Annotated in this window: 63 protein-coding genes (2 of these 63 only partly in view); 7 read left to right on the plus strand and 56 right to left on the minus strand. The window is 41.9% G+C overall.

What is annotated here, in order from left to right:
- From C4B60_RS05135 to gpr, 24 genes are all read right to left on the minus strand, one after another.
- On the minus strand, positions 1–317 hold the 5' portion of the coding sequence (locus tag C4B60_RS05135; protein WP_104056937.1) for a cytidine deaminase. 91 nt of this gene lie to the left of the window's left edge; only the first 317 of its 408 coding nucleotides appear in the window; the start codon lies at positions 315–317; its stop codon lies off the left edge, out of view.
- Positions 318–466: 149 nt separating this feature from the next.
- Positions 467–832 carry a diacylglycerol kinase family protein gene (locus C4B60_RS05140; protein WP_104056938.1) on the minus strand — a complete coding sequence of 122 codons (366 nt, stop codon included), beginning with the start codon at positions 830–832 and terminating at the stop codon, positions 467–469.
- A 2-nt stretch (positions 833–834) separates the two neighbouring features.
- Positions 835–1,308 carry an rRNA maturation RNase YbeY gene (gene ybeY, locus C4B60_RS05145; RefSeq protein WP_104056939.1) on the minus strand — a complete coding sequence of 158 codons (474 nt, stop codon included), beginning with the start codon at positions 1,306–1,308 and terminating at the stop codon, positions 835–837.
- Complete coding sequence (locus C4B60_RS05150; protein WP_104056940.1) at positions 1,305–3,452, minus strand: HD family phosphohydrolase; 2,148 nt, start codon at positions 3,450–3,452, stop codon at positions 1,305–1,307. The genes ybeY and C4B60_RS05150 overlap by 4 nt, the downstream gene beginning before the upstream one ends.
- Before the next feature lie 141 nt (positions 3,453–3,593).
- A complete protein-coding gene (locus C4B60_RS05155; RefSeq protein ID WP_104056941.1) occupies positions 3,594–4,559 on the minus strand; it encodes a PhoH family protein in 966 nt (321 codons plus the stop codon).
- Positions 4,556–5,737, minus strand: coding sequence for a sporulation protein YqfD (locus C4B60_RS05160; RefSeq protein WP_104056942.1), 1,182 nt, complete (start codon positions 5,735–5,737; stop codon positions 4,556–4,558). The genes C4B60_RS05155 and C4B60_RS05160 overlap by 4 nt, the downstream gene beginning before the upstream one ends.
- Positions 5,734–6,033 carry a sporulation protein YqfC gene (yqfC, locus tag C4B60_RS05165; protein WP_104056943.1) on the minus strand — a complete coding sequence of 100 codons (300 nt, stop codon included), beginning with the start codon at positions 6,031–6,033 and terminating at the stop codon, positions 5,734–5,736. The genes C4B60_RS05160 and yqfC overlap by 4 nt, the downstream gene beginning before the upstream one ends.
- A gap of 58 nt (positions 6,034–6,091) precedes the next feature.
- Entirely contained in the window at positions 6,092–6,673 is a 582-nt protein-coding gene (locus C4B60_RS05170) for a hypothetical protein (protein WP_104056944.1), read from the minus strand.
- Positions 6,674–6,717: 44 nt separating this feature from the next.
- Positions 6,718–7,701 (minus strand): flotillin-like protein FloA, encoded by a 984-nt coding sequence (gene floA, locus C4B60_RS05175; RefSeq protein ID WP_104056945.1) that lies wholly within the window; start codon positions 7,699–7,701, stop codon positions 6,718–6,720.
- Positions 7,702–7,722: 21 nt separating this feature from the next.
- Positions 7,723–9,042 (minus strand): NfeD family protein, encoded by a 1,320-nt coding sequence (locus C4B60_RS05180; RefSeq protein ID WP_209020069.1) that lies wholly within the window; start codon positions 9,040–9,042, stop codon positions 7,723–7,725.
- Between the two features lie 204 nt (positions 9,043–9,246).
- Positions 9,247–9,693 (minus strand): GatB/YqeY domain-containing protein, encoded by a 447-nt coding sequence (locus C4B60_RS05185; protein WP_104056946.1) that lies wholly within the window; start codon positions 9,691–9,693, stop codon positions 9,247–9,249.
- Positions 9,694–9,715: 22 nt separating this feature from the next.
- Positions 9,716–9,889, minus strand: a complete 174-nt coding sequence (gene rpsU, locus C4B60_RS05190; RefSeq protein ID WP_039809800.1) for a 30S ribosomal protein S21 — start codon at positions 9,887–9,889, stop codon at positions 9,716–9,718.
- A gap of 278 nt (positions 9,890–10,167) precedes the next feature.
- Positions 10,168–10,839 carry a deoxyribose-phosphate aldolase gene (gene deoC, locus C4B60_RS05195; RefSeq protein WP_104056947.1) on the minus strand — a complete coding sequence of 224 codons (672 nt, stop codon included), beginning with the start codon at positions 10,837–10,839 and terminating at the stop codon, positions 10,168–10,170.
- A 121-nt stretch (positions 10,840–10,960) separates the two neighbouring features.
- Positions 10,961–12,304 (minus strand): tRNA (N(6)-L-threonylcarbamoyladenosine(37)-C(2))-methylthiotransferase MtaB, encoded by a 1,344-nt coding sequence (gene mtaB, locus C4B60_RS05200; protein ID WP_104056948.1) that lies wholly within the window; start codon positions 12,302–12,304, stop codon positions 10,961–10,963.
- Between the two features lie 5 nt (positions 12,305–12,309).
- Positions 12,310–13,062 (minus strand): 16S rRNA (uracil(1498)-N(3))-methyltransferase, encoded by a 753-nt coding sequence (locus tag C4B60_RS05205; RefSeq protein WP_104056949.1) that lies wholly within the window; start codon positions 13,060–13,062, stop codon positions 12,310–12,312.
- Between the two features lies 1 nt (position 13,063).
- Entirely contained in the window at positions 13,064–14,023 is a 960-nt protein-coding gene (gene prmA / locus C4B60_RS05210) for a 50S ribosomal protein L11 methyltransferase (RefSeq protein WP_104056950.1), read from the minus strand.
- Positions 14,024–14,044: 21 nt separating this feature from the next.
- Complete coding sequence (gene dnaJ / locus C4B60_RS05215; protein ID WP_104056951.1) at positions 14,045–15,166, minus strand: molecular chaperone DnaJ; 1,122 nt, start codon at positions 15,164–15,166, stop codon at positions 14,045–14,047.
- 239 nt (positions 15,167–15,405) lie between these two features.
- Positions 15,406–17,241 (minus strand): molecular chaperone DnaK, encoded by a 1,836-nt coding sequence (gene dnaK, locus C4B60_RS05220; protein ID WP_104056952.1) that lies wholly within the window; start codon positions 17,239–17,241, stop codon positions 15,406–15,408.
- A gap of 32 nt (positions 17,242–17,273) precedes the next feature.
- Positions 17,274–17,858, minus strand: coding sequence for a nucleotide exchange factor GrpE (gene grpE / locus C4B60_RS05225; RefSeq protein WP_104056953.1), 585 nt, complete (start codon positions 17,856–17,858; stop codon positions 17,274–17,276).
- Positions 17,859–17,983: 125 nt separating this feature from the next.
- Entirely contained in the window at positions 17,984–19,027 is a 1,044-nt protein-coding gene (gene hrcA / locus C4B60_RS05230) for a heat-inducible transcriptional repressor HrcA (RefSeq protein WP_104056954.1), read from the minus strand.
- Positions 19,028–19,113: 86 nt separating this feature from the next.
- Complete coding sequence (gene hemW / locus C4B60_RS05235) at positions 19,114–20,250, minus strand: radical SAM family heme chaperone HemW (RefSeq protein WP_104056955.1); 1,137 nt, start codon at positions 20,248–20,250, stop codon at positions 19,114–19,116.
- 103 nt (positions 20,251–20,353) lie between these two features.
- Entirely contained in the window at positions 20,354–22,183 is a 1,830-nt protein-coding gene (gene lepA / locus C4B60_RS05240) for a translation elongation factor 4 (protein WP_104056956.1), read from the minus strand.
- A gap of 90 nt (positions 22,184–22,273) precedes the next feature.
- Complete coding sequence (gene spoIIP / locus C4B60_RS05245; protein ID WP_167578581.1) at positions 22,274–23,392, minus strand: stage II sporulation protein P; 1,119 nt, start codon at positions 23,390–23,392, stop codon at positions 22,274–22,276.
- Between the two features lie 79 nt (positions 23,393–23,471).
- Positions 23,472–24,551 (minus strand): GPR endopeptidase, encoded by a 1,080-nt coding sequence (gene gpr, locus C4B60_RS05250; protein WP_104056958.1) that lies wholly within the window; start codon positions 24,549–24,551, stop codon positions 23,472–23,474.
- Between the two features lie 278 nt (positions 24,552–24,829).
- Between gpr and rpsT the strand changes: the two genes are divergently transcribed.
- Entirely contained in the window at positions 24,830–25,084 is a 255-nt protein-coding gene (gene rpsT, locus C4B60_RS05255; RefSeq protein ID WP_104056959.1) for a 30S ribosomal protein S20, read from the plus strand.
- 38 nt (positions 25,085–25,122) lie between these two features.
- Here the strand turns inward: rpsT and holA are convergent, their stop codons facing one another.
- Complete coding sequence (holA, locus tag C4B60_RS05260) at positions 25,123–26,151, minus strand: DNA polymerase III subunit delta (RefSeq protein WP_104056960.1); 1,029 nt, start codon at positions 26,149–26,151, stop codon at positions 25,123–25,125.
- A gap of 304 nt (positions 26,152–26,455) precedes the next feature.
- Between holA and C4B60_RS05265 the strand changes: the two genes are divergently transcribed.
- A complete protein-coding gene (locus C4B60_RS05265) occupies positions 26,456–26,590 on the plus strand; it encodes a YqzM family protein (RefSeq protein WP_104056961.1) in 135 nt (44 codons plus the stop codon).
- Between the two features lie 71 nt (positions 26,591–26,661).
- Here the strand turns inward: C4B60_RS05265 and C4B60_RS05270 are convergent, their stop codons facing one another.
- The 11 genes from C4B60_RS05270 to C4B60_RS05320 form a co-directional block, all read right to left on the minus strand.
- Complete coding sequence (locus C4B60_RS05270; protein WP_167578582.1) at positions 26,662–28,947, minus strand: DNA internalization-related competence protein ComEC/Rec2; 2,286 nt, start codon at positions 28,945–28,947, stop codon at positions 26,662–26,664.
- Positions 28,948–28,957: 10 nt separating this feature from the next.
- On the minus strand, positions 28,958–29,425 hold the full coding sequence (locus C4B60_RS05275; RefSeq protein ID WP_104056963.1) for a ComE operon protein 2: 468 nt from the start codon (positions 29,423–29,425) through the stop codon (positions 28,958–28,960).
- A 38-nt stretch (positions 29,426–29,463) separates the two neighbouring features.
- Positions 29,464–30,078, minus strand: a complete 615-nt coding sequence (locus C4B60_RS05280; protein WP_245153878.1) for a helix-hairpin-helix domain-containing protein — start codon at positions 30,076–30,078, stop codon at positions 29,464–29,466.
- Between the two features lie 115 nt (positions 30,079–30,193).
- Entirely contained in the window at positions 30,194–30,940 is a 747-nt protein-coding gene (locus C4B60_RS05285) for a class I SAM-dependent DNA methyltransferase (RefSeq protein WP_104056965.1), read from the minus strand.
- A complete protein-coding gene (gene rsfS / locus C4B60_RS05290) occupies positions 30,937–31,293 on the minus strand; it encodes a ribosome silencing factor (protein WP_104056966.1) in 357 nt (118 codons plus the stop codon). The genes C4B60_RS05285 and rsfS overlap by 4 nt, the downstream gene beginning before the upstream one ends.
- Entirely contained in the window at positions 31,286–31,864 is a 579-nt protein-coding gene (yqeK, locus tag C4B60_RS05295) for a bis(5'-nucleosyl)-tetraphosphatase (symmetrical) YqeK (protein WP_104056967.1), read from the minus strand. The genes rsfS and yqeK overlap by 8 nt, the downstream gene beginning before the upstream one ends.
- Positions 31,854–32,429, minus strand: a complete 576-nt coding sequence (locus tag C4B60_RS05300) for a nicotinate-nucleotide adenylyltransferase (protein ID WP_104056968.1) — start codon at positions 32,427–32,429, stop codon at positions 31,854–31,856. Before C4B60_RS05300 ends, yqeK begins: the two co-directional genes overlap by 11 nt.
- Positions 32,429–32,728, minus strand: coding sequence for a ribosome assembly RNA-binding protein YhbY (gene yhbY, locus C4B60_RS05305; RefSeq protein WP_104056969.1), 300 nt, complete (start codon positions 32,726–32,728; stop codon positions 32,429–32,431). The genes C4B60_RS05300 and yhbY overlap by 1 nt, the downstream gene beginning before the upstream one ends.
- On the minus strand, positions 32,722–33,567 hold the full coding sequence (gene aroE / locus C4B60_RS05310) for a shikimate dehydrogenase (protein WP_104056970.1): 846 nt from the start codon (positions 33,565–33,567) through the stop codon (positions 32,722–32,724). The genes yhbY and aroE overlap by 7 nt, the downstream gene beginning before the upstream one ends.
- Before the next feature lie 16 nt (positions 33,568–33,583).
- Positions 33,584–34,705 (minus strand): ribosome biogenesis GTPase YqeH, encoded by a 1,122-nt coding sequence (yqeH, locus tag C4B60_RS05315; RefSeq protein WP_104056971.1) that lies wholly within the window; start codon positions 34,703–34,705, stop codon positions 33,584–33,586.
- Positions 34,687–35,211: a YqeG family HAD IIIA-type phosphatase gene (locus C4B60_RS05320; RefSeq protein ID WP_104056972.1), complete on the minus strand. Its 525-nt coding sequence runs from the start codon at positions 35,209–35,211 to the stop codon at positions 34,687–34,689. Before C4B60_RS05320 ends, yqeH begins: the two co-directional genes overlap by 19 nt.
- Positions 35,212–35,501: 290 nt before the next feature.
- Here C4B60_RS05320 and sda point away from each other — a divergent pair, with 290 nt between their 5' ends.
- Entirely contained in the window at positions 35,502–35,630 is a 129-nt protein-coding gene (gene sda, locus C4B60_RS05325; RefSeq protein ID WP_104056973.1) for a sporulation histidine kinase inhibitor Sda, read from the plus strand.
- Between the two features lie 11 nt (positions 35,631–35,641).
- Here sda and C4B60_RS05330 read toward each other — a convergent pair whose 3' ends face one another.
- On the minus strand, positions 35,642–36,412 hold the full coding sequence (locus tag C4B60_RS05330; protein WP_104056974.1) for a phosphatidylserine decarboxylase: 771 nt from the start codon (positions 36,410–36,412) through the stop codon (positions 35,642–35,644).
- Between the two features lie 96 nt (positions 36,413–36,508).
- On the opposite strand from C4B60_RS05330, the gene pssA reads away from it, so the two are divergent.
- Complete coding sequence (pssA, locus tag C4B60_RS05335) at positions 36,509–37,048, plus strand: CDP-diacylglycerol--serine O-phosphatidyltransferase (protein WP_104056975.1); 540 nt, start codon at positions 36,509–36,511, stop codon at positions 37,046–37,048.
- Positions 37,049–37,211: 163 nt separating this feature from the next.
- Positions 37,212–37,934 carry an RNA polymerase sporulation sigma factor SigK gene (gene sigK / locus C4B60_RS05340; protein WP_104056976.1) on the plus strand — a complete coding sequence of 241 codons (723 nt, stop codon included), beginning with the start codon at positions 37,212–37,214 and terminating at the stop codon, positions 37,932–37,934.
- On the opposite strand, the gene mtnN is transcribed toward sigK, so the two are convergent.
- Complete coding sequence (mtnN, locus tag C4B60_RS05345; protein WP_104056977.1) at positions 37,931–38,638, minus strand: 5'-methylthioadenosine/S-adenosylhomocysteine nucleosidase; 708 nt, start codon at positions 38,636–38,638, stop codon at positions 37,931–37,933. The two genes, sigK and mtnN, sit on opposite strands and share 4 nt — an antisense overlap.
- A gap of 137 nt (positions 38,639–38,775) precedes the next feature.
- On the opposite strand from mtnN, the gene C4B60_RS05350 reads away from it, so the two are divergent.
- On the plus strand, positions 38,776–38,976 hold the full coding sequence (locus C4B60_RS05350) for a DUF2536 family protein (protein ID WP_104056978.1): 201 nt from the start codon (positions 38,776–38,778) through the stop codon (positions 38,974–38,976).
- A 118-nt stretch (positions 38,977–39,094) separates the two neighbouring features.
- Here C4B60_RS05350 and C4B60_RS05355 read toward each other — a convergent pair whose 3' ends face one another.
- The 18 genes from C4B60_RS05355 to cymR form a co-directional block, all read right to left on the minus strand.
- Complete coding sequence (locus C4B60_RS05355) at positions 39,095–39,859, minus strand: DUF1510 family protein (protein WP_104056979.1); 765 nt, start codon at positions 39,857–39,859, stop codon at positions 39,095–39,097.
- Between the two features lie 197 nt (positions 39,860–40,056).
- Positions 40,057–40,533, minus strand: coding sequence for a transcription elongation factor GreA (greA, locus tag C4B60_RS05360; protein WP_104056980.1), 477 nt, complete (start codon positions 40,531–40,533; stop codon positions 40,057–40,059).
- Positions 40,534–40,662: 129 nt separating this feature from the next.
- Complete coding sequence (gene udk, locus C4B60_RS05365) at positions 40,663–41,298, minus strand: uridine kinase (RefSeq protein WP_104056981.1); 636 nt, start codon at positions 41,296–41,298, stop codon at positions 40,663–40,665.
- Between the two features lie 4 nt (positions 41,299–41,302).
- Entirely contained in the window at positions 41,303–42,577 is a 1,275-nt protein-coding gene (locus tag C4B60_RS05370) for a peptidase U32 family protein (protein WP_104056982.1), read from the minus strand.
- Between the two features lie 17 nt (positions 42,578–42,594).
- On the minus strand, positions 42,595–43,524 hold the full coding sequence (locus C4B60_RS05375; RefSeq protein ID WP_104056983.1) for a peptidase U32 family protein: 930 nt from the start codon (positions 43,522–43,524) through the stop codon (positions 42,595–42,597).
- A gap of 5 nt (positions 43,525–43,529) precedes the next feature.
- On the minus strand, positions 43,530–44,168 hold the full coding sequence (locus C4B60_RS05380; RefSeq protein WP_104056984.1) for an O-methyltransferase: 639 nt from the start codon (positions 44,166–44,168) through the stop codon (positions 43,530–43,532).
- A 201-nt stretch (positions 44,169–44,369) separates the two neighbouring features.
- Positions 44,370–45,551, minus strand: coding sequence for an endolytic transglycosylase MltG (mltG, locus tag C4B60_RS05385; protein WP_104056985.1), 1,182 nt, complete (start codon positions 45,549–45,551; stop codon positions 44,370–44,372).
- 166 nt (positions 45,552–45,717) lie between these two features.
- Positions 45,718–45,999, minus strand: coding sequence for a DUF1292 domain-containing protein (locus C4B60_RS05390; protein WP_104056986.1), 282 nt, complete (start codon positions 45,997–45,999; stop codon positions 45,718–45,720).
- A 13-nt stretch (positions 46,000–46,012) separates the two neighbouring features.
- Positions 46,013–46,429: a Holliday junction resolvase RuvX gene (gene ruvX, locus C4B60_RS05395; RefSeq protein ID WP_104056987.1), complete on the minus strand. Its 417-nt coding sequence runs from the start codon at positions 46,427–46,429 to the stop codon at positions 46,013–46,015.
- Positions 46,430–46,431: 2 nt separating this feature from the next.
- Positions 46,432–46,701, minus strand: coding sequence for an IreB family regulatory phosphoprotein (locus C4B60_RS05400; protein ID WP_104056988.1), 270 nt, complete (start codon positions 46,699–46,701; stop codon positions 46,432–46,434).
- 78 nt (positions 46,702–46,779) lie between these two features.
- Positions 46,780–49,413, minus strand: coding sequence for an alanine--tRNA ligase (alaS, locus tag C4B60_RS05405; RefSeq protein ID WP_104056989.1), 2,634 nt, complete (start codon positions 49,411–49,413; stop codon positions 46,780–46,782).
- Positions 49,414–49,737: 324 nt separating this feature from the next.
- Positions 49,738–50,811: an AI-2E family transporter gene (locus C4B60_RS05410; protein WP_104056990.1), complete on the minus strand. Its 1,074-nt coding sequence runs from the start codon at positions 50,809–50,811 to the stop codon at positions 49,738–49,740.
- Positions 50,796–50,999, minus strand: coding sequence for a hypothetical protein (locus tag C4B60_RS05415; protein WP_104056991.1), 204 nt, complete (start codon positions 50,997–50,999; stop codon positions 50,796–50,798). Before C4B60_RS05415 ends, C4B60_RS05410 begins: the two co-directional genes overlap by 16 nt.
- A gap of 66 nt (positions 51,000–51,065) precedes the next feature.
- On the minus strand, positions 51,066–53,462 hold the full coding sequence (recD2, locus tag C4B60_RS05420) for an SF1B family DNA helicase RecD2 (protein ID WP_104056992.1): 2,397 nt from the start codon (positions 53,460–53,462) through the stop codon (positions 51,066–51,068).
- Between the two features lie 18 nt (positions 53,463–53,480).
- Positions 53,481–54,152: a tetratricopeptide repeat protein gene (locus C4B60_RS05425; protein ID WP_104056993.1), complete on the minus strand. Its 672-nt coding sequence runs from the start codon at positions 54,150–54,152 to the stop codon at positions 53,481–53,483.
- A 164-nt stretch (positions 54,153–54,316) separates the two neighbouring features.
- The gene (gene mnmA, locus C4B60_RS05430; RefSeq protein ID WP_280632255.1) at positions 54,317–55,444 is read right to left on the minus strand and encodes a tRNA 2-thiouridine(34) synthase MnmA; all 1,128 of its coding nucleotides are present in this window, start codon (positions 55,442–55,444) and stop codon (positions 54,317–54,319) included.
- A gap of 20 nt (positions 55,445–55,464) precedes the next feature.
- Positions 55,465–56,613, minus strand: a complete 1,149-nt coding sequence (locus C4B60_RS05435) for a cysteine desulfurase family protein (RefSeq protein ID WP_104056995.1) — start codon at positions 56,611–56,613, stop codon at positions 55,465–55,467.
- 45 nt (positions 56,614–56,658) lie between these two features.
- The gene (gene cymR, locus C4B60_RS05440; RefSeq protein ID WP_104056996.1) at positions 56,659–57,078 is read right to left on the minus strand and encodes a cysteine metabolism transcriptional regulator CymR; all 420 of its coding nucleotides are present in this window, start codon (positions 57,076–57,078) and stop codon (positions 56,659–56,661) included.
- Positions 57,079–57,209: 131 nt separating this feature from the next.
- Here cymR and C4B60_RS05445 point away from each other — a divergent pair, with 131 nt between their 5' ends.
- Positions 57,210–57,671, plus strand: partial view of a replication-associated recombination protein A gene (locus C4B60_RS05445; RefSeq protein ID WP_104056997.1) — the beginning only. Its footprint extends 798 nt past the window's final position; the window shows 462 of its 1,260 coding nt (coding positions 1–462); the start codon lies at positions 57,210–57,212; its stop codon lies beyond the right edge, outside the window.

Genomic DNA, 57,671 nt, shown 5'->3' on the forward strand with positions numbered 1-57,671 from the left:
GTTAAATATACCATCATCGACTGGTCACACAGCTCTGCGATGACCTGTCTGCAAGCTCCGCAAGGCGGAACCGGACGGCGTGTATCTGCTACTACTGCAATCGCTTTAAATTTTGTATCGCCTTCTGCGTATGCTTTAAAAAGAGCTGTTCTTTCAGCACAGTTGCACATGCTGTAGGCAGCGTTTTCAATATTACAGCCGTGATGAACTTTTCCGTCCTCCGTTAATAAGGCTGCTCCCACCTTAAATTTGGAATAGGGTACATATGCCTTTTCCCTGGCAATCTTGGCTTCATTCATCAATTGTTCGATCTTCATCCTTCAGCTCTCCTTTGATATGTTCAACAGTCAGGTACAGTCGTTATGTTTATATGTTACACGGCTTATATCGCAAGCCCTATTCATTGTACTATATTTTAGATCAGGCAGCCCGGACAAAACTTCCACTTCCAAAAACTATACTCCTTTTATAACAGCCATGTGAGGATTTTTGGAATAAAAATGACAATCCCAATGATTACAGCGCCCAGCGAGAATAAAAATACAGCAGCAGCTGAAGCATCCTTTGCCTTTTTTGCTAAAGGGTGGCGGTCGGAAGTGATGAGATCAATGCTTCTTTCAATTGCTGTGTTCACTAGCTCCAGTGACAAAATTCCCGTTATTACAGCGATTAAAACCAGCCATTCAAATTGGGATACTTTAAAGAAGAAGCCGGCACCAACGACTATAGAACCTGCAGCAAGATGAAGTTTAAAGTTCTGTTCATTTTTATACGCATCCTTTAGGCCCTCCCAGGCAAAATAAAAAGATAATCGCAGCCTCTGCCAGTTCATCCCTATAACCTCTTTAATCCAAATTCCTCTAAAATAGTATTTTGACGGCCAAACATAACTTCTTCATCCGATTCTTTCATATGATCGTATCCGAGTAAATGTAAAAATCCATGCAGTGCTAAAAATCCGAGCTCTCTTGAAAAGGAATGATTGTATTCTTTAGCCTGCTCTTTTGCCACCTGAACAGAGATAATAATATCTCCGAGCGCTCTTGGCATGTCTTCGCCTCCGAGCACCTTCATTTCTCCTTCTCCCTCATCCTCCAATGCAAAGGAAATGACATCAGTCGGCTGATCCTTCTTCCTATATTCCCGGTTTATTTCCTGAATACGTTCATTTGATACAAAGGTGATTGAGCACTCGCTGTTTTGCACCCCTTCCTCCTGTGCTGCAAAAACAAGCAGGCGTTCAATTAAGTCTGTATCTTCGTCGCCCAATAATTCTGTTTCATCAGAAAAATCAATTTGCAGAGTCATGCTTCCTTCTTCCTTTCCGTTGTTTTTGTGAACTCCGGGTACTCTATTCTTGAATGAAATATCCCATTTAGTGTTTCACAAAAAGCATTTTTAATAATTTCCAGTTCTTTTAACGTAATATCGCACTCATTAAACTGGCCATCCTTCAAACGGTCCTGGACGATGGATTGAACAAGATCCTTTATTTTTTCAGGGGTCGGATCCTTCATAGAACGGACTGCAGCTTCAACACTGTCAGCTACTGAAATGACAGCAGCTTCTCTCGTCTGGGGTTTAGGACCGGGATAACGGTAGTCCTCCTCACGTATATCCATCCCTTTTTCTTTTGCCTTATAGTAAAAAAACTTTAAAAGCGTTGTCCCGTGATGCTGCTCAGCGATATCAACAAACTCCTTAGGCAGCTTGGCTTTTTTCAGCATCTCAGCACCATCCAGTGCATGAGCGATGATGATATCTCTCGACGCTTCCGGATTAAGGCGGTCATGCGGATTTTGCTGATTTAGTTGATTTTCAATAAAGAAATGCGGACGTTTTATTTTGCCAATATCATGATAATAGCAGCCTACACGAGCGAGTAAACCATTAGCTCCGATTGCCTCACAGGCCGATTCAGCAAGATTTGCCACCATCACACTATGATGGTAAGTGCCGGGAGCTTCTGTCAGAATACGTTTTAATAAAGGATGATTCGGATTGGAAAGCTCCACCAGCTTCATTGTGGATAAAATTCCAAAGCCCGCTTCAAATAACGGGAGAAGTCCAGTCGTGAGAACTGATGCAAGCACCCCTGAAGTAACAGCAAAAAGAAGATAAACAGTCCAGTCTGTCAGGCTGTATTGAGCATTTTCAATTAAACCAATTGACGTTACCACCAGAATGTTTGCCAAGGCAACAAATAATCCTGCCCGCAAAAGATAGGTGCGCTGTTTTGTGTACGACAGAAACAGCACTCCCGCTAATCCGCTGAATAAAAAGTAAATGGCGATTTCTACATTTATTGAACCTGTGATGCTGTCGTTAAAAACGATGCTTCCGGAGGCAGCCAGCAAAATCGTCACTACTAATGCAAGCCTCGTGTTAATCATGCTTCTAATCATCATTGCAGCCATAGCAGCCGGAAATAAATATTGAACATGAGGGATATCAAGCTCCCTTACAAGCTCTGTTACTTTCATTAAACCGAGCGATACCAGAAAAATCATGCTGACAAGAGTAAGGTAATTTTGCTTTTTCTCCTCTTCAATTGTCCAGGAAGAAAACTGAAAATATAATACGAGCATAATTAAAATTGAAAATAAGACAAGCCCTGCAAATGGTGCGATCGTTTCATCATTAGTTGTTAGTCCAAGTGCTTCAAGCTGCCGGTAGATATCCCGGTCAATTAAATACCCTTCCTGAACGATTACCTGTCCTTCAAGGATTTGAACAGGATCCAATGCTTCCCTTGCCTGCTCTCTTCTTGCTTCTGTCTGCTCCTCATCGAAAATGTTATTTTCAACAATGGCAAACCTGCCGAGCTCAATGGAAGCCTTCTTCAAATCCTCATGTATGGCAACGCTTGACAGTCTTTCTTCTAAACGGTCTTTAATAGCAGGAATATCAGTCTGATTGATAGGATTTGCCATTGACGCTTCTATCTGGTTTACTAATATCCCTTTTGTTCGTTCAAGCTCATTGTCGCTTGCGATTAGAAGCATTTCAAAAATTGAATCATCAATCTCAGCGGTTACATCCTCTGAAACGTCCTCCGATAAAGCATCTCTTAAATTCTTAAGCATATTATCTGTAACTGCCGTCTCCTGCTCCCCAGATTCAGTAGTGTCTTTGTTAAAATCAGCAGCAAAGTCAAAAATCGAAGACACGAGGGAAGTCCGGTTATCAACTATTTCAGGGCGGTAAACATACACTTCGTTCACCTCTGAAGCAGCACGCTCCTGTTCGATATCCGTCCTTCTTGTATCAATAATTGTTTTTGGCGAACGGATAGTCTCGTCTGCCACTGAAAATAATTGAATATCATATTTTTCTATACGGACATGACTAAATAAAAGAAGAAACGTCATTAAAGCAACTAGCCCTAATATGACCCAGGTAAATAGCCGGTAGCTCACAAGCGTCCTTATTCGTCTAATCCAATACTCCATACTCCCCACTCCTCTTTACGAGAAAGATCCCAGCGATTTACCCTTTTATATGTATAATTTGTGCGTAACTTAATTATAGCAGAAAATAGCAGGATAAAAATGAAAAGTCTGTCCCACTTTGGAAGTTGGACAGACTTTTTCTCACTTATTCTCTGTTTGATCGTAGGCTCCAATAATACGTGCTACCAGAGGGTGCCGGACAACATCGGCCTGCTCCAGATAGTTAAAAGTAATGCCAGGGACATTTCTCAGAATGGACTGGGCTGCGACTAAACCTGATTCCATTCCTTTGGGCAGGTCAACCTGACTTTGATCTCCGGTAATCACCATTTTCGATCCAAAGCCAAGTCTGGTTAAAAACATCTTCATTTGAGCACGGGTTGTATTTTGTGCTTCATCCAAAATAACAAACGCATCGTCCAAAGTGCGTCCCCTCATATACGCTAGCGGAGCGATCTCGATGATTCCCCTTTCAATAAGCCGCTGGGTATGATCGGCTCCTAAAACGTCATTGAGAGCGTCATAAAGAGGTCTGAGATATGGGTCCACTTTTTCTTTTAAATCGCCTGGCAGGAATCCAAGGCTTTCACCTGCTTCAACAGCCGGACGTGTTAAGATGATGCGCTGAACCTTGTTTTTCTTTAAAGCATTTACTGCCATTACAACCGCTAGATACGTCTTTCCTGTTCCCGCAGGACCAATTCCAAAAACCAGATCGCTTTTTTGTATATTCTTTACATACTGCCTCTGACCCATTGTCTTAGCACGAATTGATTTACCTTTTACATTTTTTGTGATTTCTTCATCATATATTTCATCAAAATATTCAATCGTTCCACGAAGAGCCATTTGCGTGGCATAAATAACATCACGCTGGCTAATTTGAATACCTTTTCTTATTACACTTAATAATTGTTCAACCACCTGCTTCGCCTGAGCTGTTTTCTCTGGAGATCCTGAAATTCTTACCGTTTCCCCTCTGGAGATTATGGTAACTTCCAGTTCAGCTTCAATCGTTTTCAGATGTGTGTCAGAAGTGCCGAATAAGGATACAGCTTCATTCGGGTCTTCTAATGGCAGATCCAGTGTCGTTCTTTCATCAGTCATTCGCGTGTCTCCTCGCTAAAAGGTTGTACTTTCGCAATATCTTCAATAGCTTGAAGATAGATCGTTAACTTAACTTTACCATTCTCATTTTGTTCATGCAAAAATTTTTCCTGCTCAATTCTTCCCTTTCCGCCAATAATGGATAAAACCTCTTCTCGTGCAACTGATAATCCGATTTTTTTTGCTTCAGCCAGGTCCACTTTTGTTTGCGTCCGAACTGTTTCATACATGGAAATTACATGCTTCTGTACCGGCAGCTTAATTCCAAAGATTTTAAGCGGGGCAACAACTTCCTCTTCAGCGAACTGCACAAACGATTCTCTGGAAAAACTGAGCGGCGGCGTTTTTATATTCCCAACTTGAAAAACAAATTTTTTCTTCTCTTTCCCGGTAAGAGCTTCTCTTGTTAATTGCTCAGGAATGCTTACATTAACTTCATACCACGTTTCTGCCATGACTACACCTTTAGAGGGCACGGCATGCTTATCCTCTTCTCGGCCAACTAGCCCGGTTACAATTAACTGACCTTTTTTTACGACACTGTTTACATTTTCTACAGCTTGTCCGGACTCAATGTTCATGGATTGAATCGTTCCTTTTTTAGCTGCAACAATATGAGAAGGCGTCAGCTGCTCATTAATGGTTATTCCCTGCTTTTCCTTAAGGTGGACTACCAGTTTGGTGCCGCGCCATTCAAGCCCCATCCAGGACAGCTGCTCAATCTCATCGTAGAGCACCGGCGCAATTTGGTCTTCGGCCGGCAGTTTGCGCTTTAATGTCCCAAATAAAAACCCCTGGTCTCTTAGGGCTTCTCCAACCTCCTGCCGAGTTTCGGGTGTAGCGCCCTCCAGTTCGATTGCCCATAAAAACCTGGTACTCCCCATAACCAGAACAATAGCTACCAGAAGCCACACGATAAACGATTTAAAATTGAACAGGTTTTCAATCTCGTATATTAACCCCTGGCCTCTTTTAAGGTGAATTTTACAGCCGGTTTTAAATACAGCTTTTCTAAGCGTCTGAAGCGATTGATAGGAAAGATAAAACTGTACTTCATTGTCTCCGCTTGAAGTGATTCCATGGAGGGGAACTGACTGCTGATGAAGGCGTTGTAGTACAACAGGATAAGCCCTTCCTTTGACAGTCACTTGAACTGTACCTGGCAGCTTTTGCTTCATTTCTTTTCTCCACCTTGCTGTTGAATATATTCGACCTGAGCGATGTCACCCTTTATAACAAGTTCATCAGCTACCATTGACTGGATATGTAATAAATCTCCATTAATTTCGATCATGCCATCGTATACCCGAACGGAGATGCATTTCTTTTCAACCTTCACTAAGCCTTTATGATTTTCAATATGCAAAAGAAAGGAACCAATCCATGTCACTCTCGGTAAATCCAGCAGCAGATCATCTGGAAGCTGAAGAGTACTGCCGATCCATTGTTTTGTTCTTGTTAGCCAGCCTGACATAAATAAAGCCCCCCTCTCTTTTCATCTATATGAAAAGAAAGGGGGACTCATAACTATTTTAGCGAGTATGCCTGTGCGAACGCGGTTTTTTTGAACGTGGCGGCCCAAGTATTTCCGCCAGTACAATTCCATTCACAAGATCTTTTTCACTAAGTCCATTTTTAATTGGCAGTTCTTTAACTTCCTGATAAGGTTTTGTTTTCTTCTTACTTGCAGAAGAACCTCTATCAGTGCGGGAAAGATCGCTTTCTCTTGAGAAATCCGGACTCGGATCCTCCACTACTTCTACTTGCAGCTGGGGGGTTTTTGGTTTAGCACTTTCCATGTCACTTCGATGACGTTCATATTCAGCTGCTAATTCCTTTGCTCTTTTATCAAAAGCATCCCGTACATTCTTTATTCTGTCTCCTCTATTCGAAGAACCCCTGTCCGTTCCAGATCTTTCAGTTCTAGGTTGAGAAGACCGGGAGCTTGAAGATTGCGTCTTTGGCCGCTGCTTGGAAGTTTGAGCAGTTTTATGCTGCTGTTGCTGCCTGGGCTGCTGCTTTTGATTTGGCTGCTGTTGCTGCTCGCCCTTTTTCTTTTGGTTTCCTATCATGCTGATAATACCCGCAATTATCGCAAAAATAATGAGTTCCATGGAGGGATCCTCCCTTCAGGATCTGAATTGCCTGAGCTTGCTTTTTATTTTTCTTTTTTGTCGCCGGAGATTTTACCGATCGAATCACGCATCTCCGTGTCAGCGTCAATATTTTTAATATTCATGTAGTCCATAACACCAATGTTTCCTTCGCGCAGTGCTTCTGCCATAGCAAGCGGTACTTCTGCTTCTGCTTCCACAACCTTCGCACGCATTTCTTCTACGCGGGCTCTCATTTCCTGCTCTTGAGCTACGGCCATAGCACGGCGTTCTTCCGCTTTAGCCTGTGCAATGTTTTTATCTGCTTCCGCTTGCTCGGTTTGAAGCTCAGCTCCAATGTTTTTACCGATGTCAACGTCAGCGATATCGATCGAGAGAATTTCGAAAGCAGTTCCTGAATCAAGACCTTTCCCAAGAACTGTCTGAGAAATAAGATCAGGATTTTCCAAAACCTTTTTATGGTTATCACTTGAACCGATCGTACTTACAATCCCTTCACCTACACGGGCGACGATTGTATCTTCTCCTGCACCACCGACTAATCTTTCAATATTAGCACGAACAGTAATTCTTGCTTTTGCTTTCACTTCGATTCCATCCATCGCTACACCTGCAATAAAAGGTGTTTCAATAACTTTAGGGTTAACACTCATCTGTACAGCTTGTAGCACGTCACGACCTGCAAGGTCAATGGCAGCACAGCGTTCGAACGCAAGCTCAATGTTTGCACGCTGAGCAGCGATAAGTGCGTTTACTACCCTGTCAACGTTACCGCCGGCAAGATAATGACTCTCTAGCTGGTTTATCGTTACGTCCACACCCGCTTTTGATGCTTTAATCATTGGATTAATGACCCGGTTTGGAATAACCCTTCTCAGTCTCATCCCTACCAGTGTAAAGATACTAACTCTTACTCCTGCTGCCAGCGCTGAAATCCAAAGCATGACAGGTACAAATGTAAACAGTATGCTTAAACCGATTACAATTGCTACGATGACAATAATTAACGTAATTGCCTCTGTGCCCATTTAATTAACCACTCCTTCTTCTTAATCTATTTCCCGGACAACGATCCGGGAGCCTTCCACTTTCACTACCTTGACCTGTTTATTTTTGTCAATGTAGCCGCCTTCAGTAACCGCATCAATTCGCTCGTCACCAATTACAATGGTACCAGAAGGACGCAGTGGAGTTCTAGTAATACCTGTAATTCCGATTAATTCTACACGATTTACATTTGAAACGTATCCACTTTCAGTACTTGTTGAATCGCTAAGAATTATTTTTTTAAGCAAATGAAGATTTTTCCCCAAAAACTTCACCATAATCACCATCCCGATTACTGCGACGAGTAAAGCGATTGCAAGTGCAATGCCCATATAAACAATGCTGTTACCCGCCAGCAAGATACTTGCAATAATAGCTACCAAACCGAGCGCTCCGAGGATACCGCCGGGAACAAAAAACTCTGCGATAATTAATCCTATCCCGATAATGAAGAGAATTAAGACCTCAAACCCTGCAAGTCCCGCCACTAAGTGGCCAAAGAAAAACAGCATCATGGCAGTCAGTCCCATCATACCTGCTACACCAAAGCCAGGAGAATATAGTTCAACAATTAACCCTAAGCTTGCAACTGAAAGCAGTATTGGCACAACAATAGGATTTGTGATGAAGCGGGCCAGGTTTTCAAGGAAGCTAGGCTCTAAATTGCGGATTTCAGCATTTTCATAGCCAAGTTCGCTTAGTAGAGCATCAAGGTTTTCCTCAGTTCCTTCAGAATATCCTACTTGCCTTGCCTCACTGGAGGACAGTGTCAAAAATCCATTACTTACAATTCCATACTCCTCCGGTATTTCAACAGTATCGTCTGCCATTGCCCTTGCAAAAATAGGGTTGCGATCTGAGGATTCCGCTGCAGAGCTCATGGCAGAATTCCAATAGCTTATCGTCTTTTTGTCCGCTGCATTTCCTGCCGAATCAATCACAGCGGCTGCCCCCATAGAAGCGGATGGCGTCATGTAAATCTCATCAGCATAGAGTGAGATATAAGCCCCTGCAGATAATGCGTTTGGATTAACAAAAGCAATTTTTTTAATTTCGGAATTAGTAAATATCTGACCTATATCCCTTGCAGCATCTATTGCTCCACCTGGTGTATTTATGTTAAAAATAATGGCTTCTGCTCCAGCTTCTTCGGCTTCATTAATAGCGCGTTCGAGAAAGGAGGCAAGCCCTCTTTCAACCTCTTTCTCAAGCGGAACGACATATACTACTTTATCTGCTGCTTTCACAGGCTGAATCGTTAACGCCAGAGAAAAAAAGAATGTCAGAACTAAAAAAATGGCAGTCCCTTTACGAATCACAATAATCCCCCCCTTTCTGATTATTAATTCCGTTACTTTATTTACGCACAAAAAGCGAAAAGGTTTCAAGAAATAATACTTTTCAAAAAAAAAAACAACTGACCCCTATACATTGTGCACGTTCCTTCGGAAAATAAACAGACCGTGATGAAAATCATCACGGCCTGTTTATCTCGACTGAATACAAAATGTATTGTGGTCAGCTTTTTATGATAAGTGCTGCAGGACGAGAGTATTCACTCTGCCTCCATCAGCCTTGCCTTTAACCTTTGGCATGATAGCACTCATGACCTTGCCCATATCCGCTTTAGAGGAGGCGTTTGTCTCACTGATTGTTTCAATAACAATGGACTCAAGCTCTTCTTCTGTCAGCTGGCGGGGCATATAGGTTTCAATTAGCGCAATTTCAAATTCAAGCTTATCAGCCAGGTCATCGCGACCAGCAGCTTTAAACTCCCGATAGGAGTCTTTCCGTTGCTTTAATTCGCGCGAAAGAACAGTGATCGCTTCGTCATCAGTCAATTCCTGCCTGCCGAGCTTATATCCCTCGTTTTGCAGAGATGCTTTAACCATGCGAATAACAGAAAGATTTTCTCTTTCCTTATTTTTCATCGCTGCTTTCATGTCCTGGTTAAGACGCTCAAGAAGACTCACTACAAGCACCCTCTATTCTAAATTAGAACTTACGCTTTCTTGCTGCTTCAGACTTTTTCTTACGCTTCACGCTTGGCTTCTCATAGAATTCACGTTTTCTGAACTCTTGTAAAGTACCAGCCTTTGATGTAGTCTTTTTGAAGCGGCGAAGAGCATCTTCAAGCGATTCGTTTTTACGAACAACCGTTTTTGACATCTCTCTTTCCCTCCCTCCGAACACACTACACTTACAAGTTCAAGCAAAGAGAATAACGAAAGGTCATCCTTCATTGCATGCAGTAAGATAGGGATACTTACTGGCATTCATGGGAAGCATCCCATGTACTTAATTAGTATAATATATGGCTCCGTTGCGGTCAACCATTATTAGGCCAATTAATAAACTTAATGCCATATCCTTCTTCAATTGAAAAATGCACAAGAAAAGACCTCCTTCTGATCAAAAAAGGAGGCTTTCTTCTACCTATAAAAATCTTAATAATCGCTGTCAGCTACAAGGCCCTGAAGAATTTTAACCCCTGAGCTTGCCCCTATTCTTGTTGCTCCTGCTTCAATCATAGCAGTAGCGTCCTCAGTGGAACGAACACCTCCTGAAGCTTTTACACCAATATCAGGGCCCACAGTTTCCCTCATCAATTTAATGTCATCCACTGTTGCTCCGCCTGTAGAAAAGCCGGTAGACGTCTTTACATAGTCTGCTCCAGCAGCTGCTGCTAATTCGCAGGCGCGGATCTTTTCATCGTCAGTCAGAAGAGCAGTTTCGATAATGACCTTTGTCAAAGCCTTTCCCTTAGCAGCTGCTACTACAGCTTGAATGTCCTGCTGAACATCCTCAAATTGACCGCTTTTAAGCGCGCCAACATTAATAACCATATCAACTTCTGTTGCACCATCCTCAATTGCCTGTTTAGTTTCAAAGGCTTTTGTCTGGGTGGCAGAAGCACCTAAAGGAAAACCGATAACCGTACAAACCTTTACATCTGTTTCATGGAGAAGTTCGCTTGAAAGCTTGACCCATGCAGGGTTTACGCATACTGACATAAATCCATTTTGGCTTGCTTCCTCACACAGCTCAACAATCTGTTCTTTCGTCGCTTCCGGTTTTAACAATGTATGATCGATCATTTTTGCTATATCTGTAGTCATAATCATTCTCCTTTTAATTAGATGTCCGTACCTATATTACCATTTAAACTGTGAATAGGCTATTTAAAAGATAACGTTTCCAGTGAAAAGCACCGGACCGAAAACGGCCGGTGCTTGTACATTAATGTGTGATTAGAGGTGCATCTTCCAGAACACGGACAAATTCCCCTTTGTTAAACGGATAACCCGCTTCAGTAATTTTCACCTTCACAAGCTTCCCGACCATTTCTTCATCAGCAGGAAAAACAACTTTCAGGTAGTTATCAGTATAGCCAACGTATAAACGCCCAGTTGGATCATCCTTATATTTTTCTTCAGGAATAACTTCTAAAACCTCATGTTCAAAATTAGAAGAATATTCTTTAGCAAGCTGATCAGATAGAGCAATCAATCGGTGAACACGGTCGTTTTTAACTTCTTCATCGATTTGATCCTCCATCCTCGCTGCAGGTGTACCTGTACGCTTGGAATAAGGGAATACATGAAGCTCTGAGAATTTCTGCTCTTTAATAAAATTAAAGGTTTCCATAAACTCTTCTTCTGTTTCACCCGGGAAGCCTACAATTACATCTGATGTGACTGCCAGGCCAGGCAGTGCAGCCTTCAGTTTTTCCAGACGGCTTGCGAAAAACTCCATTGTATACTTCCGTCTCATTCGTTTTAAAACCGTGTTGGAGCCTGACTGAAGAGGGATATGGAGATGACGCACCACCATAGATGAGCGGTCAATGACATCGATCACTTCATCTGTCAATTGGCTTGCCTCAATGGAAGAGATACGGATTCGTTTTAATCCCTTTACCTCACGTTCGAGATCAGTAAGAAGCATGGCAAGATTATAATCCTTCATATCTTCTCCGTAGCCTCCGGTATGAATGCCGGTAAGAACAATTTCTTTATAGCCTGCATCGACAAGCTGCTGTGCCTGTCTCACTACTTCTTTTGGATCACGCGAACGCATTAAGCCGCGTGCCCATGGAATAATACAGAAGGTACAAAAATTATTGCAGCCCTCCTGGATTTTTAAAGAAGCTCTTGTACGGTCAGTGAACGCAGGCACATCAAGCTCTTCATAAACCCTGTTTTTCATTATATTGGTTACGCCATTGATCGGTTGTCTTTCGGTTTTATATTGCTCTATATAATCAAGCATCTTCGTACGGTCCTGTGTTCCAACAACTACATCAACGCCCGGAATTGCCATAATTTCAGCTGGGGACGTTTGAGCATAGCAGCCGGTTACACAAATAACCGCATCGGGATTTTTTCTAATTGCCCGTCGGATTACCTGACGGCTTTTCTTATCGCCAGTATTTGTCACCGTACAGGTATTGATTACATAAACATCAGATGAATGCTCGTAATCGACCCGTTCATAGCCATTTGATTTAAACAGCTGCCAAATTGCTTCTGTTTCATAATGGTTTACTTTACAGCCAAGGGTATGAAATGCAACAGTAGCCATTTTTTTCACCTCATTAACTCAAATTGATACGAGATAGCAGCTAAAGCATATAGCGGAGCTGTCTCGCTTCTTAAAATTCTTGGTCCAAATCCGCAGCTGACTGCCCCAATTGCTTCTAATTCTACTACCTCTTTTGGAGATAATCCACCTTCTGGGCCGATAACGACCAGCAGCGATTGTCCCGGTGAGGTTTCGGAGAGAGCTTTAGCAAAAAATGATCGGTCATTATTTTTTGCCTGCTCCTCATAAGCCACAACGATTTTATCAAATGCTTTTGCTGCTCCAAGCAGTTCCTTAAAGGAATGAGGCGCCTTCACCTCAGGAAGATGATTGCGATGTGATTGCTCAGCTGCTTCTTTTGCTATTTTGTTCCAGCGCTCAATCTTTTTTTCTCCTTTTTTCCCATCCCACTTTACAATGGAACGTTCCGCTTTAAACGGCATAAAAGAATAAGCACCTAGCTCTGTTGATTTTTGAATGACAAGCTCAAGCTTGTCCCCTTTTGGAAGCCCGTGGGCAATTGTTACTTGAACCGGGAGCTCTGAAGATTGGTCAATCACACGATCAATCCTGCATATGATTCTTTCGGGATCAGCATGCTGAATAGAACATTCAGCACTCGTGCTATTCTTAAAAACAGCAATGATGCGGTCATTCTCCTGCATTCTCATGACTCTTGCAATGTGATGGGCATCATTCCCTGTAATAGTAAACTCGTTCTGCTCATTAGGCAGTTCTTCAATAAAGTAACGCTGCATCCTAGATTCCCGCCTGAGTGCCATCAGGTTTTTTTGCGATAATTGCAACCCAGTCTTCCATTGTTACCACTTCTTCAATTAAAAAACCGGCTTCAGTTAATTTATCTTTAATAAGCTGTTTTTTAGCCTGAATAATGCCTGATGTGATAAAGGTTCCGCCTGGTGCTGTCAGCTTAAACGCATCCTCGGTAAAAAGGACAATTACTTCAGCTAATATATTAGCAACAATCACATCTGCAGGTTCTGTCTGTTCATTTAACAGATTTCCTTCCTGCACACTCACCTGGTTTGAAACACCATTAAGATCTATATTGGCACGTGCAGCCGTTACAGCAACAGAGTCCAGATCAAGTGCACGAACATGCTTTGCTTTTAGTAAAGCAGAAGCAATGCTCAAAACACCTGATCCGGTTCCAACATCGATGACTATGTCCCCTTCTTTAACCACGCGTTCAAGAGCCTGGATACACATTACTGTTGTCGGGTGAGTTCCTGTTCCAAATGCCATCCCGGGATCAAGCTCTATTATTAATTCATCACTTGACACAGGCTCATAATCTTCCCAGGTTGGAACAATGGTAAACGTTGAAGAGATTTTCACAGGGTTATAATACTTTTTCCACGCAGTAGCCCATTCTTCTTCATTTACTTCACTTATTTCAACCTTGTTTTCACCAATGTCAATATCAAAAGCAACCAGATTGCTGATCGCTGTCTTTATTCCATCAACTGTTTCAGCCAGGAAGCTGTTAACGGAAAGATAAGCCTTCACAAGCACTCCGGTATCAGGATAGTCATCAGGGTCAAGCTGGTAGATTTCTCCGAATTGATCGATCCTTTCTTTCGTCAGTTCCTTCGGATCTTCGATGACAACTCCGCTGGCCCCAGCTTCATGCAAAATATTTGAGATCGGTTCTATTGCTTCGTTTGTTGTATGAATGCTAATTTCGGACCACTTCATTCTACCAGCTCCATTCCCAATTTACTCACCCTTGAAAGCGCGTTTTACTTTATCAAAAAATCCGTCATGCTGCTCATCCGGGACTTCTCCACTAATATCAGCAAACTCTCTTAATAGTTCTTTTTGTTTATCCGTCAGCTTCTTAGGTGTTATAACCTTAACGCGGATGTGCTGGTCTCCTGTACCATAGCCGTGAACATTTGCAACACCTTTTCCTTTTAATCTGAAGGCAGTTCCGGATTGAGTTCCGGCAGGCAGCTTCCACTTCACTTTCCCATGAATTGTAGGAACTTCAAGCTCATCACCAAGAGCAGCCTGAACAAATGTAATCGGCATATCTAAATAAATGTCATCGCCTTCACGCTCAAAAATATCATGAGCTCTCACTCTGAAGACAACATATAAATCGCCCGGAGGTCCGCCATTTATGCCTGGTTCTCCCTGACCGCCAACTCGCATTTGCTGTCCATCATCGACACCAGCTGGTATTTTAACATGGATTTTTTTACGTTTCTTCACTTTACCTGAACCGCTGCACGTCTTACATTTTTCTTTGACGAGCTTGCCTGTACCTTCACAGTAGTGACATACACGACGGTTTACGATTCTTCCAAATGGAGTCTGCTGTTCTACATTTAGTTGACCAGCACCTTTACAATGGTGGCATGTCTCAGGCTTAGTCCCAGGTTTTGCTCCGCTTCCATCACAGGTTTCACACGTTTCTTCACGCGGAATTTCAATATCTGTTTCTTTTCCAAAAACAGCCTCGTTAAAGGTAATGGTCATGGTGTACTGCAGATCATTCCCTTGTCTTGGTGCGTTTGGATCACGTTGTCTTCCTCCGCCGCCAAAAAACGAACTGAAAATATCTTCAAAGCCGCCAAAGCCTTCAAAGCCTGCTCCGCCACCGCCAAAGCCCTGATTAGGATCAGTATGACCAAATTGATCATAATGAGCACGTTTTTGATCATCGCTTAATGTTTCATAGGCGGTTTTAATTTCTTTAAATTTTTCACCGGCATCTTCGTCCTTGTTAATGTCCGGATGATATTTTTTTGACAGACGTCTGTACGCCTTTTTGATTTCCTCTTTTGAAGCACTTTCAGATAAACCAAGCACTTCATAAAAATCTCGCTTACTCATCAGCCACACTCCCGGTCCTTTTACATGAAGGTTATTTTATCATTACAACACTCTGGTGTACAATGACTTCTCATTAAGTGCAAATTTTTTGTAAATTTACATTGATCTATTTATTCTATGATTTCTTTTGTTTACGTACACCCGATCCTGATTTAAGCCTGTAATAGAGCCTTTACAAGAGAAAAAGCCAAAGCCATGCAAACCGTGGCCTTGACTTCTCCTATGCCTGTATTTAGAAATTATTTCTTGTCGTCATCTACTTCTTCAAACTCAGCATCTACAACGTCATCATCCTGAGAACCAGCTTCACTGCCTGCAGCCTGCTGTTCAGCTTCTGCTTTTTTAGAAGCTTCTTCATACATTTTTACTGTAAGTGCCTGAATAATCTCCTGAAGAGCATCCTTCTTCGTTCTGATTTCTTCAAGTTCATTTTTTTCGATCGCTTCTTTCAGCTCATCACGGGCTGCTTCAGCTTTTTTCTTTTCTTCTTCATCTACGCCTTCGCCAAGATCCTTCAGCGTTTTATCAGTTTGGAATACAAGCTGATCTGCTTCATTGCGAAGCTCTGCTTCTTCCTTACGTGTTTTATCAGCTTCAGCATTCTCTTCTGCTTCCTGAACCATGCGCTCGATCTCATCATCAGAAAGACCTGTAGAAGATTTAATTGTAATCTGCTGTTCTTTTCCAGTGCCAAGATCTTTTGCACTTACGTTTACGATACCATTTTTATCGATATCGAAGGTCACCTCGATTTGAGGAACTCCGCGTGGTGCAGGCGGAATATCGCCAAGCTGGAAGCGGCCAAGTGTTTTATTGTCTGCTGCCATTGGGCGTTCACCTTGAAGCACGTGAATGTCAACTGCGTTTTGGTTGTCAGCAGCTGTAGAGAACGTTTGTGATTTAGATGTTGGAATTGTTGTGTTGCGCTCAATTAATTTCGTTGATACGCCGCCCATTGTTTCAATTCCAAGTGAAAGCGGTGTTACATCCAAAAGCACAACATCTTTTACATCGCCTGTCAGAACTCCACCTTGAATCGCAGCTCCCATCGCTACGACTTCATCAGGGTTAACTCCTTGTGACGGCTCTTTGCCGGTTTCTTTGCGAATTGCTGCCTGTACCGCAGGAATACGGGTTGAACCCCCAACAAGAATAACTTTGTCGATTTCAGAAGCGGAAAGACCTGCATCTTTAATTGCTTGACGGGTTGGTCCCATTGTCCGCTCTACAAGGCTTGAAGAAAGCTCATCGAACTTCGCGCGTGAAAGCGTAAGCTCAAGGTGAAGCGGGCCTGCTTCTCCAGCTGTAATGAAAGGAAGAGAGATTTGAGTCGATGTAACACCTGACAAATCTTTTTTCGCTTTTTCAGCTGCATCCTTTAAGCGCTGAAGCGCCATTTTGTCTTTAGAAAGATCAATTCCGTTTTCTTTTTTGAACTCTGCTACAAGATGGTCAATGATCACCTGGTCAAAGTCATCTCCGCCTAGGCGGTTGTCACCGGCAGTTGAGCGAACTTCAAATACGCCGTCGCCAAGCTCAAGAAGAGATACATCAAATGTACCGCCGCCAAGGTCATATACAAGAATTGTTTGATCCTGATCCATTTTATCAAGACCATATGCAAGAGCTGCTGCTGTTGGCTCGTTGATAATACGTTCAACCTCAAGACCTGCAATTTTTCCTGCATCTTTTGTAGCCTGACGCTCAGCATCGTTGAAGTATGCGGGTACGGTAATTACTGCTTTAGTCACTTCCTCGCCAAGATAGCTTTCAGCATAAGATTTCATGTATTGAAGAATCATTGCTGAAATTTCCTGTGGAGAATATTCTTTGCCTTCTACTTCAACTTTATGGCTTGTGCCCATATGTCTTTTGATCGACATGATTGTGTTAGGATTTGTAATTGCCTGGCGCTTAGCCACTTCCCCTACCTGCTTCTCACCATTTTTAAATGCAACAACAGATGGAGATGTACGGTTGCCTTCCGGGTTTGCGATTACTTTAGGCTCTCCGCCTTCAAGCACAGATACGCAAGAGTTTGTTGTTCCTAAGTCAATTCCAATAATTTTACTCATTGTCCTATTACCTCCTAATCATTATGTAACGATTACTCGTTTACTTTTACCATTGATGGCCGGATAACCCGGTCCTTTAATCGATATCCCTTTTGGAACTCTTCGATAACCGTATTTGACTCTGTTCCTTCTTCAGAAACCTGCATGACAGCCTGATGTAGGTTAGGATCAAACGGCTGGCCGACTGATTCAATGACTTCAAGTCCTTCCCCTTTAAGGGCTTCTAACAGACTTGAATGCACCATCTGCATTCCTTTTAAAAGAGATTGGGTCTGTTCATCTGATGCTTCTATATTAAGCGCTCGCTCGAAATTATCAAGAGCGGGCAAAATATTCGATATCAGGCTTTGTGCCCGATATTTTTCTTTTGCTTCAGCTTCTTTTTGAATTCGACGGCGATAATTATCAAAGTCAGCACGCAAGCGTAAATAACGATTTTCCGCTTCTTCTGCTTTAGCCTCAAAATCAACCTCAGATTCACTTGTTTCTGCTGCTTCTGCTTCAGAAGCTTCCGTTACAGAATCCGCTGATGCTTCGTGAGTTTCTGTTGTTTTGTTCGTTTCTTCCGCTTTAAAGCCGGATGCTTCGTGCTCTGTTGTTTTATCTTTCTCTGACATTTGTTTCACCTCCTTGAAATACGATGCGCTGATGCCAACCAATCTATTCCCCCGTTATTATAATTTAAACATCAGGGTAAAAACCGGAAGTCAGTCTTGCCCCTCCCGGCTTTCAGTATGAAACCTTATGATTCCGGCGGCTTGTCATATAGGCTCGATAACGCTTTTGATAAGTCTGTACTAAGAATGGTCAGCAGGCTGATTACCCTTGAATACTCCATTCTGGTTGGTCCTAAGATGGCCAGTGAACCCTTTTGCCCTCCGGCAATCGGGAAGGTTGCTGTAATCAGGCTGCAATTCTCCATTGCTATTACTTCATTTTCTTTCCCGATCTTAACCTGGATTCCACTGCCATCACTTGGACGGATTAGCTTGTAGAGATTTTCTTCTCTTTCAATCATATCCATCAGAAGCCGCAGCTTTTCGATATCGCTGAACTCAGGCTGGTTTAGCATGTTCATTTTCCCGCCAAAGAAAAGCTTGTCATGAACCGGAATATTCATAATTTCAGCAAATGCCTTCAGCATTAAATCGTAGTTGGCAATATGCTTTTTTAAAATGATGGCAATTTCCTTATAAAGCCTGTCATGCATATCCATTAAAGATGTGCCGACTAGTCTCTCGTTTAAAATCCGCACCATTTTTTCAATGTCATCCGCTTTTATATCCTTCGGGAAAGAAAAACGCCTGCTTTCAACATGGCCTGTATCCGTCACAATGATCGCAATAGCTGTACCTTCTGAAATTGGGACAACCTGAATTTGTTTCACTCTATTCTCGTGATGATTCGGCCCTAATACAATCGACGTGTAATTGGTCAGCTCCGACAAAATTTTAGCAGAGCGCTGTACAATATTTTCCATTTCAAAAATTCTTTCAGCGAATATTGAATGGATTTGTGAAATATCCTGCTGTTTTAAAGCTTGCGGAGAAAGAAGATGATCTACATAAAAACGGTATCCCTTTTCAGAAGGGACCCTTCCTGAAGACGTATGGGTTTTTTCAATAAATCCCATTTCCTCCAGATCAGACATCTCATTTCTGACTGTGGCAGAACTGTATTGTATTTCATTTTTTTTAGAAAGACTTCTCGACCCCACAGGCTGAGCAGAACGAATAAAGTCGTCAATGATCACTTGCAGAATTAATAATTGTCGATCAGTTAACAATATTCATCACCCCTGTTAGCACTCTGTAACCTTGAGTGCTAAATCTAACACTAAATTTATCAAATCCAATTATATCTGTCAATTAGTTAGATTACCCCAAGAAATGATTGAAATACTTCGTTGCCCAAAAACCTTCCTTTGTGTGTCAGTCGGATATAATCACCATGAACTTGAAGCAGTCCCTTCGCTTTCATTTCCTCAACTGAACCTGAAAAAAGCTCAAGCAGGTTTTTATTATACCGTTTCTCAAAACGGCTTAATGACACCCCTTCAGTTTTTCTTAATCCAAGAAACATTTCCTCTTCCATCTTCTCATTTTCAGCCACTTCGTTTGCACTAAGGGTTGGATACTCTTTCCTTCCAATCGGCTCCATATATTTTCCAACAGGTCCTATATTGGAATACCGGACTCCATCCACATAGCCATGCGCGCCGGCACCAAACCCGAAATACTCCGAATTATCCCAATAAACGATATTGTGTTTACTTTCAAAGCCCGGTTTAGCAAAATTGCTGATTTCATACTGGCCGTACCCTGCTGATTTCATTTTGTCCATCAGCATCTCATACATTCGTGCTTCCGTTTCTTCTCCGGGCAGCGGCAGCTTTCCTTTTCGCAATAAATTGTAAAAAACTGTTTTAGGCTCAACAATTAACGAATAGCCTGAGTAATGAGGCAGATTAAGCTCAAGCGCCTTATCGATCGTATCTTCAAAGTCATCGAGTGTTTGAGTTGGCAATGAATAGATTAAATCAATTGAAATATTTGAAAAACCTGCCTCTCTCGCTTCCCTGATTGACCGGTAAACGTCTTCGGAACGATGATTTCTACCGATTCTTTTTAAAAGCTCATCCGTAAAGGACTGAACGCCAAAGCTTAGTCTGTTAACACCGTAGCGTAAGAGAACGTCAATTTTATCTTTTGATAAATCACCCGGGTTGGCTTCGAATGTATATTCAACTGAATCGCTAAACGGCAGTACGGCTTTGATCCCGGAGCAAAGCTGCTCGAGCTGAGCTGCGCTTAAAGCAGTTGGTGTCCCTCCGCCGACAAAAATGGTCGTAAACTTCTCCTGGGAGTCAGAGAGACGCAGCTTCATTTCATCTATCAGTTTTTCAATATAAAGGTCAACCGGCTGATTTTTCATAAATACCTTATTAAAATCACAGTAATGGCAGATGTGGTGACAAAAAGGAATATGAATATAAGCTGCTTTTACCATGCTTTCACCCTCTTTTCATGCAAAAAGGGGATGAGTATCGCTCCTATACAGAAGCACTCTCCCCAATTGCCTTTTTATAGAAGAATTATTCTTCATTTACTGTTTACTTTTCAGAATCATCCATCTGCAGAACAGCCATAAATGCTTCCTGCGGAACTTCTACTGATCCTACCATCTTCATGCGTTTTTTACCCGCTTTTTGCTTCTCAAGAAGTTTTCGTTTACGCGAAATATCTCCCCCGTAGCATTTAGCCAGGACGTTTTTTCGCATTGCTTTTATCGTGGAACGGGCCACAATTTTTTGTCCTACAGCTGCCTGGATTGGCACTTCGAACTGCTGTCTTGGAATTAAATCCTTTAATTTTTCAACGATTAGTTTTCCTCGCTCATAAGCAAAGTCCTTGTGAACAATAAAGCTTAACGCATCTACTTTTTCAGCATTCAAAAGAATATCCATTTTCACAAGCTTGGATTCTTTATAACCAATCAGCTCGTAATCAAACGAAGCATAGCCTTTTGTACTCGACTTTAACTGATCAAAGAAATCATAAACGATTTCAGCGAGCGGGATTTCATATACCACATTTACCCGGGTCTCATCCATGTACTGCATATCAATAAAACTTCCTCTTTTCGCCTGAGAAAGCTCCATAACCGCTCCAACATAATCATTCGGCACCATAATAGTCGCCTTAACATAAGGCTCCTCTACATGATTGACAGATTGAGCATCAGGCATCATCGAAGGATTATCCACCATCAGCTGCGTGCCGTCCTCTAAATGCACATCATAGATAACACTTGGAGCTGTTGTAATTAAATCGATATTAAATTCACGCTCAATCCGTTCCTGTATTATTTCCATGTGAAGAAGTCCAAGGAATCCGCAGCGGAAGCCAAAGCCAAGCGCCTGAGAGGTTTCCGGCTCAAACTGCAAAGCCGAGTCATTTAGTTCAAGCTTTTCCAATGCTTCACGCAAATCTACATAACGGGCTGTATCAATTGGATAAAGTCCGCAATATACCATAGGATTTAACTTTCTGTACCCAGGTAAAGGCACTTCGGTCGGGTTGACAGCACTCGTAATCGTATCACCGACACGTGTGTCGCCGACATTTTTAATCGCCGCGGTCAAATACCCTACATCTCCTACAGTCAATTCTTCCTGTGAAGTTGCCTTTGGAGTGAAAACTCCAATATCATTGACTTCAAATTCTTTACCGGTTGCCATCATCCGGATTTTATCTCCAGGTTTTACTCTTCCTTCAACAATTCGGATGTAGGCTACAACACCGCGGTATGGATCGTACAAAGAATCAAAAATCAGCGCTTTTAACGGTGCTTCAGGATCTCCGACAGGTGCCGGAACCTTTTCTACAATCTGCTCAAGAATATCTTCGATTCCAATACCTGCTTTTGCAGAAGCAAGGACAGCTTCAGAAGCATCAAGGCCGATAACATCCTCGACTTCCTGGCGCACCCGCTCAGGGTCTGCAGCCGGCAGGTCGATTTTATTTATAACCGGCAGGATTTCTAACTCATTATCAAGCGCCAGGTATACATTTGCCAGCGTCTGGGCTTCAATACCCTGGGCAGCATCTACAACTAAGATTGCCCCTTCACACGCCGCAAGGCTTCTAGAAACCTCATAGGTAAAATCGACGTGTCCCGGGGTATCAATTAAATGAAATGTGTATTCTTCACCGTTTTTAGCCTGATATTTCAGCTGAACGGCATTCAATTTAATCGTAATGCCTCTTTCCCGCTCAAGATCCATTGAGTCAAGAAGCTGGGCTTTCATTTCCCTTGACGTAAGGGCTTTTGTTTTTTCAAGAATTCGATCGGCTAATGTTGACTTCCCATGGTCAATATGGGCGATGATCGAAAAGTTTCGTATGTTTTTTTGTCTATTTTGTCGTTGCTCCTGGTTCATCCATGTCCACTCCTGTTTTTCAGACGCAATTCTGCTAGGATACAGTATAACAGGTTGGAGGCAACCTTTCAATGCAACTGTTGCAGTCTATTAAGGCTGACCGACAGCTTCAGCCTCTAAGATAATTCCAGCTAATACATCTGCAAACACGTCTGCTGAAAGCTGGATCTCTTCAAATGTATTATCTACTCCGCCAAGCTCCATTAAAAGCGCTTTTGAGGTAAGGTCCTGATTAAACTTGCCGTTTGTGCCTGCGCCTTCCTTCACATATACTCCCCTTGAAATTCCGGGAATGGCTTTATTGAGTTTTTCATGTACTGTTTTTGCAAGCGCAAGATTTTTATCACTTTGCTCATGCTCCCCGCCTACAACAAGGGCAATCTTTGCGTATACCTTGCCTTCATATTCGAGAGCTGTAACATCACGCCTGACAGAATCCCGGTGGACATCTACCAGATACGTTATTTCAGGGGTGGCGCTCATGGCTTCTTTAACAACCTCTCTTGACACATCATATGCAGCCCAGTATTCAAGCCCCTGCTCTTTGAGCTTACCCACAACATCAGTATCATTTACAACTGCGCCTACACCTCTTTTTTCAAGAGCTGTTTTTATATATGGTCCCATTTGCGTTACATTTACCTTCGAATGATGCGTTTTATTCGGATCAGACGTTTCAGGCAAATACGGAAGATAGGATTCCCTTGAATGAGTAAAATATAAAAGTACTTTGTTGGGCATCAGCACCGATGCAGCAGGACTTTCCTGCAATTCAGTGGATGGCTCCAGTGCATCCTCTTCAATGCCGCTAAAAAACCAGTCTGTAGGAGGAACAGATTCTGACGGCTCAGGGAAAATACCTGCTTCATTGGAATTTGCATAGGCCACCGAACGATCAAAAAAAACTCCCTCCATCATGAGCCAGTTGGACGGGTTGGAAGCCGTTTGCTTAACTCTTGAAAACCATTGTGTCACAACTGACGGCTCTGCACCTGAAATAGAAGCTGTCTCCATTTGCACAAAAGCTTTCGTCCAGCTCAAGGGGATTTCAGCCGGCCATGTGAGGGTGTGCTGCTTCGACCATGATAGAACATATGGCATACAGATCGCTGTGAGTGTTAACGACAGGAGCAATAAAGTAGTTCGGATAATGGAATAAACCGTTCTTGAAAGGACAGGTTCCAATAGGATCATTTTTGTTTTTTTCATCGTTCTCTCACCTCGCATTAAGGATTCTTTTCACTTTATGCGAGGGTTGAAAACGAAAGAACCTATTTAATCCTGGGGCTTAGTGGGTAACAGAGGTCCCGTGCCCATCTGCCAGACTTTCATGAAGTGCACTGTTAATGGCCATGGCAATGATATTTGCTGCCTGCTCCATAAATAAGTCCGTATCTTTCGGTGTCACAATTAAATTATGTCCAAGAGGAGAAAGAACTTCTTCAAGGAGCTGTCTTTTTTCATGATCCTCAAGCTCGCCCATCATCCCAAGATATACTTTTCTTTCTTCCTGTGTAGGCAGGTCCTTCTCAGTCAATTTTTTTGTGCCTGGCAGCGCACCAACTGAAAGAGAATTTGAAGGATTATCCTGTGTCCTTTTTTTCTGTCCGAGCGTTTTCAGGTAATAATTCAGCGTATCCTGTGTAATCGTTACCGCATCAACAACTGTTGGAATACCGATGGATACTACTGGAACCCCGAGTGTCTCAAGGCTGATTTCTTTTCTTTTATTTCCTACACCCGCTCCAGGCTGAATGCCTGTGGAAGAAATTTGAATCGTAGCATGAATCCGCTCCACTGCTCGTGCAGCAAGTGCATCAATGACAATAACGGCCTCAGGCTTAACTTTCTCAACAATGCCATGAATAATATCACTCGTTTCCATACCGGTTAATCCCATCACCCCGGGAGCGATCGCAGAAACCTTTCTGAAGCCCTCCTCTACTGCCTCCGGCTCATTGTGAAATAAATGATTTGTTATAAACACATTCTCACACACAAGCGGACCAAGAGAATCAGGGGTTATCTGCCAGTTCCCAAGCCCGACAACTAAAATATGTGCTTCACTTGAAATGTTGGAAAGCGGCAGAAATTCACGTATTACTTTTTCAAGCGCTTGTGAAATTGATTGCTGCCATTTTTCGTTTTGTGTTCTAAGCTGAGGCACCTCGAGTGTCCAATAATGCCCTTCTTTTTTGCCCAGCTGCTGCTCAGCACTTTTAGGCACAACGACCTTACTTACTGTAAAGTGATCTACTTTATCTTCAGATACTTTAATCTCTTCTTTGATCGTTGGCTCTTGGAGTAATTGTTCTTCAACAGCCGTTTCAAATGCTTCAATAGCTAAATCCGTCCGCATGGAGATCATAACCTATCCCTGCTTTCTTTTTAAAAGATAGGTTTTGCGTAATAAGCACTTTCCATTCATACAATCCTCTTTTTTCTAACTGGTTTAGGAGTATTTTTCGTCACATCTATTGCAATCTCTCTCCCCCTTTGATAAAATATCCCTTGTTCTTATGTAAATTAACGCTATGTCCTTAAATGGAAATTCGCATGGCGGGTGCACTGAAACTCGCATATGCGGGTTTTGAATTGCTAAATCGAGTCATATAGAACCTCGATCCAATTTGGGAGGTGACATGAATGCCAAATATTAAATCTGCTATTAAACGCACAAAAACGAGCGAAGCACGCAATGTACAGAACACTCAGCAAAAATCTGCTATGCGTACAGCTGTTAAACGTTTTGAAGCTGCCGTTGAAACTAACGCTGACAACAAAAACGAACTTCTTTCATCTGCTGTAAAGCAGCTGGATAAAGCAGCTCAAAAAGGCTTAATCCACAAAAATAACGCAGATCGCAAAAAAGCCAGCTTAATGAAAAAAGCTAACGCATAATGCGATTTAAAAAGGCCCTCAGCAATGAGGGTCTTTTTTTAATGACTTTGAGTATGAAGTCTGGTCAGGAAAAATTCAATGACCATTTCTTTATTAAAGCCTGATGTCTTCATGTCCAGATCACATTGAGCAAGCGACAGCATTATTGAAGAAAGCTTTGAAGATGAAAATGCCTGAGCATGCTTAGCAGCAAGCTTTACCCGAAAAGGATGCACCTTTAATTGAGATGCAATTTGCTGCTGTCCGTAGCCTTTGGAAGCGAGGGACTTAACCTGGTAAATGAGTCTGAACTGTCCTGCAAGAAGGGCCAAAATTTTCAGCGGCTCTTCCTTTTGCTTTAACAGGTCCCAGTAAAGTTGAAGAGCTTCATCAATACGGTTATGCACAGCGCGGTCTATTAAGTCAAAAACGTTTTGTTCGATTGAACGCGCTGTCAGCTTCTCAACCATTTCAACTGTAATTTCACTTGTTTCCAGCGCATATAATGAAAGCTTATCAATTTCTCCCGCAAGCATAAATAAGTTAGTTCCTGCAAGCTCTACGATTTTCTCTGCAGCAGCCTCCTGTATTTGAACGCCGGCCTGTCCTGCCCGCTGCTTAACCCATGTACGTATATCATGTTCCTTTAATTTTTTTGCTTCAAGAACCGTTGCACTTTTTTTCAGCTGTTTCGTGATTTTTTTTCGTTCATCCAGTTTTTCATATGGGGCAATCAGAACAAGGATTGTATAAGGCGCAGGCGATTCCAGGTATGACTGAAGAGAAGTTAAATTCGTCTCTGCCTTCTCTTTTTTCTTTTCAGCAGTTAAAAATTGCGGATTATGTATAAAGACCACTCTGCGCTCTCCCATGAAAGGAAAGGTTTCAGCATCCTCCATTGCAAGCTCCAGTGTATCTCCGTCCTCCAGATCATAGGAGGAAAAATTAAAATCCATTTCCTGTTCCAGGATGGCATGTTGAAGAAGAATCTGTTTTGTCTCCTTAATTAAAAAAGGCTCATCTCCATATACTAAATACACCGGAGCGAATTTTTTCTGCTTCATAGCTGTCCATTCTTTAACGATCATCAAATCCGCTCCATTTCATTTACTTCTTCCTTCTATCGTAAAAAACTTTAACGGATTTGACAAGCGCTGTAAAACATTATGTAAAGGGAACCGCTTAGGCCATACATGATGACGTAAGCGGGTATTTAAACGCTTTACACAGGGCCCTAGGAATTCCTGTGCAAAACGGAGCACCTACATGTATTATCACCTTATAATCTTGAACTATTTGTGATAAAGCGTACCATGACAGGAAAAAACTTTTGTAGGTATGGATTTTTTTTTATCCATCCTCTATACTGAAATAGAAATAGGAGGGGTATTTATGAACGAATTCGAAAATAATGTGCAGTCAAAACGTAACGATCTAATTGACTCAGGTGTAGCGTTCGTTGTATCTTTTGGTTTTTTCGCATTACTTTTTGCAGTTGGAACCATTGTCTCATTTGTAGGATCTTAACTAAATGTATAAAAGGGCCGGCTGATGCAGGCTCTTTTTTCATTTGTTCAGCTTTATAACCCACTCTGTTCTTATTCTCCATCGTATGGAAAAATCGTCCGAAAGGTTCCCTTTTTTCCTTGAAATTGATAGTCAATTGCTCCATGGGAATACGTTCCAAATAATACGATTTCTTTGTCTTCAATTCGGCTGACTACATCACTGTGGGGATGATTATAGCGATTCTTAGCTCCAGCCGAGATAATAGCGTAATCAGGGTCTACCTGGTCAAGAAACGCCTCTGTGGTAGATGTTTTGCTTCCATGATGGCCAATCTTTAATACATCCGCACTAAGAGATGGGTAGCGCTCCATAAGCTCCGCCTCGCCTTCTGCTTCAAGATCTCCAGTAAATAGCCATTCCAATCCCCCTATCTCTGCTTTGACCACCAGCGAATCATTATTGCCTGTGTACTCCTCGTCGTGCGGGTACATTAATTCAAATAAACTTTCACCCGCTGTCCACATGTATGGTGCCTGCACTTCAAAAACAGGTATTGAAAGTTCATGGAGTTCTGTGAGCATATCAGAAACTGTTTCCTTCTCATAAGAGCCCGGCGAAATCCATACCTCTTTAATATCAGCATAAGCGGCAAGGTCAACAGTTCCTCCTATATGATCCCAGTCACCATGGGTGAGAATAAGCCTGTCAATGGATGTTGTCCCTCTTCCTTTTAACACCGGCCAAATAATTTCTTTTCCGACCGAAAAGCTGTTTTGTTCATCCCCAAAACTTATTGCGCCCCCAGTATCAATCAAATAAGTTCCTTGCCCCAAAGGCAAATCAATCAGAATGCTGTCCCCCTGCCCTACATCAATAAACAGGATGCTTCCTTGTAAGCTGTATCTTCCGGAAAGCCAGTCCACTGTTAAGGCAATAAGCAGCAGCAGAGCAGGCTTTACGAATATTCTTTTTTCTAAAAAGAAAAACAGTAAAAGACTAAGACCTATATAGACCATTACTAAAAAATAGGATGGCTTTCCGAAGACCAAAACCACATAAGGAAAGCTCGAAAGGTATAAAGAAACTTTATTAAGAAGAGAGACGCCTGCTTCAAGCCCTAAAGAAAGAAAATAGGTGAGCTCCTGATTAAAAAATGAAAGAAAATATAAAATGAATAATGAAGGAAGCAATACAATTGTAAATAGAGGAATGTAAAAAAGGTTTGTGAAAAAACCCGCTATTGATGTCTCGTGGAAATGAAAGAGGAGAATTGGCAGCGAACCGACCTGGGCAACTGTAGTCACTTTAAGAATTGCAAAAAGTTTTGAAGACGCTTTAAGAAAGCCGGGTGCAGATAAAATGATTGAAAAGCTGACAGTATAACTTAGCTGAAAACTGACTTGACTAAGCACTGCGGGATTAATGAGAAGCTGGATTATAAAGGTAATGCAAAGAGCCTGTAGTAACGTTATTTTTTTTGAGACCATGGTAAAAAATATCACCGCTATTATACTGCTGACTGCCCTGACAACAGGGGGAGATCCACCTGTCATTGCCGCATAAAGCGGAAGTGCAGCTAATAAACTAAAACGCACATTTTCTTTTGTTACCCCAACCCGTAGAAGCAGCTGCCAGAGCATCGCGACAACCATTCCTACATGCATTCCTGAAATAGCAAGCAAATGAATCACTCCAAGTCTGCGATATGCCTCAAGCAGTTCCTCGTCCATATCAGAGCGGTCTCCAAATAAAAGAGATTTTGCGACTGGCTGAAGGCTGACCGGAAAAATTCTTTCCACACGGTTCATTCCGTGGTCCCTTTTCAGAAGTAATTTTTCTATGGTAGTGAGAGAAAGCGGAACACAATCGGAAAAATCGTGTATGGAAGATACAGTAAATATCCAATGGATAGAAAGGTTTTGCAAATAATGCTGATAATCGAATAAGTAGGGGTTTCTTGCAGGAGAAGGCGCTTCAAGCTCTCCTTTCCATGTACAATTAGAAGGGGTAATAGAAGAAATTTGCTCTTGTGGAGTATCTTTTGGAAGATAAAATCTAACTTGAATTTTTTCGCCATTAACTGTCTCAGCCTGTGCTGATGCTGTTTTATCATTAATTTTTAAAGGAGTCACGATTTTAAGCGGAAGCGTTTTTTCATCGCCGTTTAAGTTAGTGACCTGACTATTAAAAGTGCAGCACCCGTAGATATAAAAAAATACAGCGAAGAGGATAAGAGGCAGGAGAATTTTTAATGGAGGCCGGTGCCTTATAAAAGAAAAAAGATAATAGGGAAGAAAAATCAGCCCCCATATCAGGGAGTGCGCAAAGGCTGCACCGAGCAATGCCATAAGCGCACCAGGAACAATCCATTTCATCTGCTCACTCCTACAGATCTGAATTTTGAAGAAGAGGCTCAAGTGATCTTGCATCAAAAGGCACTTGTTCTACTTTAACATTTGCCTGTTTAAATAGTTCAGCTGCATATGGATGGTTCTTATAATCCTTTGCATAATATAATTTTTTTATCCCAGCCTGAATAATCGACTTTGAACAAGGAAGACATGGAAAGTGCGTGACAAAGATTTCAGCTCCTTCTGTCGGCACACCGAATTTCGCACACTGCAGCAGCGCATTGATTTCTGCATGAATTGTTCTCACGCAGTGATTATCGATTACATAGCAGCCTTCATCGACACAATGTGTGCCTCCTGCTATTGATCCATTGTACCCGCCGGCAATAATTCTGTTATCCCGAACAATCGTTGCACCTACTGTCAGTCTTGTACATGTGCTTCTTAACGCCAGCAAATGGCTTTGCGCCATAAAATATTGATCCCAGGAAATTCTGTCCATCTTGTAGTGCTCCTTTCTAATCCAACCAAAGCATGCATTTATTTTATATCGATTACGTCTTTCATTTTATCAAACGTTTTATCTCCGATGCCGGAAATATTTTTAATATCCTCGATTGTTTTAAATCCTCCTTCATTTTCTCTGTAGTCAATAATAGCCTGCGCTTTAGCCGGACCTATGCCAGGAATTGTTTCAAGTAGCACAGCATCAGCTTGATTGATATTGATTTTACTCTCCTGGCTATTTGCAGCTGTTGAAGTCTGGGACATGTTGTCAGGCATCTCTTCCCCTTCTTCGGGAATGTAAATAACCATTTCATCAACCAGTTTCAAAGAGAGATTTACACCTGTCATATCCGCATTTTCAGTTTGAAAACCAGCCTGCTCAATCAAATCAGCCACACGTTCCCCTTCCTTGACCGTGTAAACCCCTGGGACCTTAACAGCGCCTTTTAAATCAACCTTTATTAATTCATAGGATAAGGGAACTGTTTGTTCCGCAGCAGCATATGTGATTTCTTCATCCGGAATCATAGGGGTTGGGACGGGAACTTCTGAGGGGTTTGTGAATAGGTTAAAAAGGAGAAAAGCGATGAGGAGCACTGGGGGGATAATAACTATTGAGCGTTTATTAGAGTCTAGCCATTGCTTCAACCTGGTTCTACCTCCTGATTGCATGCAGCAGGAAAGAAAGGAGCTTACGCTTATTATTCCATATTCTGCGTAAAATTACATTAAAAATAAAAAGATGAGAGGAAATCTCATCTTTTTATTTTCTGACCGTAAAGAAAATTCTTTCACTGTCCTCTTTCGGAGGCAAATCAGTAAAATCTGCAGAAATCGATTGCATATCAAACCCTGCTTCTTCAGTCATCGCTATATAGTTGTCAATCGTATACGTTCGCTGCTTGTGAAGCTCATCAAAGCGGATGTACGAATTACGACTGGGATCTTCAATAACAAAAAATGATAATTCATGTTCGACGCTATGCGGGCTTTCCCCAGGGAATGAATTCCATATATACGCAATATCTCCATCATCCCAAGTAAACGTCTGGTCAATGAATAAATGTTCAATCTTATAAATAGAATGAACATCAAATAAAAGCAGTCCGCCCGGATTCAAAAGCTGATACATGGCAGCAAATGTTTTCCTGACGTCTTCTTCTGTTTCCACATAATTAATTGAATCACAAAAAATAGTTATAATATCAAACATCCCAAGTCCGTCAGCTTCTGCCATGTCCTGTTGAAATAACTGAAGAGCAACACCTGATTGCCTTGCCTTTTGTGAAGCAACAGCAAGCATGGTTTCTGACAGGTCAATCCCGGTTACATCAAAGCCTTCCTGGGCAATTTTAATGGTCCATTCCCCAGTACCGCACCCTACATCAAGCAATTTTTTGCCACTGACCTTATGATGCTTGGCTCTATCTAAAACAAACCTGGTCCAGTCATCGTAGGGCATGTCATTCATCAGCTTGTCATAAACTTCTGCAAACCGCCCGTAGCTCATCCGTTAATGCGGCTTGTCATATCTTCAAGCGGCGCGTCTCCCCAAAGCTTTTCGAGCTTATAATAATCACGTTCTTCACGGTGGAATACGTGGACGACTACATCACCAAGATCTACTAATACCCAGCGCGCTTCATCGTACCCTTCCATTCGCTTTATTGTGTAGCCTTCTTCCTCGGCACGATCCTTTACTTCTTTTGCGATTGCCTGGACCTGCTTATCGGAATTTCCGTGGCAGATAACGAAATAGTCCGCAATGAGGGAAATCCCGTTCATGTTTAATGCAACTATATCTTCTGCACGTTTGTCGTCTGCAGCTTTATAAGCAACCTTTAATAGTTCAGCTTCATTCATATTTGCTTTTCTCCTTTTGCAGCATCAAATCATTATAACACTCAAGTGTATCCGGAAAGATGCGGGCTTTTTTGTCCATTAAAAATGAAATGGATTGTTTAACTGTTTTTCTCATGGCCTTTTCTAAATCAGTAAAGGCGATTTTTCTTATCTCTTCAGCTTCCGGAAATTTTCTTCCAGGTTCAATAAAATCAGATAAATAAATAATTTTTTCAAGAAGGCTCATACCTGCGCGTCCAGTGGTGTGAAAGCGGATCGCATTTAAAATATCCTGGGACTCAATGGCCATCATTACTTTAGCCAAATATGCTCCAACCGGCGCATGCCATAACTCATGGTGAAAAAGCAGCAATCTTTCATCCATCTGTTCCTTTTTTATGATATCTCTCATATCATCCCTGCTGTGGTGCTTTGCCATGTCATGAAGAATGGCAGCCATCTCTGCTTGCTCCACATTTTCCCCGTATTTTTCTGCTAAAGCCTTTGCTGTTTCCATTACACCAATCGTGTGAATATATCGCTGTTCCGGCAATACTTCTCTTACATGAGCTAACGCTTCTTCACGATTCATATAAACCCTCCTTGGTAATATATTCATTTACCTGCTGCGGAATTAAAAAGGTCACATTTGAGCTGCTTTGCAATCTCGTACGAATAAAGGATGATGAAAGGTCAATCATTGGAGCGGAAATGAATGTCACTGGAAACCCGGTTTCTCCTGTGTAGCCGGGACGCATAAATCCGATGAAACGGATTTCTTTTACTAGCTCTTCGACTCGATGCCACTTCGGAAGGAAGTCGATCATATCTCCGCCTATTATAAAATAAAATTCTGTATCAGGCTCCCTTTTTTTAAGCTGTATTATTGTATCATACGTGTAAGAGATTTCAGATCGATCGAATTCAATTAATTCAAGTTTAAAATAATCAATTTCTTTAATAGCTAAGCTGATCATATTAATTCTGTCCTGATCGGCCGGAGGATTATACATCTCTTTATGGGGTGATTTCGCACTTGGCATAAATCTCACTTCATCAAGACCGAGTGCGTGATAGGCTTCGTTTGCCATAATTAAGTGGCCTATATGAATTGGATTAAATGTTCCGCCAAGGATTCCCACTCTTCTGTTTTTCATTATTTAACCTTAGGTAATTCCAGCTTCTTGTTCTCACGTGATTCTTTATAAATGACGATGGTGCTGCCGATGGTTTGAACGATTTCACTTCTTGTGCCCTTAGAAATATCTGCTGCGACCTCATCTTTGTCCTGTTCACAATTTTGAAGAACACTTACCTTAATCAGCTCTCTGGCTTCCAGCGCTTCTCCAATTTGCTTAATCATGTTTTCATTTACTCCGCCCTTGCCCACTTGAAAAATTGGGGTAAGGTGGTGCGCTTCTGATCGTAAGAAGCGTTTTTGCTTTCCTGTTAACATATAACTCCTCCTAAATTCTCTGTAATCATTTTTATTGCTTTTTTTGTATCTGGCTGACTGCCTGTCCAATAAGAAAATGCCAGGGCTCCCTGGTGGACAAACATTCCAACTCCATTTAAAGTATCGGCTCCTTCTGCCTTGGCTCTTTTCAAAAATTCAGTCTCCAGCGGATTATAAATTATATCGACTGCGAGTGTATCTTTTTTCATCAAACCAAGTTTAATTGGAGATTGACCGATAGCAGGAGACATGCCTACTGAGGTGGTATTAATAATGATATCAAACTGTTCCGGATTTTCCTCAGCAGCAGTCATTGTAAGAGCCTGGGCAGAATCATGTGTTGAAACATCCTTTATTAAAGCTTCAGCCCGGCTGACGGTGCGGTTTGCTATATAAAGCCTTTTTGGCTGAAGCTTTAGAAGAGCATGATAAATTCCTTTCGCAGCTCCTCCTGCACCTAAAATTAAAATAGAGGACTTTTTAATCTCACCGGATGTCCTTTTAGTTAGCAAAGACTCAACAAATCCTTGTCCATCGGTATTTTTGCCAATTAAACGAGGACCATCAGCTACAACAGTATTTACTGCGCCTATTACTGCAGCTGACTCATCAATCTCATCCAGGAAAGGAATAATGGATTCTTTATGTGGAATTGTAACATTCCAGCCTTTAATCCCTAAAGCTTTCATTCCTTTAATGGCATCCTCCAGGTTTTTCGGCTCAATCGTAAAAGCATGATAGGAAGCGTCAATTCCTTCTGCTTCAAACCACTGATTATGCATAAGCGGTGATTTTGAATGCTTAATTGGATTGCCGATCACGCCATATAAAGAAGACAAAGCTATTCCCTCCAGTTTAAATAAGTGATTTCCTTACCAGTACACTTACTCCTTTTGGGGCGTAAGCGGCAATTTTTGCACCCGGCTCGTTTATCGTTATCCAGCCTAATCCTGAAAAAACGATGTCCATTTTTTCATCCTTTACTGAAAACTCATGCTTAACAAGCTCCGGAAAGCTTTCAAGATCCTCTCTTCGGGGAGGGGTCAGTAATTCTCCTGCATGCTTTTCATATAAATTATCGGCATTTTCAAGCTTTGTGCGATGAATTTCGAGTTCGTTCGAAAAATAGCATGTAAATGATTTTTTCCCCCCGCTCATATAATCAAAGCGGGCAAGACCCCCCACAAACAATGACTGCTCTTCGTTCAGCTGAAAGCTCTTAGGCTTCATCTCTTTCCGCGGCATTACCCGTTTCAAGTCTTTTTTGTTTATTACATGGGCCATCTGATCCCGATTTATGATCCCTGGCGTATCAATAATAGCCTGCCCATCATCGAGCGGAATTTCAATCATATCAAGAGTAGTTCCCGGGAACTGGGAAGTGGTAATAATATCCTCTTCACCTGTCACTTCTTTAATAATCCGGTTAATAAAGGTGGATTTCCCTACATTCGTACAACCGACAATATACACGTCTTTTCCCCGGCGGTGCTTTTCAATGACGTCAAGCGTTTCCTTTATATGATGGCCTTTTTCAGCGCTGCAAAGGAGCACTTCTGCAGGTTTAAGCCCCAGCTGCTTTGCTTCGTATTTCATCCAATTTATCAGCTTATTGGGCTTTACGGACTTTGGAAGTATATCTGATTTATTTCCTATTAATATCACTGGATTTTTCCCGACAAAGCGATGTAAACCGGCTAAGAAGCTGCCATTAAAATCGACGATATCAACAACTTTTACGATAAGAGCATCTACTTCGCCCAGTCCGTTTAAAATTTTCAGAAAATCATCATCCGTCAGTGCTACGTCCTGGACCTCGTTATAATGCTTTAATCGGAAACATCGTTGACATACTACCTGCTCTTTTTCAAGGCTTGAAGGAGGTGCATAGCCAAGTCCTTCTTTATTTTCAGTTTGAATTATTACTCCGCAGCCAATACAGCTAACTACATTTTCACTCACTTCGGATCCTCCCATTGAATCATATTCTTACGTTTAAAGAATTTTAAGATGCGGCGTTCAATTCTTCTGTTTATCCGTGTCAAAAAGCCATCTGTTTTTGCTACAGGCACGACTAGAATTGTATATAGTTTATTAAGATTTCCGCCAAGAACATCGGTTAAAAGCTGATCTCCTATAACTACAGTTTCTTCTTTTTTTACTCTCATATCCTTTATCGCCTGTCTGAAAGCTTTTCCTCTTGGCTTTCTAGCATGATAAATAAATGGTACGCCAATCGGATCTGAAAATGCCGATACGCGAAGCTGATTGTTATTGGAAACAATCGTCACAAGAATTCCATTTTTTTGCATTGATTCAAGCCACTCAATAAGCCTTGGTGTGGCATTTTTACGGTCCCATTCAACAAGTGTATTATCTAAATCAGTTATGACTGCTTTAATTCCCTGTTCTTTTAACTTTTGTGGTGTTATTTCAAAAACACTATTCACAAATTCGTTTGGCAGAAATAATTTTATCAACACGCTCACCTCTTTTAGCTTTAAATTATAATAATAACGTAATAATACAAGGATATCAAAAGCCTATGGATATGTCAGAATGATAAGAATCGTTCGACAAATTCAGCCAATTTCATCAAACTGTGGATAACTTTTCCTCGATTCTAATCGATGTTAGTCTTGGATTTTGAAAAGATATCTACAAGTTTTACACAGCTTATCCACTGCATGCTGTGGATAAGAGAACGGTTGTTCTTTCAAATTTCATCTGATAATCTAACTGTAGGAAAACCGAACCGAAAGGAGTCAAACTGATGGACAAGCTGCCTCTGCACTTACTTATTGAAGCTCTTTCTGAAGCGAAGCGCCTAAACTTATCTGAGGATTTCATAAAACTTATTCAGGAAGCAATTGAAAAAAGATCTATGACATTAACACTTTAACCACCCGGCGTTTACTTGAAACGTGCAATTTCTTCCCCCATGTGCACCGCACCAGAGTATTTTGTTATGGTCATGACTCCCTGTTCTGCCAGTAAAATTACTGTAGAGCCAAAACGGAATAACCCGATCTCTTCTCCTTTGGTCCAACGTTCACTTGTATTTGTTAAATGAATAGCATTAACAAACATAGCACCTACCTTGATGAATGCCATTTGTCCTTTAGTAGTCCATACTTCAGAGACAACCCGATAGTTTCTGGACAAAGGCTGATCTCCATAGGTTAAGCCTAATTTGTTTACGGGATAGGAGGAACGGCCGATAATAAGCTGTCTTACAACTTCTCCAGTGACGGGAGAATGGATCCTATGGTAATTGGCAGGGCTTAGGTAAAGAACCATGAGCTCTCCTCCTTTGAATACAGCTGCATTTTTTTTACTGCCAACCAATTCCTCTAGAGAATAGTGGACCCCTTTCACCACATATTCGTCCTGTTCTGTGATCGTTCCTGCAAATTCTATGGTTCCATCTACAGGGCTGATAATGCTGTTGTCATCGTTTGCAATCGGTCTTTTATCAGGAAGCACTTTTCTTGTAAAGAAATCCTGCAGAGAGTGATAGCCTTCTTTCGGATGCTCCCATTCATCGTCTTTTATGGAGAAAGCTTTTTTATAAGAGGGGATAATTTTTTTACTTAAGGAAGATGAACTGTATTTGCTTATGATTAATGAACTAGTCCTGCCGTTCGTTAATTCGACAAATTTTCGGTAAATAAACCGCTTCACTTGATGGCACCTCCGGGTTTCTTCAAAATTATAGTCTTAACAATAAGTTCTAAAAAGGGTACAATAAGTATATTAACCGTATGAGGGAGGACCCCAGTGTCATTTTTGCAGGTAATCGATATCACCTTTAAGAAAGTAAAAGCCCAAACGGCAAATATTCTGACCTTATCTAATTTGGTTCTTGGCGGCTTTGCTGCTTTATATAGTACTTCCGGTCATTTTTCTTTAGCAGCTCTGCTCATTTTCATCGCCGCTTTCATGGACCGTTTTGATGGAATGGCAGCAAGGAAATTGGGAATTGAGTCTGAATTAGGGAAGCAGCTTGATTCCATGAGTGATCTTGTCTCTTTTGGTGTTGCTCCTGCACTTTTACTATATCATTCATTTTTATTTGAGTTTGGTGCAAGCGGTATGATTTTAACAATCTTTTACATAGGATGCGGCGCATATCGCCTGGCTCGCTTTAATACAAAGCAGCCTTCGTGTTATTTTGAAGGACTGCCAATAACAGCTGCAGGCTGTTTAGCTGCTTTAAGCTACCTTGCTATGCCGATTTTATCCATCGCTTCTCATATTACCATAATGTTTGTGTTATCACTATTGATGGTTAGTCCTTTAAAGGTGAAGAAAATGTAATCAAAGTACAGCCAGATATCTGGCTGTACTTTTTTTGTTCGGAAATTTCGCGCTAGCAATAATGTCTAAAACTCGAGAATGAAAACTGCCTTAGAAGTGGGACTAGCAAGTTTTTGTCCTTCCTTACATATAGTTTAGAAAACACTGGAAGGAGGGTCAAACTTTGTCCGGTCTATTACTGGCACTATTGATAGCTCTTGGGGACACCACTTCATTAATGGGATACTTCAAACAAAATGCATTCCCGCAGCCGCTTTCTAAAGAGAAAGAAAAAGAAATGATCGAACGAACTCTTCTGGGGGATGAGGAAGCCCGGAAGGTTTTAATTGAACACAACCTCAGGCTGGTCGCACATATTGTTAAAAAATTTGAGAACACCGGTGAATCGAATGAAGATTTAATTTCAATCGGCACGATCGGTTTAATCAAAGCAATTGAAAGCTACTCCTTTGAAAAAGGAACAAAACTTGCTACCTATGCTGCCAGATGTATTGAAAACGAAATACTTATGTTCCTTAGATCGTTAAAAAAGGTGAAAAAGGACGTTTCCTTAAACGATCCTATTGGTGAAGATAAGGACGGCAATGCCATCAGCCTCATCGATGTACTTCGGGGCGAAGAGGATGAGCTCGACCAGGTAATACAAAATAAAATGAATCAGGAAAAAGTGAGAACCTTTATTCAATCACTTGAGCCTCGGGAAAAGGATGTTATTACTCAGCGTTTTGGATTAAATGGACTCGAAGAAAAAACGCAGCGGGAAATCGCCAAGGAGCTTGGCATATCCAGAAGCTACGTTTCAAGGATTGAAAAAAGGGCTCTTATGAAGCTTTTTCATGAGTTTTCCCAGGCTGAACGCATCATTGAGGATTCGAACAGGGATTAGATACGCTGTGCTGCTACTTCCTTCACAATACCTAATACAAGATTGGCAGAATTCACAGCTGCCTTTTCGAGATACTGGTCAAAGGAAATATTTGATTCCTTTCCTGCAATATCTGAAAGTGAGCGAATAATAACAAATGGAATCCCATATTGATGTGCAACCTGCGCAATCGCTGCTGCTTCCATTTCAAGCGCCTGTAGATTTTCAAATTTATCTCTTAACGCCTCCACCCGTACAGGATCATTCATAAACGAATCTCCTGTTGCAATCAGCCCGCTAACCGCCTGAACGTTTTCAATAGCTTCAGCCGACCTTTCTGCCGCTTCTTTTAGCGTTTGATGGGCAATAAAGGCTGCAGGGAGATTGGGCACCTGTCCGTATTCATACCCAAAGACGGTTACATCTACATCGTGGTGTCTCACCTCGGTGGAAATAACAATGTCACCTATATTTAAAGAAGGATCAAACCCTCCAGCAGATCCTGTATTTATAATTACATCAGGTTTATACCGTTCAACTAAAATGGTGGTTGTCATCGCTGCATTTACTTTTCCTATTCCGCTTCTTACAAGTACAACCTCAGCATCATTAATCATCCCGGATATAAATTCACTGTTCGCGATTGTTGCTTTTTCTGCATTCTTAATATTTGAGCGCAAAAATGTCACTTCTTCTTCCATGGCACCTATAATGGCAATTTTCATAGCTCGCCTTCAACCCCCTTATGATTTCAAAACTTCTTTGACTTTATCATAGCAGCAATGCTTTTTCAATTCTCATATGTCTTAAAAAAATGATACAATTAATAAAGTTGATTGTTTTAATCAGGGGGAGTTTGAAAATGGCATTTACGATTGAAAAGCTAGAAGACAAAGTGGAATTTTATGAAGCTTACTCTATTCAAGAGCTTGAGAAGAAAATTGAACAGCAAATCAGTTACAACCAGGCAATCCTGCTCAAGGTCCACTCAGTTTCACATCAGGTTATAATGGACGATAAAGGTCGGCCTTTTTATACTGCTGTTGTCCACTATAAATCATGAGTTTATAATTTTTGCTGCCGGAACGATCCTGGCAGCTTTTTTTAATAGGTTATTCACAGAGCTTTTTGTTTCACAAAAAAGCCTGCAGAAAAATGTGATTTCTCTGCAGGCCCTCATGTTATGCTCCAGGTTTAAGTTTTTCCATCTTAACCGGCTTCCATCCTTTTTGATCAACCCATTCTAAATATACACGGTATTTAGAATTTGAATCAGCTTTTGTGGAGACAGTTCCTACTGATTTTTGCGGGCTGCCCTCATGATTTCCAATAAACCAGATCGTCATATTGTCCTCATCGATTCCGGTAGCGTAAGAGATTGCTTGTACTTTCTCATTCCAATCAACTGTTCCTTCATCATAAGAAGATGCATGTTCTCCGGATTGAGAGGTTCCGACTGGCTTCCAGTTTTTATTTACTGTTTGTTCCTGAACCTCAGGGTCATTGCTTGAAGATGTTTCAACATCTGACTCTTTTTCTTCTTTTTCTTCTTCTTTACGTTTTTCTTCTTCTTTACGTTTTTCCTCTTCTTTACGTTTTTCCTCTTCTTTACGTTTTTCCTCTTCTTCTTTTTCTGCTTTCTCTTCATCTTCCGTCACTGACATCTCTTCATCTTCTCCATTTTCCTTTGAAGCAGTTTCTTCTGTATCCCGTTCGTCTGCATTCTTTTGAGCTTCATCATCTGAGTCCTTTGAGGCAAGATGCTGCTGTGCAATAGACTCCTCTTCATCACTTACCTGCTGCTCGGAGTCCTCCGATCCTAAAAAAACCACTGCTCCTATAATTACAATTAATCCTAGCACCACTGCAATGGAGGTGTTATAGATTAAATTAGTCCGGCGCTTCTTATCCTGCTTACTTAATCTTGAATTACTATCATATGACATCTTGCATCACTCCTGTTAAAGGTTTTTACTACGGAATCTAACTTAGCATAACATGTTGGTACCTGTTTTACACAAGTGCAAACCATCCTATTCTAAACTAGGTCAGTTTACCTGTATGGTTAGTAGACGGATGAATATGGTTTAAAGTTACAAAAAAACTCCAGGTAAGCTTACTTACCTGGAGCAATCCATCGTTTTTATTTAATTGATACAATTTTTACATCCATATCCCCGCCTGGTGTCTGCACCTTCACTTCATCTCCTACTACTTTTCCAAGCAGGCTTTTCGCTATTGGAGAATCGTTTGAAATACGCCCTTCGAATGGATCAGCTTCTGCACTGCCGACAATGGTATATTCTTCTTCATCACCATTTGGCATTTCAACAAATTTAACGGTTTTACCCAATGTGACAACGCCATCCATCGAACCGTCTTCTTCAATAATTTTAGCGTTTCTAATCATTGCTTCAAGTGTAGAAATACGCCCTTCAACAAATGCCTGTTCTTCCTTGGCTGAATCATACTCAGAGTTCTCAGATAAATCGCCAAAGCTGCGGGCAATCTTTATGCGCTCCACTACTTCTTTTCTTTTAACAGACTTCAGCTGCTCCAGTTCCTGTTCCAGCTTTTCCTTCCCCGCCTGGGTCATTGGATATACTTTTTCATTAGACAAAACCCTTCACTCCTTTAAATGCAAGACAAATTCACTTCTTAGTCATGCTATGTGTTCGTTACCCCTTTTATGAAGTAAGGTAAAAAAGAGGATTAATTGGAAATCCTCTTTACATTCTTTGCTATCATATTACACAATTGACTTTTGTTCAAGAATCGTTTGAATTTTCGTTACCATCAAATCAATAGCTACGTGATTTTGGCCGCCTTCAGGTATGATTATATCTGCATATCGTTTCGTCGGCTCAATAAATTGATTGTGCATTGGACGAACAACTGTAATATACTGCTCCACCACAGAATCGATTGTGCGTCCTCTTTCGTTAATATCTCTCAGCAGTCTTCTGATAATACGTAAATCTGAATCTGTATCTACATAAAGCTTTATATCCATTAAATTTCGCAGACGCTCATCTTCCAATACCAGAATGCCTTCCAGAATAATGACATCTTTTGGTTCTACAGGTATAGTTCTTTCAGCTCTTGTATGAACCGTATAATCATAGACCGGTTTTTCAATCGGTTCCCGGTTTTGCAATGTTTGAATATGCTCAATTAATAGATCATTATCAAAAGCTAATGGATGGTCATAGTTGGTGGCTAAGCGTTCTTCATAAGGAATATCGCTTTGGTCCTTATAATAATAATCCTGTTCAATTAAGGCGATTGAATGGCCTTGAAAGAAATCATATATAGATTTTGTAACAGAGGTTTTTCCTGAACCAGATCCTCCGGTCACGCCTATTACTACAGGTTTATTTCTCATGGTTTTATACGAGCTCCTTTCGCATCATATTTTGTGGGCGCAAAGGTCGCTCAACTTTAAATTGAACAATTTGCAGAGGATGCTTAGCAACATCCAGTTCATTGCCTTTTTCATCCCAGATTTTATCGATAATCTGAGTGAAATTTTCCATACCCGGGCCGAAAAATTCTACTTCCTGACCGCGCTTAAAATAATTTCTCTGCTGCAGTGTAACGATTTTCGATTCCTCATTGTAATCTAAAACCAATCCTGCAAAGTCATACTTTGTTTTCTTTCCATGAACGCCAAACATTTGCTCCTCATGCCCCGGCACTCCTTCAAAGAAGGCTGTTGCTGTTTCACGGTTGGCGCATTTATCAAGCTCCTCAAGCCATTCCTGCTTAATGGTAAACTTATCAGGATCTGCACAATAAGCATCAATAACTTTTCGGTACACACTGACGACAGTAGCCACATAGTGGATAGATTTCATCCGGCCTTCAACCTTCAAGCTGTCAATTCCCATTTCAATCATACGGGGAATAGATTCAATCAGCTTTAGATCTTTAGGACTCATCGCAAACGGGGAATCATCCTTACTAAAAAGAGCCTTCTCTTCTCCATTATCCACTTCATAAAGATCGTAATCCCATCTGCAGGACTGACAGCAGCCTCCCCGGTTTGAGTCACGGGCAGTCATATGATTGCTCAGCACACAGCGTCCACTGTAGGCAATGCACATCGCTCCATGAATAAAAGTTTCGATTTCAATATCTACTTTTTCTTTCATTTCCTGAATTTCATCACCACTTGTTTCCCTCGCCAATACCACCCGGTGGAGTCCTTCTTCCTTCCAGAACTTAACGGCTTTCCAGTTGGAAAGGGATTGCTGTGTACTTAGATGAACTTCGACTTCCGGAGCGACCCGCTTGCATGTTTCAATAATAAGCGGATCTGCTACAATAATGCCTGCAACACCAGCTGAGGCAATCCCTCTCAGGTAATCCTCAAGTCCATCTATGTTTTCATTATGGGCAAAAATATTCGTCGTGACATAAATTTTCGCTCCATATTGCTTAGCGAATTCAACTCCTTCTTTCATTTCTTCCCATGTGAAATTTCCTGCATTTGAGCGCAGCCCGTACTCCTGCCCGCCAATAAAAACAGCATCTGCTCCATAGTGAACCGCTACTTTAAGCTTTTCTAAATTCCCGGCAGGAGCAAGCAGTTCAGGCTTTTTCACAATGACACGTTTGCCATCGATAATGGTTGATATGTTTTCAGTCTTTGATGTTGCCATCTTGTCATCCTCCTACCTTAATAAACGGTTTCTTTAAAGAAGAATCCTGTATCGAGTGGCCGGTGCGGCTGCTGCAGTGCCTCTATTTCCTCGAGCCATTGGTCCTTTATCTCCTCGTAAGCCTCAGGATCTTCTATGCAGGCATCAATTGCTTTGCGATAAAGAGCGGTAACAGCTGTAACGTACTCAGAAGACTGCAAAATCCCTTCAATTTTAAATGAATCAACCCCGGCTTCGATCATTTCAGCTAGCTCATCAATGATGCACATATCATTTGGACTCATAATATGAGTTCCGTTTTCATCTTCAAAAATAGGATACTTATTACTGCGCTCCGGATCATGGAGCAGCATATTTTTTTGTTCTTTCCGGTTTTCGATTTCGAGCGCTTTTCCCTGATACAAAAAATAATTGCCTAAAAGCGATCTTTTTGACTGGAACATACAGGTCATTCCATGTACCTGTACTTCTATTTCAACCTCTGCATTTTCCTTCATTTCAATAATTGCGTCCATTGATAGTTCGCGGGCTAAAACCGCTCTTTTAGCTCCTTTTTTGCCCCAATAATTACAAGTATAATAATTCGTTGCTGTTGTCTCAGTGTTCCAGTGAAGGGGAAGATGGGGTGTTGATTCCCTCGCAGCCATTAACACAGCCGGATCTCCAAAGACTATTGCATCCGCCCCTGCCTGTTCGCAAAAAAGGAGATAGTCATTTAATTCATCAACTTTATCATTATGAAAAATTCCATTAACCGCTATATATACTTTTTTGCCATATTCATGTGCGATTGTTATAGCCTGCTGACATTGCTCTTTTGAGAATTCGGATGCCATACGCAGACCATAGCGCTGTTCTCCAATCATGAATGCATCAGCACCTGCTTCACATAATTTCTTTACATGCTGTACCGATAATGGGGTTACGAGTAATTCCGGTTTGTTCAATGTCTTCACCTCTTTTTACTAACCGCCAGGCCGTCACCGACAGGCAAAATGATTGAATCAAATTCTTTGTTGTTCATTAACCAGTGGTTGTACCGGTCAATTTTTCGCAAAAGCTGCTTTACATTACGGGTTACCTCCGGATCATCCTCTGCAACCAGTCCTTTAAACAGCACATTATCAGTGTAGATGACACCATGCTTTGTCAAAAGAGGCGAATACAATTCAAAAAAGCGGCTGTACTGGCTTTTGGCTGCGTCGATAAAAATGGCGTCATATGCTCCATAACCAGCCGCTTTTTCCTGAAGCTCAAGAGCATCACCAAAAATAAGGTGGATCCTGTCCCTGAAGCCAGACCGCTTAATAAATTCTTTTGCCAGATCCAATCTTTCCTCATCCCGGTCAATTGAGATGATTTCTGTTTCAGGAAGCGCATCTGCCATTCTTAAAGCGGAATAGCCTATTGCAGTACCGACTTCAAGAATCCGTTTCGGCTGCTGGATACGAAGCCACTGAAGAAGAACCTCCATCCCGTCCGTTTCCATAATCGGCACATTTTCTCTCTCGGCGAACTCTTCCATTTCTGTAAACAGCACCGATCTTTTCGGATATAATTTCTCTATATACTGATGAACCTTACTGTCCAATTACAATCCCGCCTTTTGGTCCCTTCGTTTTACATAAAAAAGAGCGTTCACCTTAGCCGCCTGACATGAAAAGAAGAAAGCTTTAATCAGCTTTCCACTTTTGCCGGCCTTCTGAATACGCCAAAAAATACTTGTTCTATTTTAACATAAAAGAAGGAGGAAAGTGAAAAAACTTTCCTCCAGCCTTTCAGGGCATTATAATTATTCTTCCTCTGAATCTTCACCGGCATTGTATATATATTGCTCGGCTTTTTGCTCATGCTCCTCAAGCGTTTCCGAGTAATAAACGACTCCATCCTCAGCAGCTGCTAAAAAGTAATAGTAGTTTGTGCTCTCAGGATTTAAGGTTGCTTCTAATGAAGCGGTTCCGGATGATGCGATTGGCCCCGGCGGCAAGCCGGTATTTTGATAGGTATTGTATGGATGATCAACCTCTAAATCTTCAAACAAAACTCTATCCCGCCATTCTCCCAGCGCATAAAGTACCGTAGGGTCTGTTTGCAGCGGCATCTCGTCTTCAAGTCTGTTATAAAAAATTCCTGAAATAATTGCCCGGTCAGTCGACTCGGTCGCCTCTTCCTCAAGAAGCGAGGAAAAGGTTAACGCTTTATGCACCGTCATTTCATTATCTTCAGGTGAGAAGCTACCGGTGCTGAATTCATTGATGGAGTCCAGGTAAGGGATAACTGCGTCATTTGTCGCCTGCACCATCTGAGTGATTATGATATCAAGACTTGGATTTTCCTCATAGTAAGGGTAGGTAGCAGGAAAAAGATAGCCTTCAAGCGGATATCTGATCGATTCATCCATCACCTCATCTGAAATCAGTTCAGGAAATTTTTCCTGCAAACTTGCTACATAATCAGGATCATTCACTTTTTCCATAAATTCTTCTTCTGTATACGAAGTATTCGTTTCAATAATAGCAGCGATCTCTTCGAGTCTGAGACCTTCGGGAATTGTAACATTAAATATCGGTTCATGATACACAGTACCCGTCTTTAAGCTCTCCGTTATTTCCGCTAAGGTCATTGAAGGCATCAAATCATACGTTCCAGCTTGAAAATCAGACTCATTGTTAAATTTAAGATAATATTTATACACACTGGCATTTTTAACAATATTATTTTCTTCAAGTGTAGATGTTATGGTATTAACAGATGAGCCGATCGGGATTTCCACAGTCACAGGGGTGTCATCCTCTTCGTCTACAGGCTCTAATGCCGAGCTTACATACAGATAGCCTCCAATGCCTGTTCCCACAATTAAAAGGATTAAAACTGCCATTGAGATAAAAACAATTTTCCTCACAAACTTCGCTTCCTTTTTGCGTTCCTGTAAATTAAGAATCCATTGTTCATATTTAGATTGGTTCTCATTCAAACGATTTCCCTCCACCAAACAGCAACAATCAGCAGCCGATTTTTTTCCAATAGGTACATTATACAACAAAAAAACACACAGGCAAAGATTCGCCTGTGTGTTTTTGTCGAATTAAAGAGTAACAGTAAGAAGAAAATTAAATGAGAAGCAGGGTGCTGAACGCTGCTTATTCTTCCTCTTCTTCATCAAGGAATGTATTGAGCATTTCTTCAATCATATCCCATTCTTCTTCTGTCTCGATTGGTTTAAGCTCGCCCTCTTCATTTTCTTCGTTCTGTTCAAACGAAGAAGCATGAATTTCAATCTCTTCTTCCTCCGCCTCGCCTACCGGGAAGTAAAGAACGTAAGATTTCTTGAATTCATCAGAATCAAAGGTAAACAAAACCTCACATAGCACTTCATTTCCTTGTTCATCCACTACTGTAATATGCTTTTCACCGTGTTCCATATTAGCCACCTCATCATTTCCGGCTATTTAAATAGCCTTGTAGTATCATTACTGCCGCCATTTTATCAATGACTTTTTTTCTCTTGCTGCGGCTGACGTCCGCCTCGAGCAGTACGCGCTCTGCTGCCATGGTGCTTAATCGTTCATCCCATAGTTTTACTTCAATCTGCAGCTTTTTATGCAGTTTTTCTGCAAATTGCTGACAGGCTTCACCGCGGGGGCCGATCGTATTATTCATATTCTTTGGCAGCCCGACGACAATCGTGGACACTTCATGCTTATCAACAAGCTCTTTTATCCTCTTGAATCCAAGCTGTCCGCCGCGTTCATCAATTTTAATGGTTTCAATCCCCTGGGCAGTCCAGCCAAAAGCATCGCTAATAGCTACACCCACGGTTTTGGTTCCCACATCAAGACCCATTACACGCATGGTTATTTTCCCTCTTTATTCTGATGTAAATAAAATTTTACAAGCTCCTCAATGATTTCGTCCCGTTCAAGCTTGCGAATAATATTTCTTGCATCCTGATGCCGTGGAATGTAGGCGGGATCTCCAGATAAAAGATAGCCAACAATTTGGTTAATAGGATTGTACCCTTTTTCCTCCAAGGCTTGAAATACCTGATTAAGTACTCGCTGTACTTCTTTATCTGCCGATTCATCCCCGAAGTTAAATCGCATTGTTTTGTCAAATGAACTCATCTTCAGCACCTCACTCCGGAATAGCTCTCTATTCCTTTTGTTAACATACTTTTTATTGTACACCAGTTTAAAGGAGAATCAAATGGATTTCACCCATTCAGGTACAAATTGAAGGGCTTCCTGAACTTTTGAAGGATCCTTTCCTCCTGCCTGTGCCATATCAGGACGGCCGCCGCCCCCGCCGCCGCAGCGTGCAGCAACTTCCTTTACTAATTTCCCGGCATGATATCCTTTTTCGATTAAATCCTTTGTTACACCTGCAATTATCTGGACCTTTTCTCCCTGAACATTTACAAGCACCAGAACTCCTGAGCCGAGCTTATTTTTCACATCATCGGCCATTGAGCGCAGTCCGCCCGCATCTGCCACCTGCACCTGCTCAGCAAGAACCTTCACGCCATCAATATCAACGACGCGCTCCATAATACTTTTTGCTTCAATATTGGAAATTTTACCATGCAAAGATTCGTTTTCTCGTTGAAGTCCTTTCATTTCTGACTGAAGCTGCTGAATACGTGCAGCCAGTTCTTTTGGATTCGTCTTCAATAGACCAGCTGATTCATTTAAAAGCTGAATCTGATCATTCATATAACGGTATGCAGCTTCCCCTGTGACCGCTTCGATCCGGCGTGTTCCTGCTCCAATACCACCTTCTGATAAAATGCGGAATAGACCAATGGATGACGTACTCGCTACATGGCAGCCTCCGCATAGCTCAAGGCTGTAATCCCCAATGGAAACGACCCGGACCTCTGCCCCGTATTTTTCTCCGAAAAGTGCCATAGCGCCCATGGATTTTGCTTCTTCCAAGGATTTGTTTGCTGTTTCCACAGCAAAGTTCTCCCATACCTTTTGATTAACAATTTCTTCGATTCGATTTAACTCATCGGGCTGAACAGGGCCAAAATGAGTGAAATCAAAGCGCAGGCGGTCCGGCTGCACTAATGAGCCTGCCTGGTTAACATGACCACCAAGTACATCCTTTAAAGCCTGATGAAGTAAGTGAGTCGCGGTATGGTTTTTTGTAATATCAGTTCTTGACTCAGGATCAACAAATGCCTTTACAGTGTCTCCCTGACACAGTGTTCCTTCTTCTACGATGGCAGTATGAAGGTTCTGTCCGTTAGGCGCCTTTTTCACATCTGTCACACGAAGCTTAACCTGATCGTTTGTGATAACGCCCTGATCCCCAACCTGACCGCCGCTTTCTGCGTAAAAAGGAGTTTCTGTGAGAATCAGCTGCACCTCAGCGCCTTCTCCAGCCTGATCGGCTTTCTCCTGATTGATCAGAATTACTTCTACTGCTGACTCGTGAGCCAATCGGTTGTAGCCCACGAATTCACTTTGGACCTTAATATCACCGAGAATGCCGCCCTGTACCTGCATAGAGCCGCCGTCCTGTCTTGCTGCGCGCGCTCTTTGACGCTGAAGGTTCATTTCTTCTTCAAAGCCTTCGTGATCAACTCTTAAGCCGTTTTCCACTGCATATTCCTCCGTCAGTTCGACAGGGAAACCGAATGTGTCATATAAGCGGAAGACATCTTTTCCGGAAACCATCGCTGATCCATCACTTTTCGCTATTTCCATTAATCCCGAAAGAATCGAAAGTCCTTCGTTTAAAGTTTCATGGAAGCGTTCTTCCTCCGTTTTGATCACTTTTCGAATGAAATCTTCCTTCTGCTTTACTTCAGGGTAAAAGTCAATCATGATATCACCGACTACAGGCACCAGCTCATGCATAAACGGACGGTCGACGCCGATTTGTTTAGCATAGCGTACAGCCCGGCGCAGCAATCTTCTCAATACATATCCGCGACCTTCATTTGACGGCAGCGCACCGTCTCCGATAGCAAATGAGACCGTACGCACATGGTCGGCAATTACCTTAAAGGCAACATCCTTTTCAGAGGATTGATTGTAAGCTTCACCCGAGATTTTTTCAACTGCTTTAATAATTGGCATAAACAGATCAGTCTCAAAATTGGTTTCAACGTCCTGGACCACGCAAGCCATCCGCTCAAGTCCCATTCCTGTATCAATGTTTTTCTTAGGTAATGGTGTATACGTATGATCCGGATTATGATTAAACTGGGAGAATACAAGGTTCCAAATTTCAAGGTAGCGGTCATTTTCTCCACCAGGGTAAAGCTCAGGGTCACTTAAATCTGACCCATATTTTTCGCCGCGGTCAAAAAATATTTCTGTATTCGGTCCGCTCGGGCCTTCTCCTATGTCCCAGAAATTACCTTCCAGACGAATAATTCGCTCTTCCGGAATACCGATTTTATCTCTCCAGTAATTAAATGCTTCATGGTCTTCAGGATGAACGGTTACTGAAAGCTTTTCCCTTTCAAACCCAATCCATTTTGGTGATGTTAAAAACTCCCAAGCCCACTCAATTGCTTCCTCTTTAAAATATTCTCCAATTGAAAAGTTGCCGAGCATCTCAAAGAATGTGTGGTGACGGGCGGTTTTCCCTACATTTTCAATGTCATTCGTTCTAATTGATTTTTGTGCATTTACAATTCGGGGGTTTTGCGGAATGACTCTTCCGTCAAAGTATTTTTTAAGCGTTGCTACACCGCTGTTAATCCATAGTAATGTCGGATCTTCATGCGGTACGAGTGAAGCACTTGGTTCTACGTCATGACCTTTTTCCTTAAAAAAATCTAAAAACATCTGTCTTATTTCTGCACCTGTCCATTTTTGCATCGCTTTTTCCTCCTTTAATTGCAATCAGATCTTAAAAAAACACAAAAAGGCCCTCATCCCCGTACAGGGACGAGAGCTAACTCGCGGTACCACCCTGGTTATGAAATGCATGACCTCCACGCAGTTTCATCACTTTGAGCACCTTAACGCGGCGTACGGCAGAGTTTATCTGCACTCCGGACTAGCTTTCCATTGCGCTTATTCAAACTCCCTTTCAGCCCGGGGGGAGTTCTCTCTTGCATTTTCATGCATGAACAGCCTGCAATGTACTTGTTCCATCTTCGAGTTTCTTTTTATCCTATAAAAATTATAGAAAGGTTGCGTTCATTTGTCAATCGCAGCCTGACTGCCCCATCCTCTAACCGCTTTTAAGATAATGGCAGCGATCATATAAACCGGCACCACAGCAATCATCCCAAGCATTCCTGCCAATTCACCGCCTACCAGAAGAAGCAGCATAATAATGACTGGGTGAATGTGGACATTTTTTCCCATAATCCATGGAGCAAGCAGATGACTTTCTACCATTTGTATGCCAAATGCAGCAACAAGCACCCAGATCACCATTTTCACAGAAATCGTACTGGCTATAAGCACTGCAGGAAGCGCACCGAGAATGGGGCCGATATAAGGAATGATATTAAACAGTCCGAGCAATAGTGATAATGGCAGCGCGTAAGGCAAACCGATAAAAAACAATAGAAAAAAAGAAAAAACAGCTACTGCAGCACTCAGCCAAAGCTGCCCTCTTATATAAGCCCCGAGCCGTTTATTGATCTCTGAAGCCACAAGCACTACCTGTTTACTTTTTCGTTCAGGAAACATGCGGACAATTGCATCTCCAATGATTCTTCTATCCTTTAGCAGATAAAAAGTCATAAAAGGTACTAGCGAGAGAGCAATTATCCATTTAAATGAGTGATCAACCCCGCTAAGCATGGCTTCTGCTCTTTTTTCTGCACGCACCTCAAACGCTTCAATTGAATTTTTAATCATCTCGCTTATAGGCACCGGCATTTTAGACAGCCAGCCATCAAAAATATGATTCCACGAAGCAAGCTGTGCAGCCAATACCGGAAGATGTTCTAAGAAATGACGTCCTTCCCGGATTAAAGCGGGGATCCCCCATTGAAACAGCGCACCTGTAAGTGCAAGCAGAACGATAAACACGATCCAGACAGCTAAGCGATTAGAGCATTTACCCTTCATCAATAAATGCACAAACGGCAGTAGCAGGTAAGCAAGCAGCAGGCTGAGAAGAAGCGGCACGACTGCCAGCCATACCCCTGCTGCTACGGGCTTTACATATGGCCAGAGAAAGGAAAGAATCCAGCAGCATATAAGGAATAATAAAAGAATAAGCACACGGTAAAGCCATTTCTTTATATGTGAATCCATTTTTGGTCGCCTGACAGCTCTGCTTCAGAAAAAATATCATTGAGACTTTCCACAGAGCCATCCTCTGATATTTCATATAGTGCCAGTTTGCCCCGGTGAACAAGAAATTCAATACAGCAATGACGGCAATAGTAATGCTTGGTTCCTATTTTTCCAATATCTCGGTGTTTACAGCATGGGCATTTCATGGGAATCCTCCTATACAGGATCTTTTTGTTCCCATCGTTGCCAAATTCAGGCTAATTTATTCACGCTCAGCTTTGCGCCTCCATAAAATCATATGGAGTAATCCCATCCATGCCGATCATCGGATCTGCATTGTCAATCGCCCCGACCTTTGAACCCTCCTGAGCGGATTTTGGGTCTTCCAAATTTTCAACATCCGTTTCGAGTTTCTGACGAAGAGTTGTTAGTCTTGAAAGATCGTCCTTGCGCTCTACTCCGAACCTAAATGCCTCCTCTTCCCCGCACATAATTAAAAATTGCTTACTTCTTGTGATAGCGGTATAAAGCAAATTCCTTCTCAGCATACGGTAATAGCTTTTTACGACCGGTAAAATCACGATAGGAAATTCGCTCCCTTGTGATTTATGGATGGAGCAGCAAAAGGCATGTGTTATTTGATTAAGGTCCTGCCGGGTATAAGTAACTTCAACGCCTTCAAAGGATACGAGAAGCATATCCTGCTTTTCTGTGTTTTCTTTTGCATAAAAAATGGAAATAACCTCTCCCATATCCCCATTAAACACGTGACTCTCAGGCTGATTGACAAGCTGAAGCACCTTATCACCAATCCGGTAGGTAACATCTCCCCATGACAGCTCTTTTCTGCTGTTATCAGGATTTGGATTCATAAGTTCCTGAAGAACCTTGTTTAGCCTGTCAATTCCTGCAGGCCCCCTGTACATCGGGGCAAGCACCTGAATATCTTTCGCAGTATAGCCCTTTGACAAAGCATTACGGACAATTTTCCCGACAACTTCCTCCATTTGGTTTGTATGGCAGGGAATGAAGGAACGATCAGGCTGCTGCTGTCTGAGGTTTTGCGGCAGCCTGCCCTGTTTCATCTGGTGAGCTAGCTCAATTATCGAGGAGCCCTCCTCCTGACGGTAAATATCAGTCAGTTGAACAGTCGGCACCGCCTTTGAGTGGAGAAGATCCTGCAGGACCTGTCCAGGGCCTACTGAAGGCAGCTGATCCTGATCTCCAACTAAGATTACCTGCATCGTATCCGGCACAGCCTGAAGCAGCTGATTAGCTAGCCACGTATCAACCATGGACATCTCATCCACTATTAACAGCCTGCCATCTACAAGACGCTCCTCGTTTTCCTCCAAGTCTTCCTGGCCTGTAAAGCCCAGCAGCCGGTGGATGGTCATCGCCCTTAATCCTGTTGATTCTGACATTCTTTTTGCTGCCCGTCCGGTAGGCGCCGCCAAAACGACTGGAAAAGCCTCTTCCCCCGTATATGTATCAGGATCCAGTGATAATCCATGCAGCTCTGAAAACAGCTCAACGATTCCTTTTATTACTGTCGTTTTACCTGTGCCCGGCCCTCCGGTTAAAATCATTAAGGAGGAGGACAACGCCGTTTGGATTGCTTCTTTTTGTGAAGGAGCATACGAGACTTCAATTCTTTCTTCAAGTTGTCCAAGCGCCAAAAGAAATTCAGATTCTGGGAACTGCTCCTCATATTCTTTGTGGGAAAGAAGTCTTTTAATATTTGTTACGATACCTTTTTCCGAAAAATATAAAGAAGGCATATAAATCCGCTTTTCTTCACCGATTAGCCTGCCTTCTTCGTGCAGCTGTACGAGCAGCTCTGAAATATCCGTATACTCGATTCTCTCTGGCTGATGCTTTTGCAGGAGATCTCTCACTCTGATCAGGAGCGCCTTTGAATCAGCATATACATGGCCCTCCTGTAGAGAAATTTGCTGAAGACAGTACAAACAGGCAGCTTTGATCCTGTCCGGATGCTTACCGGAAAGCCCTAGCTGTCTCCCTAGCTCATCCGCTTTCCCGAAGCCGACTCCTTCAATATCATAAACAAGCTGATAAGGATTTTTCTGAAGAATTTCCAATGTGGCATTTTGATAGCTTTGATAAATTTTCATGGAGAGCTGTGGACCAAATCCCCAGTCATTTAAGTGCACCATGATTTTTTCAAGCCCCTGATGCTCGATTAAAACGTCGTAAATATGCTTTGCTTTTTCTGCAGTAAGCTTTGGAATTTCATTAAGAACAGCTTCATTTTCCATTATTTTTGAAATTGCCTTTTCACCAAGTATATCAACGATTTTTTGAGCAGTTTTCTTTCCAATACCTGAGAATAAATCACTTGAAAGATAATGGACGATCCCCTGTTTTGTTTGAGGGAGTTCTTTTTGAAAACGGGAGGCTAGAAATTGCATTCCAAACTTTGGATGCTCTTTAAACCTCCCGTAAAATAAATACGTATCCTCATCCTGCATTCTAGGAAAATGACCTGTAACTACCGCTTCCTTTTCTTCATTTGAAGTATTGGTTTCCTCAATACGCACTCGGACAACCGAATACATATTATCCTCATTATGAAAGATCGTTACAATGTGCCGTCCTTTAATAAACGGTTCTTCTTCATTGAACAGATCCAACGATTCACTGGCCATACTCGTTCCTCCTGCCTGTTACCCGTTTGATTCAAGCATTTGTTTTACTACTTCCCGGCCGTTCAGGGCGAGATAATGATCAGGCTGAGCCTCAACTGCCTGTTCAAAGCAGTTTAACGCTTCAACAGCATCTTCTTTAAAACCGGCATAGGCAACACCAAGATTGTAAAGAGCATCAGCATGGCCCGGATCAATTGCAACTGCTTTTGCCAGCTCTTCAATTGCAGTTTCTCCGATCTCAAGCTGAGCCAGGGCCAGTCCGTACTGGAAATGGACTTCAGCATCATCCTCAGCTAATTCTGCTGCACGCTGAAGGTAAGGCAATGCAAGCTTTGTTTTTTCCTCATTCATTAATGACATGCCAAGCATGAAAAAGACATCGGATTCTTCAACGCCTTTTTCAATTGTTTTTTCATAAAGCCTGGCACTTTCAGTAAAACGTTCCTGGTTATAGTAAAGATTTGCAAGGGAATAGTAAGCTAGCCCAGCATCTTCATTTAATGTGATAGCTTTTTGAAAAAAACGTTCCGCTTTTTCTGTTTCATTTAATTGAGCGAGTACATTACCAAAGTTAATATAAGCGGTTTCATCAGCCGGATTTTCCTCAATTGCCTTATTCAGCAACTCGATAGCATTCTGATACTCGCCTTCCTGCAACTTTTTTATCGCTTGTTCATTTAGCGTTGACATCTTTACCCCTCCAGAATAATCAATGTGTTTCTCCCGTTAGATGCTTCAAAGTATAACACAGGCTGCCTATGGAATAAAAAAGAAAAGGAATGTACAGCTTAATCCTTTCTCTCATCTGCTTTTGCAGTGATGAAGATAAAGAAATAAGCATATACATTCCGGTTTTAGCCTACATATAGAAGCTGTTTTTGTTCTTTAAAGATTTTATCGATCGTTGCTCCGCCAAGGCACTCGTCTTCATAATAAAAGACGACTGCCTGACCTGGAGTAATGGCTCTGGTTGGTTCGTCAAACAACACGTCCACTTCACCGTGCTCTTTCACTGTTACTGTTACTGGATGGTCGGTTTGGCGATATCGGAATTTAGCTGTACAGCGGAAAGTTCCGGATTTTGCCTTTTCTGTGGTCCAGCTTGCAGCAACAGCTGACAGTGAATCTGAATAAAGCGCCTCATGATGGAATCCCTGGCCGACAAACAGCTGATTTTTCTCAAGATCTTTGCCAAGGACAAACCATGGTTCACCGGACCCGCCAATTCCAAGTCCGTGCCGCTGGCCGATTGTATAATACATCAATCCGTCATGGGAGCCGACTTTTTCTCCCTCCATCGTCACCATATCACCAGGCTGGGCAGGAAGGTACTGGCTTAAGAATTCCTTGAAATTTCTTTCCCCTATAAAGCAAATCCCAGTGCTGTCTTTTTTTGCTGCAGTGGCAAGCCCGGCCTCCTGCGCAATTTTTCGGACTTCACTTTTATTTATTCCGCCGATCGGAAACATCACTTTTGAGAGCTGTTCCTGGGTCAGCTGGTTAAGAAAATACGTTTGATCTTTGTTTTCATCAAGACCTCTTAGCATTTTCACTTCCCCATCACGTTCTTCCACCCGGGCATAATGGCCGGTAGCGAGATAGTCTGCGCCAAGCTTCAGAGCATGATCTAAAAATGCTTTAAATTTTATTTCTTTATTGCACATAACATCCGGATTCGGCGTCCGGCCTGCTTTATATTCTTCTAAAAAGTACGTAAATACTTTATCCCAGTACTGCTTTTCAAAATTCACTGCATAATAGGGAATGCCTATCTGATTACAGACGCGGATGACATCATTATAGTCCTCCGTCGCCGTACAAACGCCTGCATCATCAGTGTCGTCCCAATTTTTCATAAAGATGCCGATGACATCGTAGCCCTGCTGCTTTAGCATAAGAGCTGCAACGGAGGAATCCACACCTCCTGACATCCCTACAACCACACGAGTATTCTCAGGTGATTTTGTCATTTTCTTCACCACTTTATTGTTTTTTCTTCTATCTAACGGACAGGCTGAAGACGTTTTGTAATGGAAGCGATCGTTTCAGCAATCCTGATTGCATCATCAACTGTATTGCCAAGTCCAAAACTAAATCGAATGGAGTTGCGAAGCCGCTCATCCTCCTTGCCAAACATAGCGACAAGAACATGGGATGGTTCAATTGAACCGGCTGTACATGCTGAACCGCTTGATGCGGCTATTCCCTCCATATCAAGGTTAACCAGCATCGCTTCAACGTCCGTTCCCAGGATGCTTAAGTTTAGCACATGCGGTAGAGTGTCCTCAAGAGATCCGTTTACACGGTAATCAACATTTAGTTCGTTCAGCCGTTCGATCAGCGTCTTTTTTATGTTGTTTAACTGTTCGCGTTTTCCTTCTCTATCATCTTTTGCAATTTCGGCTGCTTTTGCGAGAGCGGAAATAGACGCAATATTCTCTGTGCCCGCTCTTCTTTTTCGTTCCTGTTCTCCACCAAGGAGACCAGGGGAAAGGAGAGTGCCATTTTTTACATATAAAAAGCCTGCCCCTTTAGGTCCGTTTATTTTATGGGCAGAAACTGACAGCAGGTCACAGCCAAGCTCACGGACATCTATATTTTCAATCCCATATGCCTGTACAGCATCCGTATGGAAAAGTGCCTGATGGGATTTTAGCCGGTTACCGATCTCACGAATTGGCTGGATGGTCCCGATTTCATTATTTCCATACATCACTGTAACAAGAATGGTTTTATCGGTTAGAGCCTTCTCTAATTCTTCAACAGAGATTCTCCCTTGTTCATCAACATTAAGAAAGGTTACTTCATAGCCTTTTCTCAAAAGCGCCTCGCAGGGATGAAAAACGGCATGATGTTCAATTTTCGTTGTAATAATATGGTTGCCTTTTTCTTTCATCGCATCGGCAGCTCCCATAATTGCGAGATTATTGGATTCGGTTCCTCCGCTTGTAAAAATGATTTCGTTAAACTCTGCTCCAATACTTGAAGCAACATAGCTCCGTGCTTCATCAAGCGCTTGTCTTGATCTGCGTCCAATTCCATGAATGCTGGAGGCATTTCCGTAATTGTTTGTAAGCATCTCTGTCATCACGTTAATTACTTCAGGATGCACGGGAGTCGTTGCCGCATGATCAGCATATATTCGGTTCAATTCAATTCCCTCCAATGTATTTCGTGCAAACGCTAAGCTGAAAGACTAGATATAAAACATATAGGCGTCTGATTCGCCTTCACTTGTATAGTTAGCCAGGTCTTCTATTGTTGTGTGATCCAATACATCCCTTACAGCATCACGAATCCTCATCCATAGCTCACGCTGCGGGGGAGCTTCGTTTTCAATGCCTTCAACAGGGCTGATCGGTCCTTCAAGAACACGGATGATATCACCGGCTGTAATTTCATTCGGCTCTTTAGCTACAATATATCCTCCGTAAGCACCGCGAATGCTTTTTACGTAGCCTGCATTTCTAAGCGGCGCAATTAATTGCTCTAAATAATGCTCAGATAGATTATGAGTTTTAGCAATCGCCTTCAAAGATGTCGGTCCCTCTCCGTGACGTTTTGCTAATTCAATCATTATGGTAAGACCGTAACGGCCTTTTGTTGATATTTTCATCCTTTCATCCACCTCTGCCCCTCGATAATTAACTTTTGACATTATAGCATAGAACCCCAAACGTTGGCATTTGTTCTGTGTTGATACTATGATAGATGCAAAAGATATTCTTCTTAGTATGGAGTGATCGCATGAGTATTAAACCGCTGGCTTTTCGAATGAGGCCACGAACGATTGATGAAATGATTGGGCAGAAGCATCTTGTCGGAGAAGGAAAAATCATTCGCAGAATGGTCACAGCCAAGCAGCTGTCCTCGATGATTTTATATGGACCGCCCGGTATCGGAAAAACCTCGATTGCGTCTGCAATTGCCGGGAGCACTAAGTATGCATTCCGCACCCTGAATGCTGTTACGAATAATAAAAAAGATATGGAGATTGTCGTTCAGGAGGCGAAAATGTCTGGCAAGGTGATCCTGTTGCTGGATGAAGTTCACCGATTGGATAAAACCAAACAGGACTTTCTTTTGCCTTATCTTGAAAATGGCATGATTACGATGATTGGGGCCACAACCAGTAATCCCTACCATGCGATTAATCCTGCTATCCGCAGCAGATGCCAGATTTTTGAACTGCATCCTCTTTCGATCGAC

It is taken from the genome of Jeotgalibacillus proteolyticus (genome assembly GCF_002926065.1).
In the GTDB taxonomy this organism is placed as follows: domain Bacteria; phylum Bacillota; class Bacilli; order Bacillales; family Jeotgalibacillaceae; genus Jeotgalibacillus; species Jeotgalibacillus proteolyticus.

What these genes read in the sequence shown, in the direction of transcription:
- C4B60_RS05140 (WP_104056938.1), bottom strand. Translation starts at nt 832, where the DNA reads ATGAACTGGCAGAGGCTGCGATTATCTTTTTATTTTGCCTGGGAGGGC.
- ybeY (WP_104056939.1), bottom strand. Translation starts at nt 1,308, where the DNA reads ATGACTCTGCAAATTGATTTTTCTGATGAAACAGAATTATTGGGCGAC.
- C4B60_RS05150 (WP_104056940.1), bottom strand. Translation starts at nt 3,452, where the DNA reads ATGGAGTATTGGATTAGACGAATAAGGACGCTTGTGAGCTACCGGCTA.
- C4B60_RS05155 (WP_104056941.1), bottom strand. Translation starts at nt 4,559, where the DNA reads ATGACTGATGAAAGAACGACACTGGATCTGCCATTAGAAGACCCGAAT.
- C4B60_RS05160 (WP_104056942.1), bottom strand. Translation starts at nt 5,737, where the DNA reads ATGAAGCAAAAGCTGCCAGGTACAGTTCAAGTGACTGTCAAAGGAAGG.
- yqfC (WP_104056943.1), bottom strand. Translation starts at nt 6,033, where the DNA reads ATGTCAGGCTGGCTAACAAGAACAAAACAATGGATCGGCAGTACTCTT.
- C4B60_RS05170 (WP_104056944.1), bottom strand. Translation starts at nt 6,673, where the DNA reads ATGGAACTCATTATTTTTGCGATAATTGCGGGTATTATCAGCATGATA.
- floA (WP_104056945.1), bottom strand. Translation starts at nt 7,701, where the DNA reads ATGGGCACAGAGGCAATTACGTTAATTATTGTCATCGTAGCAATTGTA.
- rpsU (WP_039809800.1), bottom strand. Translation starts at nt 9,889, where the DNA reads ATGTCAAAAACGGTTGTTCGTAAAAACGAATCGCTTGAAGATGCTCTT.
- deoC (WP_104056947.1), bottom strand. Translation starts at nt 10,839, where the DNA reads ATGACTACAGATATAGCAAAAATGATCGATCATACATTGTTAAAACCG.
- mtaB (WP_104056948.1), bottom strand. Translation starts at nt 12,304, where the DNA reads ATGGCTACTGTTGCATTTCATACCCTTGGCTGTAAAGTAAACCATTAT.
- C4B60_RS05205 (WP_104056949.1), bottom strand. Translation starts at nt 13,062, where the DNA reads ATGCAGCGTTACTTTATTGAAGAACTGCCTAATGAGCAGAACGAGTTT.
- prmA (WP_104056950.1), bottom strand. Translation starts at nt 14,023, where the DNA reads ATGAAGTGGTCCGAAATTAGCATTCATACAACAAACGAAGCAATAGAA.
- dnaJ (WP_104056951.1), bottom strand. Translation starts at nt 15,166, where the DNA reads ATGAGTAAGCGAGATTTTTATGAAGTGCTTGGTTTATCTGAAAGTGCT.
- dnaK (WP_104056952.1), bottom strand. Translation starts at nt 17,241, where the DNA reads ATGAGTAAAATTATTGGAATTGACTTAGGAACAACAAACTCTTGCGTA.
- grpE (WP_104056953.1), bottom strand. Translation starts at nt 17,858, where the DNA reads ATGTCAGAGAAAGATAAAACAACAGAGCACGAAGCATCCGGCTTTAAA.
- hemW (WP_104056955.1), bottom strand. Translation starts at nt 20,250, where the DNA reads ATGGTAAAAGCAGCTTATATTCATATTCCTTTTTGTCACCACATCTGC.
- lepA (WP_104056956.1), bottom strand. Translation starts at nt 22,183, where the DNA reads ATGAACCAGGAGCAACGACAAAATAGACAAAAAAACATACGAAACTTT.
- spoIIP (WP_167578581.1), bottom strand. Translation starts at nt 23,392, where the DNA reads ATGAAAAAAACAAAAATGATCCTATTGGAACCTGTCCTTTCAAGAACG.
- gpr (WP_104056958.1), bottom strand. Translation starts at nt 24,551, where the DNA reads ATGATCTCCATGCGGACGGATTTAGCTATTGAAGCATTTGAAACGGCT.
- rpsT (WP_104056959.1), top strand. Translation starts at nt 24,830, where the DNA reads ATGCCAAATATTAAATCTGCTATTAAACGCACAAAAACGAGCGAAGCA.
- holA (WP_104056960.1), bottom strand. Translation starts at nt 26,151, where the DNA reads ATGATCGTTAAAGAATGGACAGCTATGAAGCAGAAAAAATTCGCTCCG.
- C4B60_RS05265 (WP_104056961.1), top strand. Translation starts at nt 26,456, where the DNA reads ATGAACGAATTCGAAAATAATGTGCAGTCAAAACGTAACGATCTAATT.
- C4B60_RS05270 (WP_167578582.1), bottom strand. Translation starts at nt 28,947, where the DNA reads ATGAAATGGATTGTTCCTGGTGCGCTTATGGCATTGCTCGGTGCAGCC.
- C4B60_RS05275 (WP_104056963.1), bottom strand. Translation starts at nt 29,425, where the DNA reads ATGGACAGAATTTCCTGGGATCAATATTTTATGGCGCAAAGCCATTTG.
- C4B60_RS05285 (WP_104056965.1), bottom strand. Translation starts at nt 30,940, where the DNA reads ATGAGCTACGGGCGGTTTGCAGAAGTTTATGACAAGCTGATGAATGAC.
- rsfS (WP_104056966.1), bottom strand. Translation starts at nt 31,293, where the DNA reads ATGAATGAAGCTGAACTATTAAAGGTTGCTTATAAAGCTGCAGACGAC.
- yqeK (WP_104056967.1), bottom strand. Translation starts at nt 31,864, where the DNA reads ATGAATCGTGAAGAAGCGTTAGCTCATGTAAGAGAAGTATTGCCGGAA.
- C4B60_RS05300 (WP_104056968.1), bottom strand. Translation starts at nt 32,429, where the DNA reads ATGAAAAACAGAAGAGTGGGAATCCTTGGCGGAACATTTAATCCAATT.
- yhbY (WP_104056969.1), bottom strand. Translation starts at nt 32,728, where the DNA reads ATGTTAACAGGAAAGCAAAAACGCTTCTTACGATCAGAAGCGCACCAC.
- yqeH (WP_104056971.1), bottom strand. Translation starts at nt 34,705, where the DNA reads ATGGGAGGATCCGAAGTGAGTGAAAATGTAGTTAGCTGTATTGGCTGC.
- sda (WP_104056973.1), top strand. Translation starts at nt 35,502, where the DNA reads ATGGACAAGCTGCCTCTGCACTTACTTATTGAAGCTCTTTCTGAAGCG.
- mtnN (WP_104056977.1), bottom strand. Translation starts at nt 38,638, where the DNA reads ATGAAAATTGCCATTATAGGTGCCATGGAAGAAGAAGTGACATTTTTG.
- C4B60_RS05350 (WP_104056978.1), top strand. Translation starts at nt 38,776, where the DNA reads ATGGCATTTACGATTGAAAAGCTAGAAGACAAAGTGGAATTTTATGAA.
- C4B60_RS05355 (WP_104056979.1), bottom strand. Translation starts at nt 39,859, where the DNA reads ATGTCATATGATAGTAATTCAAGATTAAGTAAGCAGGATAAGAAGCGC.
- udk (WP_104056981.1), bottom strand. Translation starts at nt 41,298, where the DNA reads ATGAGAAATAAACCTGTAGTAATAGGCGTGACCGGAGGATCTGGTTCA.
- C4B60_RS05370 (WP_104056982.1), bottom strand. Translation starts at nt 42,577, where the DNA reads ATGGCAACATCAAAGACTGAAAACATATCAACCATTATCGATGGCAAA.
- C4B60_RS05390 (WP_104056986.1), bottom strand. Translation starts at nt 45,999, where the DNA reads ATGGAACACGGTGAAAAGCATATTACAGTAGTGGATGAACAAGGAAAT.
- ruvX (WP_104056987.1), bottom strand. Translation starts at nt 46,429, where the DNA reads ATGCGTGTAATGGGTCTTGATGTGGGAACCAAAACCGTGGGTGTAGCT.
- C4B60_RS05400 (WP_104056988.1), bottom strand. Translation starts at nt 46,701, where the DNA reads ATGAGTTCATTTGACAAAACAATGCGATTTAACTTCGGGGATGAATCG.
- alaS (WP_104056989.1), bottom strand. Translation starts at nt 49,413, where the DNA reads ATGCAAAAATGGACAGGTGCAGAAATAAGACAGATGTTTTTAGATTTT.
- C4B60_RS05410 (WP_104056990.1), bottom strand. Translation starts at nt 50,811, where the DNA reads ATGGATTCACATATAAAGAAATGGCTTTACCGTGTGCTTATTCTTTTA.
- C4B60_RS05415 (WP_104056991.1), bottom strand. Translation starts at nt 50,999, where the DNA reads ATGAAATGCCCATGCTGTAAACACCGAGATATTGGAAAAATAGGAACC.
- recD2 (WP_104056992.1), bottom strand. Translation starts at nt 53,462, where the DNA reads ATGGCCAGTGAATCGTTGGATCTGTTCAATGAAGAAGAACCGTTTATT.
- C4B60_RS05425 (WP_104056993.1), bottom strand. Translation starts at nt 54,152, where the DNA reads ATGTCAACGCTAAATGAACAAGCGATAAAAAAGTTGCAGGAAGGCGAG.
- cymR (WP_104056996.1), bottom strand. Translation starts at nt 57,078, where the DNA reads ATGAAAATATCAACAAAAGGCCGTTACGGTCTTACCATAATGATTGAA.